The organism is Acidovorax sp. 100, assembly GCF_003688355.1.
In the GTDB taxonomy this organism is placed as follows: Bacteria; Pseudomonadota; Gammaproteobacteria; order Burkholderiales; family Burkholderiaceae_C; genus Acidovorax; species Acidovorax delafieldii.
Genome location: NZ_REFD01000001.1, coordinates 2726530 through 2782863, shown reverse-complemented (window position 1 = coordinate 2782863; position 56334 = coordinate 2726530). Strand labels below are relative to the sequence as shown.

49 protein-coding genes and 5 tRNA genes (2 of these 54 cut by a window edge) are annotated in these 56334 nt (G+C 63.7%); 13 read left to right on the top strand and 41 right to left on the bottom strand.

Annotation, left to right across the window (positions count from 1 at the left end; all coding sequences use genetic code 11):
* The 7 genes from ccoG to C8C96_RS12785 form a co-directional block, all read right to left on the bottom strand.
* Positions 1–1337, bottom strand: partial view of a cytochrome c oxidase accessory protein CcoG gene (gene ccoG / locus C8C96_RS12815; protein WP_121942561.1) — the 5' portion only. Its footprint begins 109 nt before the window's first position; only the first 1337 of its 1446 coding nucleotides appear in the window; the start codon lies at positions 1335–1337; the stop codon falls past the left edge of the window.
* Positions 1338–1418: 81 nt separating this feature from the next.
* Positions 1419–2333 carry a cytochrome-c oxidase, cbb3-type subunit III gene (ccoP, locus tag C8C96_RS12810; protein ID WP_056064389.1) on the bottom strand — a complete coding sequence of 305 codons (915 nt, stop codon included), beginning with the start codon at positions 2331–2333 and terminating at the stop codon, positions 1419–1421.
* Between the two features lie 24 nt (positions 2334–2357).
* Positions 2358–2495, bottom strand: coding sequence for a CcoQ/FixQ family Cbb3-type cytochrome c oxidase assembly chaperone (locus C8C96_RS12805; RefSeq protein ID WP_015014811.1), 138 nt, complete (start codon positions 2493–2495; stop codon positions 2358–2360).
* A gap of 16 nt (positions 2496–2511) precedes the next feature.
* Positions 2512–3144 (bottom strand): cytochrome-c oxidase, cbb3-type subunit II, encoded by a 633-nt coding sequence (ccoO, locus tag C8C96_RS12800; protein ID WP_056747154.1) that lies wholly within the window; start codon positions 3142–3144, stop codon positions 2512–2514.
* Positions 3145–3162: 18 nt separating this feature from the next.
* Positions 3163–4602: a cytochrome-c oxidase, cbb3-type subunit I gene (gene ccoN / locus C8C96_RS12795; protein WP_056747153.1), complete on the bottom strand. Its 1440-nt coding sequence runs from the start codon at positions 4600–4602 to the stop codon at positions 3163–3165.
* A gap of 64 nt (positions 4603–4666) precedes the next feature.
* Positions 4667–4804 carry a cbb3-type cytochrome oxidase assembly protein CcoS gene (gene ccoS, locus C8C96_RS12790; protein ID WP_010460651.1) on the bottom strand — a complete coding sequence of 46 codons (138 nt, stop codon included), beginning with the start codon at positions 4802–4804 and terminating at the stop codon, positions 4667–4669.
* Positions 4804–7311, bottom strand: a complete 2508-nt coding sequence (locus C8C96_RS12785) for a cation-translocating P-type ATPase (protein ID WP_233584322.1) — start codon at positions 7309–7311, stop codon at positions 4804–4806. The genes ccoS and C8C96_RS12785 overlap by 1 nt, the downstream gene beginning before the upstream one ends.
* A gap of 108 nt (positions 7312–7419) precedes the next feature.
* Between C8C96_RS12785 and C8C96_RS12780 the strand changes: the two genes are divergently transcribed.
* Positions 7420–7863: a universal stress protein gene (locus C8C96_RS12780; protein WP_056747152.1), complete on the top strand. Its 444-nt coding sequence runs from the start codon at positions 7420–7422 to the stop codon at positions 7861–7863.
* 122 nt (positions 7864–7985) lie between these two features.
* On the opposite strand, the gene C8C96_RS12775 is transcribed toward C8C96_RS12780, so the two are convergent.
* The 6 genes from C8C96_RS12775 to C8C96_RS12750 all read right to left on the bottom strand — a co-directional run bounded on the left by C8C96_RS12775 (position 7986) and on the right by C8C96_RS12750 (position 13826).
* Positions 7986–8699, bottom strand: a complete 714-nt coding sequence (locus C8C96_RS12775; protein WP_121942560.1) for an ABC transporter ATP-binding protein — start codon at positions 8697–8699, stop codon at positions 7986–7988.
* Complete coding sequence (locus C8C96_RS12770) at positions 8696–9466, bottom strand: ABC transporter ATP-binding protein (RefSeq protein WP_121942559.1); 771 nt, start codon at positions 9464–9466, stop codon at positions 8696–8698. The genes C8C96_RS12775 and C8C96_RS12770 overlap by 4 nt, the downstream gene beginning before the upstream one ends.
* Positions 9463–10344, bottom strand: a complete 882-nt coding sequence (locus C8C96_RS12765; protein WP_121942558.1) for a branched-chain amino acid ABC transporter permease — start codon at positions 10342–10344, stop codon at positions 9463–9465. The genes C8C96_RS12770 and C8C96_RS12765 overlap by 4 nt, the downstream gene beginning before the upstream one ends.
* A gap of 12 nt (positions 10345–10356) precedes the next feature.
* Positions 10357–11232: a branched-chain amino acid ABC transporter permease gene (locus tag C8C96_RS12760; protein ID WP_121942557.1), complete on the bottom strand. Its 876-nt coding sequence runs from the start codon at positions 11230–11232 to the stop codon at positions 10357–10359.
* Positions 11233–11324: 92 nt separating this feature from the next.
* A complete protein-coding gene (locus C8C96_RS12755) occupies positions 11325–12545 on the bottom strand; it encodes an ABC transporter substrate-binding protein (protein WP_099730657.1) in 1221 nt (406 codons plus the stop codon).
* Positions 12546–12593: 48 nt separating this feature from the next.
* A complete protein-coding gene (locus tag C8C96_RS12750) occupies positions 12594–13826 on the bottom strand; it encodes an amidohydrolase family protein (RefSeq protein WP_121942556.1) in 1233 nt (410 codons plus the stop codon).
* Positions 13827–14053: 227 nt separating this feature from the next.
* Between C8C96_RS12750 and C8C96_RS12745 the strand changes: the two genes are divergently transcribed.
* Positions 14054–15013: a LysR substrate-binding domain-containing protein gene (locus tag C8C96_RS12745; RefSeq protein ID WP_121942555.1), complete on the top strand. Its 960-nt coding sequence runs from the start codon at positions 14054–14056 to the stop codon at positions 15011–15013.
* 53 nt (positions 15014–15066) lie between these two features.
* On the opposite strand, the gene C8C96_RS12740 is transcribed toward C8C96_RS12745, so the two are convergent.
* The 6 genes from C8C96_RS12740 to C8C96_RS12715 form a co-directional block, all read right to left on the bottom strand.
* Complete coding sequence (locus C8C96_RS12740) at positions 15067–16620, bottom strand: malonyl-CoA synthase (RefSeq protein WP_121942554.1); 1554 nt, start codon at positions 16618–16620, stop codon at positions 15067–15069.
* An 82-nt stretch (positions 16621–16702) separates the two neighbouring features.
* On the bottom strand, positions 16703–17506 hold the full coding sequence (locus C8C96_RS12735) for an enoyl-CoA hydratase/isomerase family protein (protein ID WP_056064421.1): 804 nt from the start codon (positions 17504–17506) through the stop codon (positions 16703–16705).
* 226 nt (positions 17507–17732) lie between these two features.
* Entirely contained in the window at positions 17733–18722 is a 990-nt protein-coding gene (locus C8C96_RS12730) for a tripartite tricarboxylate transporter substrate binding protein (RefSeq protein WP_121942553.1), read from the bottom strand.
* Between the two features lie 67 nt (positions 18723–18789).
* Positions 18790–20289 (bottom strand): malonyl-CoA decarboxylase, encoded by a 1500-nt coding sequence (locus C8C96_RS12725; protein ID WP_121942552.1) that lies wholly within the window; start codon positions 20287–20289, stop codon positions 18790–18792.
* Positions 20286–20954 carry a GntR family transcriptional regulator gene (locus tag C8C96_RS12720; protein ID WP_056064427.1) on the bottom strand — a complete coding sequence of 223 codons (669 nt, stop codon included), beginning with the start codon at positions 20952–20954 and terminating at the stop codon, positions 20286–20288. Before C8C96_RS12720 ends, C8C96_RS12725 begins: the two co-directional genes overlap by 4 nt.
* Positions 20955–21330: 376 nt before the next feature.
* Positions 21331–22248 carry a LysR family transcriptional regulator gene (locus C8C96_RS12715; protein WP_121943999.1) on the bottom strand — a complete coding sequence of 306 codons (918 nt, stop codon included), beginning with the start codon at positions 22246–22248 and terminating at the stop codon, positions 21331–21333.
* A gap of 118 nt (positions 22249–22366) precedes the next feature.
* Here C8C96_RS12715 and C8C96_RS12710 point away from each other — a divergent pair, with 118 nt between their 5' ends.
* Positions 22367–23284, top strand: coding sequence for a DMT family transporter (locus C8C96_RS12710; protein WP_121942551.1), 918 nt, complete (start codon positions 22367–22369; stop codon positions 23282–23284).
* A gap of 82 nt (positions 23285–23366) precedes the next feature.
* Here C8C96_RS12710 and lgt read toward each other — a convergent pair whose 3' ends face one another.
* A complete protein-coding gene (lgt, locus tag C8C96_RS12705; RefSeq protein WP_056064434.1) occupies positions 23367–24194 on the bottom strand; it encodes a prolipoprotein diacylglyceryl transferase in 828 nt (275 codons plus the stop codon).
* 257 nt (positions 24195–24451) lie between these two features.
* On the bottom strand, positions 24452–26311 hold the full coding sequence (gene ilvD, locus C8C96_RS12700) for a dihydroxy-acid dehydratase (RefSeq protein ID WP_121942550.1): 1860 nt from the start codon (positions 26309–26311) through the stop codon (positions 24452–24454).
* Positions 26312–26556: 245 nt separating this feature from the next.
* On the opposite strand from ilvD (C8C96_RS12700), the gene ilvD (C8C96_RS12695) reads away from it, so the two are divergent.
* The gene (gene ilvD, locus C8C96_RS12695; protein ID WP_121942549.1) at positions 26557–28260 is read left to right on the top strand and encodes a dihydroxy-acid dehydratase; all 1704 of its coding nucleotides are present in this window, start codon (positions 26557–26559) and stop codon (positions 28258–28260) included.
* Positions 28261–28370: 110 nt separating this feature from the next.
* Here ilvD (C8C96_RS12695) and C8C96_RS24650 read toward each other — a convergent pair whose 3' ends face one another.
* The 5 genes from C8C96_RS24650 to C8C96_RS12660 all read right to left on the bottom strand — a co-directional run bounded on the left by C8C96_RS24650 (position 28371) and on the right by C8C96_RS12660 (position 33095).
* The gene (locus tag C8C96_RS24650; RefSeq protein WP_147455677.1) at positions 28371–29537 is read right to left on the bottom strand and encodes a YncE family protein; all 1167 of its coding nucleotides are present in this window, start codon (positions 29535–29537) and stop codon (positions 28371–28373) included.
* Between the two features lie 29 nt (positions 29538–29566).
* Complete coding sequence (locus tag C8C96_RS12675) at positions 29567–30328, bottom strand: ABC transporter ATP-binding protein (protein WP_121942546.1); 762 nt, start codon at positions 30326–30328, stop codon at positions 29567–29569.
* A gap of 26 nt (positions 30329–30354) precedes the next feature.
* A complete protein-coding gene (locus C8C96_RS12670) occupies positions 30355–31185 on the bottom strand; it encodes an ABC transporter permease (RefSeq protein ID WP_121942545.1) in 831 nt (276 codons plus the stop codon).
* Positions 31186–31196: 11 nt separating this feature from the next.
* Positions 31197–32318 (bottom strand): glycosyltransferase family 1 protein, encoded by a 1122-nt coding sequence (locus C8C96_RS12665; protein WP_121942544.1) that lies wholly within the window; start codon positions 32316–32318, stop codon positions 31197–31199.
* A 534-nt stretch (positions 32319–32852) separates the two neighbouring features.
* Entirely contained in the window at positions 32853–33095 is a 243-nt protein-coding gene (locus C8C96_RS12660; protein ID WP_056064444.1) for a TIGR04438 family Trp-rich protein, read from the bottom strand.
* Positions 33096–33210: 115 nt separating this feature from the next.
* Here C8C96_RS12660 and C8C96_RS12655 point away from each other — a divergent pair, with 115 nt between their 5' ends.
* A complete protein-coding gene (locus tag C8C96_RS12655; RefSeq protein ID WP_056064447.1) occupies positions 33211–33516 on the top strand; it encodes a c-type cytochrome in 306 nt (101 codons plus the stop codon).
* Between the two features lie 165 nt (positions 33517–33681).
* Here the strand turns inward: C8C96_RS12655 and C8C96_RS12650 are convergent, their stop codons facing one another.
* A complete protein-coding gene (locus C8C96_RS12650) occupies positions 33682–34155 on the bottom strand; it encodes a LapA family protein (RefSeq protein ID WP_121942543.1) in 474 nt (157 codons plus the stop codon).
* Positions 34156–34431: 276 nt separating this feature from the next.
* Complete coding sequence (gene acs / locus C8C96_RS12645; protein ID WP_121942542.1) at positions 34432–36426, bottom strand: acetate--CoA ligase; 1995 nt, start codon at positions 36424–36426, stop codon at positions 34432–34434.
* Between the two features lie 214 nt (positions 36427–36640).
* Here acs and C8C96_RS12640 point away from each other — a divergent pair, with 214 nt between their 5' ends.
* From C8C96_RS12640 to C8C96_RS12620, 5 genes are all read left to right on the top strand, one after another.
* On the top strand, positions 36641–37240 hold the full coding sequence (locus C8C96_RS12640) for a TIGR00645 family protein (protein ID WP_056064456.1): 600 nt from the start codon (positions 36641–36643) through the stop codon (positions 37238–37240).
* A 213-nt stretch (positions 37241–37453) separates the two neighbouring features.
* On the top strand, positions 37454–38356 hold the full coding sequence (locus tag C8C96_RS12635; RefSeq protein ID WP_121942541.1) for an intradiol ring-cleavage dioxygenase: 903 nt from the start codon (positions 37454–37456) through the stop codon (positions 38354–38356).
* Positions 38357–38409: 53 nt separating this feature from the next.
* Positions 38410–38688: a hypothetical protein gene (locus C8C96_RS12630; protein WP_099730670.1), complete on the top strand. Its 279-nt coding sequence runs from the start codon at positions 38410–38412 to the stop codon at positions 38686–38688.
* A 6-nt stretch (positions 38689–38694) separates the two neighbouring features.
* Positions 38695–40317, top strand: coding sequence for an ATP-binding protein (locus C8C96_RS12625; RefSeq protein WP_121942540.1), 1623 nt, complete (start codon positions 38695–38697; stop codon positions 40315–40317).
* Positions 40314–41024 (top strand): response regulator, encoded by a 711-nt coding sequence (locus C8C96_RS12620; RefSeq protein WP_121942539.1) that lies wholly within the window; start codon positions 40314–40316, stop codon positions 41022–41024. Before C8C96_RS12625 ends, C8C96_RS12620 begins: the two co-directional genes overlap by 4 nt.
* Before the next feature lie 132 nt (positions 41025–41156).
* Here C8C96_RS12620 and fumC read toward each other — a convergent pair whose 3' ends face one another.
* Complete coding sequence (gene fumC, locus C8C96_RS12615; RefSeq protein WP_121943998.1) at positions 41157–42566, bottom strand: class II fumarate hydratase; 1410 nt, start codon at positions 42564–42566, stop codon at positions 41157–41159.
* 170 nt (positions 42567–42736) lie between these two features.
* Here fumC and C8C96_RS12610 point away from each other — a divergent pair, with 170 nt between their 5' ends.
* The 3 genes from C8C96_RS12610 (at position 42737) to murI (ending at position 46238) form a co-directional block, all read left to right on the top strand.
* A complete protein-coding gene (locus C8C96_RS12610) occupies positions 42737–44305 on the top strand; it encodes a fumarate hydratase (RefSeq protein ID WP_121942538.1) in 1569 nt (522 codons plus the stop codon).
* Positions 44306–44479: 174 nt separating this feature from the next.
* Complete coding sequence (locus tag C8C96_RS12605; protein ID WP_121942537.1) at positions 44480–45181, top strand: DUF6882 domain-containing protein; 702 nt, start codon at positions 44480–44482, stop codon at positions 45179–45181.
* A gap of 166 nt (positions 45182–45347) precedes the next feature.
* On the top strand, positions 45348–46238 hold the full coding sequence (murI, locus tag C8C96_RS12600; RefSeq protein ID WP_121943997.1) for a glutamate racemase: 891 nt from the start codon (positions 45348–45350) through the stop codon (positions 46236–46238).
* 87 nt (positions 46239–46325) lie between these two features.
* Here the strand turns inward: murI and C8C96_RS12595 are convergent, their stop codons facing one another.
* The 12 genes from C8C96_RS12595 to C8C96_RS12540 form a co-directional block, all read right to left on the bottom strand.
* The gene (locus tag C8C96_RS12595) at positions 46326–46850 is read right to left on the bottom strand and encodes a M48 family metallopeptidase (RefSeq protein ID WP_121942536.1); all 525 of its coding nucleotides are present in this window, start codon (positions 46848–46850) and stop codon (positions 46326–46328) included.
* A 152-nt stretch (positions 46851–47002) separates the two neighbouring features.
* Positions 47003–47635 (bottom strand): DUF6806 family protein, encoded by a 633-nt coding sequence (locus C8C96_RS12590; protein WP_056064478.1) that lies wholly within the window; start codon positions 47633–47635, stop codon positions 47003–47005.
* Positions 47636–47648: 13 nt separating this feature from the next.
* A tRNA-Leu gene (locus C8C96_RS12585) sits at positions 47649–47741 on the bottom strand.
* A gap of 153 nt (positions 47742–47894) precedes the next feature.
* Positions 47895–47970, bottom strand: a tRNA-Gly gene (locus C8C96_RS12580).
* Between the two features lie 181 nt (positions 47971–48151).
* Positions 48152–48225, bottom strand: a tRNA-Cys gene (locus tag C8C96_RS12575).
* Positions 48226–48283: 58 nt separating this feature from the next.
* Positions 48284–48359: transfer RNA gene (locus tag C8C96_RS12570), tRNA-Gly, on the bottom strand.
* A gap of 85 nt (positions 48360–48444) precedes the next feature.
* Positions 48445–50883 (bottom strand): endopeptidase La, encoded by a 2439-nt coding sequence (lon, locus tag C8C96_RS12565; RefSeq protein WP_121942535.1) that lies wholly within the window; start codon positions 50881–50883, stop codon positions 48445–48447.
* A gap of 126 nt (positions 50884–51009) precedes the next feature.
* Positions 51010–52275, bottom strand: coding sequence for an ATP-dependent Clp protease ATP-binding subunit ClpX (clpX, locus tag C8C96_RS12560; RefSeq protein ID WP_056064485.1), 1266 nt, complete (start codon positions 52273–52275; stop codon positions 51010–51012).
* A gap of 102 nt (positions 52276–52377) precedes the next feature.
* Positions 52378–52986, bottom strand: a complete 609-nt coding sequence (clpP, locus tag C8C96_RS12555; RefSeq protein WP_015014885.1) for an ATP-dependent Clp endopeptidase proteolytic subunit ClpP — start codon at positions 52984–52986, stop codon at positions 52378–52380.
* Positions 52987–53120: 134 nt separating this feature from the next.
* Positions 53121–54434, bottom strand: a complete 1314-nt coding sequence (gene tig / locus C8C96_RS12550) for a trigger factor (protein ID WP_056064489.1) — start codon at positions 54432–54434, stop codon at positions 53121–53123.
* 75 nt (positions 54435–54509) lie between these two features.
* Positions 54510–54596: transfer RNA gene (locus C8C96_RS12545), tRNA-Leu, on the bottom strand.
* 90 nt (positions 54597–54686) lie between these two features.
* Positions 54687–56334 carry the 3' portion of an efflux RND transporter permease subunit gene (locus C8C96_RS12540; protein WP_121942534.1) on the bottom strand. The gene runs 1535 nt beyond the window's last position, so the window shows 1648 of its 3183 coding nt (coding positions 1536–3183); the start codon falls outside the window, past its right edge — the gene reads right to left on this strand; it ends in the stop codon at positions 54687–54689.

The window sequence follows — 56334 nt, the reverse complement described above, 5'->3', positions numbered from 1 at the left end:
ATCTGCAAACGCACGGCCACCCAGCGCGACTCTGCTGCGCCAATATCCACTTCGGCCTCGGAGGCCACCTCCAGCCCCTCCAGTCCACGCGCACTGATGCGGTAGCGCTGTTCGCCCTCCGTGGCATTCATGATCTGCAACCGGTAAATATTCTCCAGTTTGCCCCCCGCCACAATGCGCGAGAGCGCGGCCCGGTCACGCACGACATCCACCTTCAGCGGCGTGCGCACCACCAGGCTGGCCAGCATGGCAACGCACAGTGCTACCAGCACGGCGGTGTAGATCAGCACACGGGGACGCAACACGCGACGCAGCATCTGGGACTGCGTCCAGCGCTTGGCCACACCGTTCTGGGTGGAATAGCGGATCAGGCCACGCGGGTACTGCATCTTGTCCATCACCGTATTGCAGGCGTCCACACACAACCCGCAACCAATGCACTCATATTGCAAGCCCTTGCGGATATCGATGCCCACCGGACAGACCTGCACACACAGCGAGCAGTCAATGCAGTCGCCAAGTCCCTGGGCCTTGTAGTCAATGTTCTTCTTGCGCGGGCCGCGCTGCTCGCCACGCTCAGGGTCGTAGGTGACGATGAGCGTGTCTTTATCAAACATTGCGCTCTGAAAGCGCGCATAGGGGCACATGTACTTGCAGACCTGCTCGCGCATGAAGCCTGCGTTGCCGTAGGTGGCAAAACCGTAGAACAGCACCCAGAAAATCTGCCAGCCGCCTTCAAACGCCAGCAGCTCGCTGCCCAGTTCGCGGATGGGCACGAAGTACCCTACGAAAGTGAACCCAGTCCACAGGGCCAAGGCGATCCACACCACCTGCTTGAGAAACTTTTTGCGGATCTTCTCGAACGTCCAGGGACCGTTGTCCAGACGGAGGCGGGCACTGCGATCGCCTTCGATCTTGTGCTCGATCCACATGAACATTTCGGTGTACACCGTCTGCGGACAGGCAAAGCCACACCACAGGCGCCCTGCCACGGCGGTGAAAAGGAACAGCGACAGCGCCGAAATGATCAGAAGACCGGTGAGATAGATGAAATCCTGCGGATAGAGCACCAGGCCAAAGATGTAGAACCTGCGAGCTCCCAGATCAAACAGCACCATCTGGCGCTGGCCCCATTCAAACCACGGCAGCCCGTAAAACACCAGCTGCGTCAGCAGCACCATGCCCCAACGCCAGCGCGCAAACAATCCGCTGATCGAGCGCGGGTAGATCTTCTTTTGCGCTTCGTACAGCGAGATGATCTCGCCCGCAGAGGACGCATCGGCGGCGACTGGCGTAATCGGGATGACCTTGCGAGCAGGCTCGCTGGGTGTGCTCATGGTGTCGCTTTATGAACGGAGGACAGGTTTACTCTGAAAAGAAAACCCGGGCAGTGCCTCAAGCACCGCCCGGTGGACATATCAACGTGCAGCCACCTGCTTGTTCGACAGGCCCCACACATAGGCAGAGAGTACGCCGATCTGCGCCTCGGTCAACTTCTCGGCCTGTGCAGGCATCTGGTTGACCTTTCCGTTGTTGATCATGGCCGTGATGGCAGCCTCGCCCCAGCCATGCAGCCAGATGTCGTCGGTCAGATTGGGTGCACCCAGTGCCTGGTTGCCCTTGCCATCCATGCCGTGGCAGGCCGCGCAAGCCGCAAATTTGGACTTGCCCAGCGATGCACGCAGCGAGTCGTGCGGGCTGCCCGACAGGCTCAACACGTAATGCGACAGGTTGCGCACGTCTTCTGGGGTGCCCACGGCCGCTGCCATGGGAGGCATGTTGCCGATGCGGCCCTTCTCCAGCGTCTCGCGGATCTTTTCGGGTGTGCCGCCATGCAGCCAGTCGTTGTCCGTCAGGTTCGGGAAGCCCTTGCTGCCGCGTGCATCCGAGCCGTGGCACTGCGCACAGTTGTTCATGAACAAGCGCTCGCCAATGGCATGGGCCTGCGGGTCCTTGGCCACGTCTTCGGGCTTCATGGATACAAAGCGGGCATACAGGGGCTCCAGCTCCGTCTTGGCCTTGGCCATTTCGGCTTCGTACTCCCCCTTTTGCGTCCAGTTGAGCTTGCCGGTAAAGCTGCCAAGACCTGGGTAGGCAGCCAGGTAGCCCAGGCCAAAGACGATGGTGATGACGAACAGCCACACCCACCAGCGCGGCAGGGGGTTGTTCATTTCGACCAGATCCTCGTCCCAGACGTGGCCGGTGGTGTTGTCGGAGGTGGCAACCACCTTCTTGCGGCCTGCCATCCAAAGCAGGATGCCGCAGGCGATGATGCCGACCAGGGTCAGCGTGGTCACAAAGACCGACCAGAAATTGCTGGTGAAGTCACTCATGGGGTGTTCTCGTTCTGGTGAAGGTCAATCTGTCTCGAAAGGCAGCTGGGCTGCCTCGTCGAACCGGGCCTTGTTGCGGCCTCGGTAGGCCCAGACCCAGATGCCAATGAAGCAGGCCATCGATGCCAGGGTGGCGACGATGCGCATGGTGGTGATGTCCATGGGATATCTCCTTTGCTTACTTGAGCGCACGGCCCATGACTTGCAGGTAGGCGATGAGCGCGTCCTGCTCCGTCTTGCCCTTGACCTCGCCCGCCGCAGCGGTGATCTGCTCGTCGGTGTAAGGCACGCCCACGGTGCGCAGGGCCTTCATGCGGGGCGCCATCACTGCGGGGTCCACCTGGTTCTTTTCAAGCCAGGGGTACGCGGGCATGTTGGACTCGGGCACCACATCGCGGGGGTTGTTCAGGTGGATGCGATGCCATTCGTCGCTGTACTTGCCACCCACGCGGTGCAGGTCAGGACCCGTGCGCTTGCTGCCCCACTGGAAGGGATGGTCATACACAAACTCACCCGCCACCGAGTAGTGGCCGTAGCGCAGCGTCTCGGCGCGGAAGGGGCGGATCATCTGCGAATGGCAGTTGTAGCAACCCTCGCGGATGTAGATGTCGCGGCCCGCCAGCTGCAGGGCGTTGTAGGGCTCCACGCCCTTGACCGCCTCGGTCGTGGACTTCTGGAAGAACAGGGGCACGATCTCGACCAGACCGCCAATGGCGATCACGATCAGGATGAGCACGATCATCAGAAAGTTATTGGTCTCCACCTTTTCATGGGAGAAACCGGTCGAAGCAGATGTGTTGTTGTTGGACATGAATGATCTCCTTCGGACTCAAGCGTGGGCCGCGTTCACAGCAGGAATGGCCACCTTGACCGAACGGCCCGAGATGGCAGTCAGCCACACGTTCCAGGCCATGACCAGCATGCCGCCCAGGTACAGCAAGCCACCCGCCACACGGATCACATAGAAGGGATAGGTGGCCTTCACGCTTTCCACGAAGGTGTAGGTCAGGGTGCCGTCGGGGTTGACCGCGCGCCACATCAGGCCCTGCATCACGCCGGCAATCCACATCGCTGCGATGTACAGCACGATGCCGATGGTGGCCATCCAGAAGTGCAGCTCGATCGCTTTGACAGAGTGCATCTTGTCCTTGCCGAACAGGCGTGGCACCAGGTAGTACAGCGAACCCATCGAGATCAGACCCACCCAGCCCAGGGCGCCGGAGTGCACGTGGCCAATGGTCCAGTCGGTGTAGTGGCTCAGGGCATTGACGGTCTTGATGGACATCATCGGGCCTTCGAACGTGGACATGCCGTAGAACGACAGCGACACGATCAGGAAGCGCAGGATGGGGTCGTCACGCAGCTTGTGCCATGCGCCCGACAGGGTCATGATGCCGTTGATCATGCCGCCCCAGCTGGGGGCCAGCAGGATGAGCGAGAACACCATGCCCACCGATTGCGTCCAGTCAGGCAGCGCGGTGTAGTGCAGGTGGTGTGGGCCGGCCCACATGTACGTGAAAATCAGCGCCCAGAAGTGGACGATCGACAGGCGGTAGCTGTACACCGGACGGCCCGCCTGCTTGGGGATGAAGTAGTACATCATGCCCAGGAAGCCAGCGGTCAGAAAGAAGCCCACTGCATTGTGGCCGTACCACCATTGCACCATGGCGTCCTGCACACCGGCATAGGCCGAGTAGCTCTTCATCATGCCCGCAGGGATGGCTGCGCTGTTCACCAGGTGCAGCAGAGCCACGGCCAGGATGAAGGCACCAAAGAACCAGTTGGCCACATAGATGTGCTTGACCTTGCGGGTGCCAATGGTTCCGAAGAACACGATGGCATAGGACACCCAGACCAGCGTGATCAGGATGTCAATAGGCCATTCAAGTTCAGCGTATTCCTTGCCTTGGGTGTAACCCATGGGCAGGCTGACGACCGCTGCCGCAATGACCAGCACCCAGCCCCAGAAGGTGAATGCGGCCAGTGGACCGGCAAAAAGCCGGACCTGGCAGGTGCGCTGCACCACGTAGTAGCTGGTAGCAAACAGCGCGCTACCGCCAAAACCAAAGATCACCGCATTGGTGTGCAAAGGTCGCAAGCGGCCATAACTCAGCCACGGAATGCCAAAGTTGAGTTCTGGCCAGGCCAACTGGGCGGCGATGATGACGCCCACCAGCATGCCGACCACCCCCACCACCACGGCCAGGATAGAGAACTGCCGCACTACCGTATCGTTGTAGTGCGCAGCATTTGTTTTTGGAAAATCCATCGGGCACCTCTTTGTATTGCAGTAAGAGTTTGTTGCAGTCGCGGCTATCGGGCATTGACACAAGTCAACCGTCTCGGAGAATGCGCTCCCCCTCTTGTTCGACGCTCTCGAACTGGCCGTGGTACACGGCCCACCACAGGCCTCCCAGAATCAGGAGCACCAGCATCACGGACAGAGGAATCAGCAAATAAAGGATGTCCATCAGACAAGCTCCAGCGGGTTCTTGGAAAGATCAAGGGGCGGCTGCGGCGCGCTGCCAGCCAGGGGGTCGGGTCGTGCAGGCAACGCCACCGTGGGCAATGGCGCACTGTGCGAGCCATGCAAGGAAGGCAGGTCGCGCGCCAGGCGCGCTGCGTTGAGCACCACCAGCAGCGAACTCAGCGCCATGCCCAGCCCGGCCAGCCAGGCGGGCATCCAGCCCAGCACCGCCAGCGGCACACACAGCGCGTTGTAGGCCGCAGCCCACCACAGGTTCTGGCGCACCACGCGCAGGGTGCGGCGTGCCAGCAGCACCGTCTGCGGCACCAGTACCAGGCTGTCGCCCAGCACCACAAAGTCCGCCCGGGACTGCGCCAGTGGCACTGCGCGGCCGAAGGCAAAAGAGACATGGGCCCCCGCAAGCACCGGGCCGTCATTGAGGCCATCGCCCACCATGGCCACGTGGTGTCCTTGCGACTGCAGTGCCTGCAGCGCGGCCAGCTTGCCCTGCGGAGTGCACTCGCCCTGGGCCTGGGCAATGCCCGCCTGCGTGGCCACCCGCTGCACCGCACCCCGGCGGTCACCCGACAGCAATTGCACGGCCACACCGTCCTGCTGCAAGGCGTGCACCACGGCCGAAGCCTCGGCCCGCAGGTCTTCCACCAGATCAAAGCGGGCCAGTTCGCGCAAGACTCCATCTGCCGATTGCTCAGAGAGCACGACCTGCAGCGCAGCACCGCCGGTATCGTTGGCAACGCCCGCATGGCGGGCAGAGCCCAGGCGGATCGTGCGAGCAATTGCTGCCCCGGTGGTGTCCTCCACGGTAGCAGTCAGCCCCTGCCCTGCATCCTCTTGCAGACCCGTCACCTGCCAACGCCCCAACGGCAGCTGCTGTGCAGAAGCCGCCGCAGCCAAGGCCCGCGAAGCCGGGTGCATGGACTGGCGCGCGAGCGCTGCGGCCAAGTCCAGCGCCTCTTCTGCGCTGCAACCGCCCGCAGGATGCACCGCTTGCAGCGCCATGCCGTCGCGGGTCAGCGTACCGGTCTTGTCAAACACCATGGTATCTACCTGGGCCAGCGCCTCCAGCCCCTGCAGATTGCGCACCAGCACACCGTGGCGCGCCAGCGTGCCTGCCGCCGTGAGCATGGCCACCGGGGTGGCCAGTGACAACGCGCACGGGCAGGTGACGATGAGCACGGCCACCGCCACCATCAGCGCATGCCCGGGGTCCGACGGCCACCAATAGGCAGCCGCCAGCGCCGCCGCCAGCAACACGGCGACCAGGAAAGGCCGCGCGATGCGGTCCGCCAGCTGCGCCAGCCGTGGCTTTTGCAGCGATGCGCTCTCCATCAGTGCCACGATCTGCGCAAAGCGGGTTTGCCCACCCGTGCCTTCCACCAGCACCTCGACCGGCGCCTGCAGGTTGTAGCTGCCCGCCGTCACGGTGCTGCCGACAGGGCGTGCAACGGGTGTGGATTCGCCCGTCAGAAGAGCCTCATCGGCGTGGGTGCTGCCTGCCGTGATGCGGCCGTCGGCGGGAAACGCCTCGCCGGGCAGCACACGGATGGTGTCCCCCACCACAATGCGCCGCGTGGCCACGCGGGTGAAGCTGCCATCCGCCGCGCGCCGCTCCACACTGTCGGGCAGGCGGTTCATCACGGCCTCCAGCGCACCCGCCGTGCGATCCCGCAGGCGCAGCTCCAGCCAGCGGCCGGTGAGCAGGAAGAACACGAACATGGTCAAGGAGTCGTAGTACACCTCCTTGCCAAAGATACCTGCAGGGTCAAAAGTGCCAGCGGTGCTGACCACGAACGTGATGGCCATGCCCAACGCCACGGGCAGGTCCATGCTGACGCGGCGCAGGCAAATGTCGCGCAGCGCGCTGGTAAAAAATGGACCGCAGGAAAACACCACCATGGGCAGCGTGATGACCCAGGAGGCCCAGCGCAACAGCTGCTCCATCTCGCCCGACAGGTCGCCCGGCTGTGCCACGTAGGCGGGCCACGCATACATCATCACCTGCATCATGCAAAAGCCCGCCACCAGCCAGCGCCACAGCGCACGGCGGCTCTCGCGCAGGCGCTGGTCGCGCGCAAACGCATCCATGGCGGGCATGGCACGGTAACCCGCGTGGCGCACGGCATCCATCCACTGCGACGGCAATACCCGGCCAGGCTGCCACACCACGCGGGCCCGGCGCGTAGCGGCGCTCACATCGGCTTGCAACACGCCGGGCACGGCACGCAGGGCGTCTTCGATCATGAGGGCACAGGCCGCGCAGTGCATGCCCTCCAGCACCACATGGGAGTCCCATGCGGTGGCTGCGGCGTCAGCCGTTGCAGGGTCGGTGGCGCCACCCGGCAAGGGGCTACCGGCAGGGGTGCAGGGTCGGCCGAACGCCAGCCATTCCTGGGGGTCATCCAGCAGCTCTACCCGCTGCGGCGGCAACGGATCTGCCACGCTGTCAGAAGGATGCACCGCAGAAGAAGCCGGCGCACCGGGTTGAAACATGGACATGGTTCAAGCCTATCTGTGGGGCATGACAACTACATTGACCTGGATCAAGCCCCGGAACATGATTCATCCTAAGCTTGTTCCATCACTTTGAGGAGCCCTTTTATGTACAAACGCATCCTGATCGCCACAGACGGATCCCCCCTGTCGGACAAAGCCGTGGAACATGGCCTGTCCCTGGCCGCACTGACCGGCGCCACCGTGGTCGCCCTCAAGGTGGTGCCCCGCTACCCCCGCAGCTACTTTGAAGGCGGCATGCCGGTGGACATGAACGACGTCAAACGCATCGAAGCCCAGTGGGGCGATGCCGCACAGGCCATGGTCGATGGCGTGAAAGCCCAGGGCGGCGCACAAGGCGTGACCGTGAAGGCTGTGGTCGCCAAGTCCGACCTGGTGGCCGAAGCCGTGATTGCTGCCGCCAAAAAGCACAAGTGCGACCTGATCGTGATGGCATCGCACGGCCGCAAGGGCCTCAAGCGCCTGCTGCTGGGCAGCGAAACGCAGCATGTGCTGACGCATTCGCACATCCCTGTGCTGGTGCTTCGCTAAGCATCAAAACAGCCGCTAGCGCTAGTACAACATGCGCCAGTAGCTATTGAATATATAGCAAAACACCGAGCAGGCGTGCAGCCTCCTCGGTGTTCTTCATTGAGGGCTGGGTGCCCTGTGGCTCAGTGGTTGCCCAGGTAAAGCTGCGCCATGCGCTCATCGGCCAGCAGCCCCTGCGCCGGGCCTTGCAGCACGCAGCGCCCCTGGTCCAGGATGTAGCCCTGCTGGCTGATCTGCAGCGCCTGGCGCGCGCGCTGCTCCACCATCAGCACCGCCACGCCTGCGGCGGGCAGCTTTTGCACCATGTCAAACACCTTGCCGACAAGTGACGGTGCCAGCGCTGCCGTGGGCTCGTCCAGCACCATGATGCGCGGCGATGGCATGAGGGCGCGCGCAAAGGCCAGTTGCTGGCGCTCGCCGCCCGAGAGGTTGCTGGCGGGCTGAGGCAACCGTTCCACCAGCGCCGGGAAGTCGGCCAGCACCTCGTCCATGCGGCGCTTGATGTTTGCCACGCCGCGCACCACCAACAGGTTCTCGCGCACGGTGAGCGAAGGGAACACATTGGCCACCTGCGGCACGTAGGCCAGCCCTGCGTCAAAGCGGTCTTCGGCCGACAAGGGTGTGATGTCGCGCCCACCCAGGTGGATGGTGCCCGCCACGCGCGGCAACAGGCCCAGCAGCGCCTTCACCAGCGTGGATTTGCCCGCACCGTTGGTACCTGCAATGGTCACGATCTCGCCCGGCGCCACGGCCAGGTCAATGCCGTGGATGATGTCCACCTCGGAATACCCGCCGCGCAATTGCGCGATCTGCAGCAAGTTGTTTGCGCCGCTCATACCACCCCTCCCATGTAGGCTTCCTGCACACGCGGGTCGTCCAGCACCGTGTGCGGGTCACCCTCGGCCAGGATGGAGCCCCGGTCCATCACGATCATGCGGTTGGACAGCGACTTGAGCGCCTGCAGGTGGTGCTCGATCACGATGAACGCAATGCCCTGCCAGTTCAGCTCGCGCACGCGGTCACAAATCTCTTCGATCAGCACCGGGTTCACCCCGGCAAACGGCTCGTCCAGCAAGATGCAGCGCGGGTCCAGCATCAGCACCCGGCCCAGCTCCACCAGCTTCTTCTGCCCGCCCGACAAGCCCCCAGCCGTCACATCGCGCACCCGTGCCAGGTTCAAAAACTGCAGGATGCGGTCCGCCTTGGCAGACAGCTGCGCCTCGTGCTCGCGCAGGCTGCGCGTCTGGAAGAAGGCATTCACCAGCCGCTCCCCTTGCGGGTTGGCGGCAGCCGCCATCAGGTTCTCGTGCACCGTGAGGCTCTTGAACTCGCGCGGAATCTGGAACGTGCGCACCAGCCCCAGCCGCGCGCGGCGGTAGGGGGGCATACGGGTAATGTCCTGCCCTTCAAACTGGATCTGCCCCGCATCCGCTGGCTGCTGCCCGGCAATGGCCGCAAATAGTGTGCTTTTGCCCGCACCGTTGGTGCCTGCAATGCCCAGAATCTCGCCCGTGCCCAGTTGCAGCGACACACCGTCCACCGCCTTGAAGCCGCCAAACTGCCGCGTGACGGCCTCCACCTTCAGCATCGTTGTTGCGGTCATTGGGTTTTGCCTCCAAACAGGCCGTTGGGCTTGTACAGGGTGACCAGAATCAGCGCCAGGCCCACCGCAGCCAAACGCAGGCTGGCCATGCCAACTTCTGACACGCCCGGCACCCAGTCCTTGGCAAAGCGCGAGCCCTCCAGAAACACCATGAGCAGCAGCGAGCCAAACACCGCACCACGCACCGTGCCCGAGCCGCCCATCACCAGTCCCATCCACACATAAAACGTGATGAGCGGGATGAACTGCTCTGGCGTGATGAAGGTGATGAAGTGCGCATAGAACGCACCCGCCACACCCGCCAGCGCCGCCCCCAGCATGAACACCTGCACCTTGAACCAGGCAGGGTCCTTGCCCAGGGCCGACAACGCGGGCTCATCGTCGCCAATGGCCTTGAGCAGCCGCCCAAACGGGCTGGCCGCCAGGCGCACCGTGCCCCAGGCCACCACAGCAACCACCGCCAGCAGCGTGGCAAAAATCGCCATGTCCGACACACCACCGCCCCAGGACGCAAACAGCTTGGGCAAGCCGGGCAAGCCCTGCACGCCCTTGGTCAGCCAGCTCTCTTGCTGGATGGAGATGCGCACCGCCTCCGAAAAGCCCAGCGTCACGATGGCCAGGTAGTCATCGCGCAGTCGCAGCGACAGCAGGCCAATGGGCAGCGCCAGCAAGCCCGAGAGCACAGCCGCCGCCACAAAACACAGCACCAGCGGCACGCCTTGCAGCGCCAGCAGGCCTGAGGTGTAGGCGCCCACGGCAAAGAACGCCACGACGCCAAAGTTGACCAGCCGGGTCAGGCCGAACTGCAGGTTCAGGCCCAGCGCCAGCAGGCAGTAGATCAGCGCAACGATGCCAATGGCACACAGGTAAGCAATCATCGGTCGAACTCCTTACCGCACCAGCTGCACGCGGCCCATGATGCCCGCCGGGCGCACCAGCAGCACCAGGGCCAACACCACAAACGACAGCACCAGCTTGTACGACGGCCCCATCAGCGGCACCGCCAGCTCTTGCGCCACACACAGCAGCAGCGCACCCAGCACCGCGCCCACCGGGCTGCCAATGCCGCCCAGCACCATGGCCGCAAACGCGGGGATCAGGCTCTCCCACCCCATCTCGGGGCTGACCACGGCCTTCATGCCCAGCAGTACGCCACCCAGTGATGACAACGCGCCCACCAACAGCCAAAGGCTCAGCATCAACCCATTGGCGCGGATGCCGCTGGCGCGTGCCAGGTCCGCACTGTCGGCCACGGCGCGCAGTTGGCGGCCAAAGCTGGTGCGGTAGATCAGCACAAAGACCACCAGCAGGCAAACGGCGGCCACCGCCGCAATGGCCAGGTCGGTGGGCAACACGCGAATGCCACCAAAGTTCCAGGCGCGCACCAGGGGCAGGTCAAACGTGCGCTGGTCATGCCCGGCAAAAAAACCGATCAGGCTGCGCAGCAAAAACCCGAGGCCAATGGCTGCGAGCATGGACGACACCATGGGCCGCCCGGCCAGCTTGCGAAAGATCAGCGTATACGAGCCCGCCGACACCACGGCCGTGACCACCATGCTGATGAGCGCCGCCGCCCACAGCGGCCAGCCCCCCAACAGCTGCACCGCCACGGCAACGTAGGCGCCCGTGGTGAGCATGTCGCCCGTGGCTGCGTTGGGAAAGCGGTTGACGCCCATCACCAGGGTCATGGCCAAGGCAGGCAGTGCCACCACCAGGCCTTCGATCAATCCGTTGATCAGCAGGTTTACAAAGTCGATCCAGGTCATTGCGTCATTCCGTCATCCCATGCACATCTGCGCGGTGCGCCGCAGAAAAATGCCCGGGGCCTGCACCTGGCAGGCGCACCGGGCGCGGTCCATCACATCGTGATGGACACCACGTCGCGCCGCACCAGCTGGCCCTTTTCGATGATGAATACGCCAAAGTCCGGCGTCACATCGCCCGCCTTGTCAAAGTCCAGCTTGCTCGATGCGCCTTCGTAGTTCACCTTGGCCTTTTTGGCCAGTTGCGCCTTGCCTTCGGCAAAGGTGAACACGGCCGTGCCGGGGGCGTTGGAGACATCGCGCATCTTGGCGTTGATCTGCTCTACCGTGGCCTTGGGGCCAGCGGCCTCCATGGCCAGCGCCAGCGAGATCACCATGTCGTACGCCATGGCGGCGTAGATGTTGGTGGACGCCGCCTTGCCCGTGGCCTTGGTGAAGGCCGCGTCAAACTGGGCATACGAAGCGCTCTTTTCGTTCGACACGGTGTCCACCGAGATGATGCCCTCGCACACCTCGGCGCCCAGGGCCTTCACCAGGTCGGGGTTGGCCGCCCAGCCGGGGATGATCCACTTGGTGTCGGCACCGGACTGGAACCACTCGCGCAGGATGATGGTGGTGTCGGGCAGGTACGAGCCCATCACGATCACATCCGGCTTAGCGGCCAGAATCTTCTGCAGCTCGCTGCGGTAGCTGGGGCGGCTGGGTTCGTAGGTGACATGGGCCGCCACCTTGCCGCCGCGTTTCTCCCAGGCCTTGGTGAAGCCTTCCACGTTGCCCAGGCCGGATGCGTTGTTGAACGCCATGGTGGCCGGGCGCTTGAAGCCGCGCTTGGTGCAGATCTCGGCAAAGGCCGCGCCAAAGCGGTCGTTGGTGGCCTGAAAGCGCCACACCAGGTCCTTGGTGTCCAGCGTGGAAATGGCGGGCGCGCCCGACACGTTCATCTGGATGATGCCTGCCGCGTCGGTCAGCGGCATCACTGCCAGCGTCACGCCCGAGGCCCAGGTGCCCAGCACCGCCTGCACCTTATTCACTTCGATCAGCTTCTTGGCGGCCAGCACGGCCGCGTCGGGCTTGGTCTGGTCGTCTTCGGTGAAGAGTTCAAGCTTGCGTCCACCCGCGCCGCCCGCGGCATTGACCTCATCCACGGCCAGGCGAATGGCCTGCTGCATGCCCGGGCCGTAGGGACTGCCTGCACCGGTGATGGGCGTGAGCGAGCCAATCCGAAACACCTCACCTTGCTGGCTGAAACCGATGGAGGGAAGGAACTGCAGAGCCGCTGCGGCGCCGCCGAGCTTGACGAAATTTCTACGTTGCATGGTGATCTCCGGTAGGGGGTGGGATGGGGGTGAGGGGGTGAAAGGGACTCAAAGGGTGTTCTTGACCCACACGCCGTCCTTGGCGATGGCGCGAATGCGCTCGCCCTGGTTCAGCAGGCAGGTGATGTCGGTCAACGGGTTGCCATCGACCAGCAAGATGTCGGCAATGGCACCGACCGTGACTTCGCCCAGCTGGCCTTGCTGGCCCAGAATCTCCGCGCCAATCAGCGTGGCCTGCTGCAGCACCGGGCCATTGCCCAGAATCTCCGCGCGCAAGCGCAACTCGTCGGACTGCAGGTAATGCGTCTCGGCCAGCAAGTCGCTGCCCAGGCCCATCTTCACGCCCGCCTTGGCCAGGATCTCGATGGCCTGCTTGCCCTGGCCGCGCACCGAATCGATCTTGGCAATCGACACCGCAGGCAGACCATAACGCTCGCCCTCGTTGGCCAGGCCCTCGTAGGTGATGAGCGTGGGCACCATGAACGCGCCCATCTCGGCCATGAACTCTGCCGTGGGCGCATCCACCAGATTGCCGTGCTCGATGGTGCGCACGCCGCAGCGCACGGCGCGGGCGATGGCGCGGGGCGTGTAGGCGTGGGCCATGACATAGGTGTTGGCATTGGATGCCTCTTCCACAATGGCGTGCAGCTCGGCTTCGGAATAGCCCAGGTTGCCAATCGGGTCGTTGGGCGAAGCCACACCGCCCGAGGCCATCACCTTGATCTGCGTGGCGCCCTTCAGAATTTCTTCACGCACCGCCAGGCGGCAAGCATCCACGCCATCGACCACGCGGCCGATGTTGCCGAGCTTGTAGGCGCACGAACACACATCCAGGTCATCGTTGCGCTGACGGAAATCCGCATGCCCGCCGGTTTGCGACAGCGCCTTGCCCGCAGGGAAGATGCGCGGCCCCTGCACCAGCCCCGTGCGCACCGCCTCGGCCAGCGACCAGTCGGCGCCGCCCGCATCACGCACGGTGGTAAAGCCCCGCTCCAGCATGCCCTTCATGATGGGCAGCGAGCGCATCATGGTGAACACGTTAGGCATCTTGGCCACGGCGCCCAGGTTGAACGAAGACGCCACCACGTGCACGTGGCAGTCGATCAGGCCGGGCATCAGGGTCATGCCCTTGGCGTCGAGCGTGGTGGTCCCTTCTGGCACCTGCAGGTCGGTGCCTACCGCCGCAATGCGGCCGTCCTGCACCAGAACGGACAGGCCGGTGCGCAGTGTGAGTGCGTGGACATCCAGCACACGGCTGTTTTCAATCAACAAAGAGGTCATGAGATTCGTCAAAGTGGGCGCGATGGCTTCAAAATTACTCATAGCCTGCTTTTTCAGGGGGCCATGAAGACCATCAAGCATCCATCTGGTGCATTGCAGCATCTACAGAGTGTGGCGCTTGACACGTTGCTGTCACAGGACGCATTTATCGGGCCAATTGCCCTTATCCGCAACGCCTAAAATCTCACCATCCCATGAGCCCTACTCATACACCCTAGGCCACCACTATGCGCCGCCTGTGCCCCACCATCTCTGAGCTGAACGCCTTTCATTCCGCCGCCAAGCACCAGGCCTTCACCATGGCCGCGCGCGAGCTGTGCGTGACGCAAAGCGCCATCAGCCGCCACATCGCGGCGCTGGAAGACTACCTGGGCCAGAAGCTGTTCATCCGCAAAGCCACCGGGCTGGAGCTGACCGAGGCGGGTGCCACCTACCTCAACGCCACCCGCCCCGCCATGGCCGCGCTGGAATCGGCCACGGCACAGCTCATGTCGTACGGGGGTGATGGCGGCTCGCTGAACCTGTCGGTCCCGCCCACGTTTGCGGCACAGTGGCTGTTTCCGCGCCTGGGACACTTCAAGCGCACGCTGCCGCAGGTGTCGCTGAACTTTGTGCGCTACCAGCACGCACACGACTTTGCGACACCGCATGAGTTCGACGCCGCCATCCAGTACGGCTACGGCAACTGGCCCAGCGCCAATGCGCGCTACCTGATTGGCAAGGAAACCAGCATCGTGTGCAGCCCGCAACTGCAGGCCGCCCTGCCCCTGGACACCCCGCAAGACCTGATGCGCGCCACGCTGCTGCAGCACATTGAGGTGCCCCTGGCCTGGCAGGACTGGATGGAAGCCCACGGCCTGGACACCAGCGCCAGCCGGTTCGGGCCGGGCTTCAACCTGTATTCACTCATCATCCGTGCAGCGGTTTCAGGCTTTGGCGTGGGCATCGTGCCCACCTGCCTGGTGGAGGACGAGCTAGCGGCAGGCACTCTCGTAGAGCCCCTGAAAGACCGCTTTGACAGCCCGCTCGGCTACTACCTGTGCGCGCCCACGGCACGCACCAATTTGTCGGTGTACCGGCTGGTGGCGGGGTGGCTGGAACACTGCTGCAACCATGCCGAGGGCGCCGCGGCGCCAGCCGCCACGCCCTGCATTTTCTGCAACCCCCAGGCCCCTGCAGCGGGCTAGGGCCTGTTCACACTATTTTTGCCAGTGCGAAGGCCTCCACTCACGGGCCTGCCTCAGGCGAACAACCCTTTGTACTGATCCCGCAGCAGGTTCTTTTGCACCTTGCCCATGGTGTTGCGCGGCAGCTCGGACACCACGAAGCACCTCTTGGGGATTTTGAAGTTGGCCAACTGCGACTTGAGCTGGGCCACGATGGCATCGGCGTCCAGGCTGGCACCGGGCTTGGCAATGACCACGGCCACGCCCACTTCGCCAAAGTCAGGGTGTGGCACGCCGACCAGGGCGCTTTCGGCCACGCCGGGCATTTCGTTGATGTAGCCCTCGATCTCTGCGGGGTAGACGTTGTAGCCGCCGCTGATGATCAGGTCTTTGCTGCGGCCCACGATGTGCACGTAGCCGCGCTCGTCCACCTTGCCCACGTCGCCGGTCTTGAAGTAGCCATCTTTGGTGAACTCTTCGGCCGTCTTTTCAGGCATGCGCCAGTAGCCCTTGAACACGTTGGGGCCCTTGACCTGGATGCCGCCGATCTCGCCCACGGGCAGGTCTTTGCCGCCATCGCCCTGCACGCGCAGGCTCACACCCGGCAGGGGGAAGCCCACGGTGCCGCCACGGCGTTCGTCCTGCCCGTTGTAGCGCTTGTCAGCGCTGTAGGGGTTGCTGGTGAGCATGATGGTTTCGCTCATGCCGTAGCGCTCCAGGATGGTGTGGCCGGTGCGTTGCTGCCATTCCTTGAAGGTTTCGATGAGCAGCGGTGCAGAGCCTGCGATGAACAGGCGCATGTTCTTGACGGCCTGTTTGTTCAAACCAGCCTCGGCCAGCATGCGCACGTACAGTGTGGGCACGCCCATGAACACGGTGGCGCGGGGCATGGCGGCGATGACGGCCTTGGGGTCGAACTTGGCCATCCAGATCATCTTGCTGCCGTTGATGAGCGCGCCATGGATGGCCACGAACAGGCCATGCACGTGGAAGATGGGCAACGCGTGGATGAGCACGTCCCCCTTCTTCCAGCCCCAGTAGTCCTTGAGCATGACGGCATTGCTGAGCATGTTGCCGTGCGTGAGCATGGCACCCTTGCTGCGGCCGGTGGTGCCGCTGGTGTACAGGATGGCGGCCAGGTCGTCGGCGCTGCGGGACACGGCCTGGTGCTCGTCGCCGTGGTGCGCTGCACGCTCCAGCAGGCTGCCGGTACGGTCGTCACCCAGGGTGAAGACATGCTGCGTGCCCAGGGTGAAGGCAATCTTGCTGACCCAGCCAAAGTTGCCGGGCGAGCACACCACCACGGCCGGCTCGGCGTTGCCGATGAAGTATTCGATCTCGGCGCTTTGGTAGGCGGTGTTGAGCGGCAAAAAGACGTAGCCCGCACGCAGCGTGGCCAGGTACAGCGCCATGGCTTCGACAGACTTTTCGACCTGCACGGCCACGCGGCTGCCTTCGGGCAGCTTGAGCGACGCAAGCAGGTTGGCGATGCGGGCGCTGGCGCGGTCCAGATCGCGCCAGGTGTAGAACAGCGGGGTGCCGTCTGCCGCCGTGGTCTCAACGGCAGTGCTGTCCAGGTCGGACGGGAAAGCGGCGCGCAGGGCGCTGAAGAGGTTGTGTTGGCTCATGGCTCAGACTTCAATGGGCTGGGTGGCTGGGTTGAGAGGTTGGGACTGACTGAATGGGAGAAAGCGGGGGCGGAGGCGCCGGTCAGAACACCGGCGCGCGCTTGTCCAGAAAAGCAGAGATCCCTTCGCGGTGCTCGGCGCTGGCGGCGTAGGCATAGGGGTCGGCAGGGCCGTTTACTATGTTTTCAATAGCAGACAAGGCATGATTTTGTAGCGCTACAGGCGCTTTCAGCGCCCGAAACGTCTGTTTGTTCATGCGGGCGGCCTGGGGCGCCAGCGCGGCAATGCGCTGGGCACTGCCCAGGGCTTCGGTGGCCACCATGTCGTCGGCCACCACCCGGCTCAAAAAGCCGCGTGCCAGCATGTCGGGGGCGCTGAAGGTGGCGGCCTCCAGCAGCATCTGGCGTGCGGTCACGTCGCCCACTGCACCTGCCACCAGCTGCGCCTCGCGCGGGGCCATCGGGAAGCCCAGCTTGGCAATCGGTGCGCCAAAACGCGCGCCATTGCCCGCCACCCGGATGTCGCAGCAGCTGGCAATCTCCACGCCGGCGCCCATGCAGGCGCCGCTGATCTGGGCCACGATGGGCACGTCGCACTGGAGCATGGCATTGAGCCCGCCCCACACGTCGTTTTCATGAAAGTCGCGCAGCGCGGCCGCGTCAAAACGGAAGCCGGGGTACTCTGAAATGTCTCCGCCCGCACAGAACGCCCCGCCCTCGCCCGCGATGAGCACACAGCGCGCATCGGCCGAGCGCTGCACGTCTTCAAACACCGCACGCAACTGCCGCCACATGGGCCGCGACATGGCATTCAGCCGCCCGGTGTGGCGCAGGGTGACATGCACCACCCCGCCCTCCCCAGCATTCATCAACACTTCACCCGACATCCTGGTATCCATTTCCTTCACATACCCCCCGCGACCTTCTCACCCCGCCATGCCATCGCCAGCGCCACCGTGGAACTGGCTTTGCCAGGCCACGGGTGGCGTCCCCCTCGGGGGATGGCGCAAAGCGCAGCCATAGCACCGGCTATGGCGAGCATTTGCAACAACGACGGTGTGCGCTTTTGCAGAGCGAGCGGGCATGGCGGGTTTGTTTGCACCGTCTTGGGGGTTAATCAAGCTTTGCGCCAGACGCCTTCACCACCGCCGCCCAGCGCTTGACCTCGCTGCTCACAAACGCGCCAAACTGCTGCTGCGTCATGCCGCCGTAGTCCGCGCCGTTACTGGCCCACACGGCCTTGAGGTCATCGGCGGTGCCCAGGCGCTTGATCTCGTCCACGATGCGGGCCTGCACGTCGGCCGGTGTGCCTTTGGGCGCCCACAGGCCGTACCAGGTGGTCACGGTGTAGTCGGGCAGGCCCACTTCGGAGGCGCAGGGTACGTCGGGGAATGCGGGGTTGCGCTTGGCGCCGGACACCATCAGCGCCTTGATGCGGCCGCTCTTGATGTGATTGGCTGACGAGCCCAGGCCGTCGAACATCATGTCCACGTTGCCGCCAATGAGATCCTGCAGCGCGGGGCCCGCGCCCCGGTAGGGGATGTGGGTGATGAAGGTGCCTGTCTGCTGCTTGAACAGCTCGCCTGCCAGATGGTGCGAGGTGCCTGCTCCGGCCGAACCGTAGTTGAGCTTGGCAGGGTTGCGCTTGATGTAGTCCAGAAACTGCTTGAAGTTGGTGGACGGCGTCTTGGGATTGACCACCAACACCTGGGGCACGTTGGCCAGCAGCGCCAGGGGAATGAAGTCTTTCTCGATGTCGTAGTCAAGCTTGGGGTACATCGCAGGGGCAATCGCGTGGTGCACGGCGCCCATGAACAGCGTGTAGCCATCGGGCGCCGCCTTGGACGCAATGCTGGCACCCAGCGTGCCCCCGGCGCCACCCCGGTTGTCGATCACCAGCGTCTTGCCTGTGCTTTTGGAAAACTGCGCAGCCAGCGGCCGGGCAAACGCATCGGTGCCGCCACCGGCGGGGAACGGCACCACCACCGTCACGGGCTTGCTGGGCCAGGTGCTTTGGGCCCAGCTATTGCTGCTGGCCAGGCCCAGGCCTGCAGCCGCAGCGCCGAGCAATACACCCCGGCGTTGGATTCGCGAATCAGTCATTCCTTGTCTCCTGTCGTTGTAAAAATACGCGGTCACTGGTCCGCCCGGCATCTTGCCGGCCGCCCCGTCAGTCGCGGCAAAGGCTGTCGATGTCCCCCGACACTGGCACCTTGCCCTGCGCAAGCAAGCTGCGATGCCTGTCGATGCGCTTCAAGTCGTACAGGTAGTTCACCATGAGCCCGTACGATTGTTTCTGCCCCTTGCTGGACGGGTCACCCGCCCAGTTCAGGCGCTCTACCCGCGCGCCGTTGCCCAGGTGGAAGCGGGCCACGGGGTCTGCCGGTTTGCCCTCTTGCAGCTCGCGGCCCAGATAGTACGCGGCGCATTCCAGCAGCATCTGGCGCACGGGGGATTTGGCGTCCAGCTCCAGCGCCTTGTCCACCGCCCCGAGCAAATGCGTGGCCTGCGGCGGCTCGAAGCCCACCGCGCGGCCCAGCTCGCTGCGGCGCTTGTCGTCCAGGCGGTCCAGCATGGCCCCTGCATGTTTGCCCAGCCAAGCGCGGAAACCCGGAATGGGCGACAGCGTGGCAAAGGTGCGCAGGCGCGGGAACTCGGCCGTGAGCGTTTCCACCACATGCTTGATGAGCGAGTCGCCAAAGCTCACGCCGCGCAGCCCCGTTTGCGTGTTGCTGATGGAATAGAAGATGGCCGTGGTGGCCCGTGCGATGTCCACGGGCGCAGCAGCCTCGTCCAGCAGCGGCGTGATGCTGGACGAAATCTTGTCCACCAGCGCCACCTCCACAAAGATCAGCGGCTCGTTGGGCAGGCGCGGGTGAAAGAAGCCATAGCAGCGGCGGTCGCTGTCCAGGCGGTTCTTCAGGTCGGCCCAGCTGCGGATGTCGTGCACGGCCTCGTACTTGATGAGCTTTTCGAGCAGCGAGGCGGGCGAGTCCCACGACAGCCGGCGCAGCTCCAGAAAGGCCACGTCGAACCAGGTCGAAAACAAATGCTCCAGCTCGGCATCGAGCGGCAGCAGGCGCTTGTCGGCCTTGAGCAGCGGCAGGATTTCTGCGCGCATATCCACCAGAAAACGCATGCCCTCGGGGAACGCCGAAAACCGCTGCAGCAGCCGCGTGCGGGGCGATACCAGCGCACGGCGCAGGCTGATCTCGGCCTGCCCTTCTTCGGCCGTGCCCGCCGCCGCTTCGTAACGCTGGCGGGCCGACTTGAAGCGCGTGGCATCCGGTGCGAACTGCTCGCACATCAGCAGCCACATGTCGCGCCTTTCCTCGGGCTCGGCCTTCGCATACCAGTCGGCCACGGCCTGGGCGCGGCGGCCACCTTCGATCTCGCTCACCTGGGGCGCCACCACCTCCTGCAGGTCGGCCAGCAGACGGCGCAATGCGCGGGGCGACAACGCCTCCTGGCCGCGCCGCAGAGTGGCCTGCAGACGCTCGTTGGTAGAACGCGGCACCGCGACCTTGGCGACCACATCGGTCACGGTTTTGTCGAGTGAGGCCTTGGCAGACTTGTCGGCGGTCTTGTCCCCCGCCTTGTCGGCGGCAGGCGCGGCAGTGCGCAGGCGTGACACGCTGCGGGTGATCCATTCGGGAGTGCTGTTGATCATGGGGTCAACCTCGATTGCTGGTTGCGGGCTACATCGCGCAGCGCATCGCGCTGGCGCAACAGATGGGTGCGCATGGCCTCCTCGGCCGCGTCGCAGTCGCGCGCCTTGAGCGCGGCAAACACGGCCAGATGCTCTGCCAGGCTTTGCTGCATGCGCCCGGGGGCATGCAGCGTCTTGTGGCGTGCCAGCCGCAGGATCTTGCGCAGGTCGCCAATCACCTGGGCCAGCCAGCGGTTGTCCGCCAGCGTGATGAAGGCCTCGTGGATGGCGTAGTTGGCTTCGTAGTAGTCGGTCATGCGCCCGTCGGCCGCGCACTGTTGCAGTCGCTCGTGCAGCAGCTCCAGCGCGGCAATGTCGGCCGCCACGGCCTTGCGCGTGGCCTCGTGTGCGGCTCGCCCCTCCAGCAATGCGATGACGGGAAAGATGTTGTCCAGATCGCTCTCGGTGACCTCGGCCACAAAACAACCCCGGCGCGGCTCATGGCGCAGCAGCCCCTCGGCCACCAGCACCTTGAGCGCTTCGCGCAGCGGGGTGCGCGAGATCTCCAGCCGCTCGCACAAGGCCGCCTCGTCCAGAAAGCTGCCGGGCGGCAAGGCGCCCGCAAAAATCTGCTCCCGCAGCCGGGAGGCGACTTCGTCGTGCAGTGAATTCGGGACAGGACGCATGTAAAACAAGGCTCCAGGGCACCAACCCGCGAGGCATCGGCTGTCAGCGACAGAAGCACGGCGCAGGCCGAATGCCTGCAACACACCACTAACAGCTGACAACAGAGGCGATTGCCTCGCCATGTGTGTAATTTCTCATAATTACGCAAAATGACAAGGTGTAAACCGTGATTTGCAGACTTTGGTTACACAAAAGACGGCGACTGCGGTGGTTGCGCAACGCTGCGTGCCACATAGCAGCAAGGGTGGCGAACTTTGCTGCTGGACCCAAGGCACCGTCGTTGGGTGATCAGCCCCGGGCCAGATGAGCGGCCGAGGGTGCAACACCCGCTGCGCCCACCGCACGGTCGCCCTGCCCTCACGCCCCTCCCCCGCTTCACTCCACGCCCGCAAAACCTTCCACCAGGTGGTCGATCCACACCCGCAGCTTGGCGGGCAGAAACCGGTGGGACGGGTACAGCACCCAGGCCGTGCCCGCGTACGAGGTCTTGTGCTCCCAGTCGGGCAACACGGTCACCAGGTCACCCCGCGCCAACGCAGCGCGCGCGGTAAAGCCCGGCAGGCTGGCAATGCCCAGGTGGCTCAGCGCGGCCTCCAGCCGCACCTCACTGTGGTTGGCCACATAGCGCCCGCGCACGGCCACCGTGGCGGATTCGCCTGCGCGCTCGAAGCGCCAGTGCCGGTCGCGCTCGTCCTCGCCCAGGGTGATGCAGGCGTGGTGCTCCAGGTCGCGCGGGTGCTGCGGGTGGCCCCGCTCGGCCAGGTAACGCGGGCTGGCGCAAACCAAATGGCGCAACGTGGCCAGCGGCCGCCCGGCCAGGCCCGGGGGTGGCGTGTCGGTCACACGCAGGGCCAGGTCGATGGGTTCCTCGAACAGGTCCACCGTGCGGTCGGTGATCAGCAGTTGCACATCGACCTCGGGGTATTTCTGCAAAAACGGCAGCACCAGGGGGTGAACGAGTTGGCGCCCCACCGCCTTCGCCATGCTCATGCGCACCATCCCCGATGGCGCGGCAGAGTGGGTGTCGCTCAGCGCCCACACCTCGCGCGCGGCAGACACCATGTCCTGGCAGCGGCTGTAGACCGCCGTGCCCGCATCGGTCAGCCGCAGCTTGCGGGTGGTGCGCTCCAGCAGGCGCACGCGCAGCGCCCCTTCCAGCCGAGCCACCTGGCGGCTAACCGCCGACGGGGTGATGCCCAGCTGCCGCGCGGCGGCCGAGAAGCTGCCCGCATCCACCACACGCGCAAACACCGCCATGTCGGGGAGGCTGTCCAGGGGCTGATTGATGCGCATGGGGAACAAGTGCAGTTCTTTGGCAGCGATTATCAATGCATGGACGCAAATTGATAATTTCCCCAGCCCATCGCCGCCACGCGCGGCGCCCCACAGCCTCCCCCCCAATCTGCGCCCCATGTCACACACCCTGCCCCTGTCCGCCCCTTCCCCGCTGGCCCCGCGCCTTTCTGACCTGGCCTTGCTGCTGGTCGCCGTGGTGTGGGGCACCAGCTATGGCGTGGCCAAGGGGGCCCTGGTGTTCTACCCGGTGCTGGGTTTTTTGGCCGTGCGCTTCCTCCTGACCTTTGTGGTGCTGCTCCCGGCCCTGCTGCGCGCCACTGCGCCCGAGCGGCGCGATGCGTTGGTGGCCGGTCTGCCGCTGGGTGGGCTGATGCTGGGCATCTTTCTCTGCGAGACCTTTGGCCTGGCGCTCACGCAGGCCAGCAATGCCGCGTTTTTGATCAGTCTGTGCGTGGTGTTCACACCGTTTGCCGAGTGGTGGCTGCTGCGCCAGCGGCCCGAGCGTGTGATGTTTGGTTTTGCCGCCGTCTCCCTGCTCGGCGCAGCCCTGCTCAGCGGGGGGTACACCGGCCAGTGGGGTTGGGGCGACGCCCTGATGCTGGCGGCCGCCGTGCTGCGTGCCATCACCGTGTGCCAGACCACGCGGCTCACCCGTCGCCGCAACGCACCCGTGCTGGCCCTCACGGCGGTGCAGTCGGGCGTGATCGGGGTGGGCTGCCTGCTGCTGGCGCTGGCTTTGCCGGGCAAGCTGCCCCCGCTGCCGTCGCTCACCCAAGCCAGCGCTTTCTGGTGGGCCTGCGTCTACCTGGTGGCGGGCTGCACGGTGTTTGCCTTTGTGGCCCAGAACTGGGCGCTGCGCCACAGCTCGCCCACGCGGGTGGGCTTGCTGACCAGCAGCGAGCCCGCCTTTGGCGCGCTGTTTGCGGTGTTCTGGCTGGGAGAGCAGCTCAGCGTCACGGGCTGGGTGGGCGGTGCACTCATCGTGGGGGCCGCCCTGTGGACGATGGCGCGGCGGGGTGATGCGCGGCATTGACCGCCTGCTTACCCGCTACTCGGTCCAATCACTACCAATTTGATAGCTGCTCGGGCATAAAACACCGGCGCTATCGCCCGTTTTATCTCGAAACCAGCGCCCCCACCGGCTGCCGCTGCGCCCACAGCCACATCGCTGCGCCACCCACGATCATGGGCACACACAGCCATTGCCCCATGCTCATACCCAGCGACAGGATGCCCAGGAAGGCGTCGGGCTCGCGGAAATATTCGGCAATGAAGCGGAACACACCGTAGCCGAACAGGAAAGCGGCAGCCACCTGGCCGGGGCGACGCTCCTTGCGGGCATACAGCCACAGCAGGATGAACAGCAGCAATCCTTCCATCAGGAACTGGTAGACCTGCGACGGATGGCGCGGCTGCATGGAGCCGCTGTGCGCAAACACCATGCCCCAGGGCAGATCGGGGCTGGCAAAGCGACCCCACAGTTCGCCGTTGATGAAGTTGCCTACCCGCCCTGCCGCCAACCCCGTGGGCACGCAGGGCGCCACAAAATCAGCCACCTGCAGCCAGGGGCGCTGACGCGAATGGGCAAACCACAGCATCGAAACCACCACACCCAGCAGCCCGCCATGGAAGGCCATGCCGCCCTGCCACACGGCAAAAATTTCCAGCGGGTGGCTCAGGTAGTAGCCCGGCTTGTAGAACAGGCAGTAGCCCAGCCGCCCGCCAATGACCACGCCAGCCACCCCCAAAAAGAGGATGTCTTCCACATCCTTACGCGTCCAGGCGCCGGGCCCCGTGATGGAGGCAAAGGGCGGGTGCCGCAAGCGCCGGATGCCCAGCAGCATGAACAGGCCAAAGGCCGCAAGATAGGTCAGGCCATACCAGTGCACAGCCAGTGGGCCGATCTGCAGGGCGACGGGGTCGATGTGGGGATAGGTCAACATGGTGGCGGGTATTGTGCCCGCGCTGGGGATGACCCCGCAGTCAGGGCCTACTGCCTCGGGCAAGACCACCGGGTGGCCGCTGCCGCGCCAGAACGATCAGTTGGACCCACACAACCCTTTTTTGAATAAAAAGCCGAGGAAGCGCTAGTCCGTCATGCACCGACAGCTATCAAAAGTGGAGCAAAAACAAAAAAGCCGCGCCCTCCAGGCGCGGCTTCGGTGCGGCGGCAGGGCTGTTGGCCCTGCAAGGCTGCCCCTCAGTCGTCCAGCAGCGACAAATCGCGCACGGCGCCCTTGTCGGCAGACATCACCAGCTTGGCATAAGCCTTGAGCGCGGCCGACACCTTGCGCGGGCGTGGCTGGGCGGGCTTCCAGCCCTTGGCGTTCTGTACTTCGCGACGCTTGGCCAGTTCTTCATCGCTCACCAGCACGTTGATCGTGCGGTTGGGGATGTCGATGCGGATGCGGTCGCCGTTCTGCACCAGTCCGATGGCACCGCCCGCAGCGGCTTCCGGCGAGCAGTGGCCAATCGACAGGCCCGAAGTGCCACCCGAGAAGCGGCCGTCCGTCAGCAGCGCGCAGGCCTTGCCCAGGCCCTTGGACTTGATGTAGCTGGTGGGGTAGAGCATTTCCTGCATGCCGGGGCCGCCCTTGGGGCCCTCATAGCGCACGATGACCACGTCACCGGCCTTGACCTTGTCGGCCAGGATGTTGGCCACGGCTTCGTCCTGCGACTCGGTCACGTGGGCCGTGCCCTCGAACACCAGGATGCTTTCGTCCACACCGGCCGACTTGACCACGCAGCCGTCCACCGCGATGTTGCCGGTCAGCACGGCCAGGCCGCCCTCTTTGCTGAAAGCGTGGCCGTACGACCGGATGCAGCCCTCGGCGCGGTCCAGGTCCAGGCTGGGCCAGCGCGTGTTCTGGCTGAACGCCACCTGGGTGGGGATGCCTGCGGGGCCCGCCATGTAGAAGGTGCGCACGGCCTCGTCCTGCGTGCGCACGATGTCCCACTGGTCCAGCGCGTCCTTGAGCGTGGCGGTGTGCACCGTGGGCACGTCGGTGTGCAGCTTGCCTGCACGGTCCAGCTCGCCCAGGATGGCCATGATGCCGCCAGCACGGTGCACGTCTTCGATGTGATACTTGTTGGTGTTGGGCGCCACCTTGCACAGCTGCGGCACCACGCGCGAGAGGCGGTCGATATCGGCCATGGTGAAAGGAATCTCGGCCTCGCTCGCAATGGCCAGCAGGTGCAGGATGGTGTTGGTGGAGCCGCCCATGGCGATGTCCAGCGTCATTGCGTTTTCAAACGCCTTGAAGCCCACCGAGCGGGGCAGCACGCGTTCGTCATCCTGCTCGTAATACTGTTTGGCGATCTCGACGATGCGGCGACCGGCGCGTTTGAAGAGCCGCTCGCGGTCGGCATGGGTGGCCACCACCGTGCCGTTGCCGGGCAGCGACAGGCCCAGCGCCTCGGTCAGGCAGTTCATGGAATTGGCGGTGAACATGCCCGAGCACGAACCGCAGGTGGGGCAGGCCGAGCGCTCGACCTCGGCCACATCGGCGTCGGAGTAGTTGGTGTCGGCGGCAATCACCATCGCGTCCACCAGGTCGAGCTTCTTGAACTCCATGACCTTGGTGACCGGGTTGGCCAGGCGGGTCTTGCCCGCTTCCATCGGGCCACCCGAAACGAAGATCACCGGAATGTTCAGGCGCATGGCGGCCATCAGCATGCCGGGGGTGATCTTGTCGCAGTTGGAAATGCAGACCATGGCGTCGGCGCAGTGCGCGTTGACCATGTACTCGACCGAGTCGGCAATGATGTCGCGGCTGGGCAGCGAATACAGCATGCCGTCGTGGCCCATGGCAATGCCGTCGTCCACGGCAATGGTGTTGAACTCCTTGGCCACGCCGCCAGCGGCTTCGATCTCGCGGGCCACCAGCTGGCCCAGGTCCTTAAGGTGCACGTGGCCGGGCACGAACTGGGTGAACGAATTGACCACCGCGATGATCGGCTTGCTGAAGTCATCGTCTTTCATGCCGGTGGCGCGCCACAGGGAACGCGCGCCTGCCATGTTGCGACCGGCGGTGGAGGTTTTGGAACGGTAGATGGGCATCGTGCTGGCTTCTGAAAAATCGCTGGAAGGGAAGCGGGCCGGACTCATAAAGGCCCCTCGCGCGCCCGTGCAGACAACCTCTTGAGCCGTGCCGGGGGCAAACCTGTCAATTATCGCCCAGCCCCACAGGCCCGCCCGGGGCGGTGGCGTTGGGGATTGCGGGGGCAGCCCCCACGCGCTGCGACGGCGCTGGCAGAATGACCCATTCCGCTCCAGCCCCAACCCCGAGACCAGGACGCCCCACGATGACCGACTCCAGCAAGCCCTCCGCACCCATCAACCGCCGCAGCGCCAACATCACCCAGGGCAAGTCGCGCGCACCCAACCGCTCCATGTACTACGCCATGGGCTACGAGGAAGGCGACTTCGTGAAACCCATGGTGGGCGTGGCCAACGGCCACAGCACCATCACGCCCTGCAACAGCGGCCTGCAGAAGCTGGCCGACGCGGCCATCGCGGGAATCGAAGAAGCGGGTGGCAACGCCCAGGTGTTCGGCACCCCCACCATCAGCGACGGCATGGCCATGGGCACCGAAGGCATGAAGTACAGCCTGGTCAGCCGCGAAGTCATCAGCGACTGCATCGAAACCTGCGTGGGCGGCCAGTGGATGGATGGCGTGCTGGTGGTGGGCGGCTGCGACAAGAACATGCCCGGCGGCCTGATGGGCATGCTGCGCGCCAACGTGCCCGCCATCTATGTCTATGGCGGCACCATCCTGCCCGGCCACTACCAGGGCAAGGACCTGAACATCGTGAGCGTGTTCGAGGCCGTGGGCGAGAACGCTGCGGGCAAGCTGAGCGACTTTGACCTGAAAGAAATCGAGAAACGCGCCATCCCGGGCACGGGCTCGTGCGGCGGCATGTACACCGCCAACACCATGAGCAGCGCGTTCGAGGCCCTGGGCATCAGCCTGCCCTATTCGTCCACCATGGCCAACCCGCACGACGAGAAGATGAACTCGGCCAAGGAGTCGGCCAAGGTGCTGATCGAGGCCATCAAGAAGGACATCAAGCCGCGCGACATCGTGACCCGTAAATCCATCGAGAACGCCGTGGCTGTGATCATGGCCACGGGCGGCTCGACCAACGCGGTGCTGCACTTCCTGGCGATTGCCCATGCGGCAGGCGTGGAGTGGAGCATCGACGACTTCGAGCGCGTGCGCGTAAAGACGCCTGTGTTGTGCGACCTCAAGCCCAGCGGCAAGTACCTGGCGGTGGATCTGCACCGCGCAGGGGGCATTCCTCAGGTCATGAAGATCTTGCTCAATGCGGGCCTGCTGCATGGCGACTGCCTCACCATCGAAGGCAAGACGATTGCCGAGGTGCTGAAGGATGTGCCGGACGAGCCACGCGCCGACCAGGACGTGATTCGTCCTATCGACAAGCCTATGTACGCGCAAGGCCACCTGGCCATCCTCAAGGGCAACATGAGCCCCGAAGGCGCGGTGGCCAAGATCACGGGCTTGAAGAACCCCGTCATCACCGGCCCGGCCCGCGTATTCGACGACGAACAATCGGCACTCGAAGCCATCCTGGCGGGCAAGATCAAGGCCGGTGACGTGATGGTGCTGCGCTACCTGGGCCCCAAGGGCGGCCCCGGCATGCCAGAAATGCTGGCACCCACCGGTGCGCTGATCGGAGCAGGCTTGGGTGAGAGCGTGGGCCTGATCACCGACGGCCGCTTCTCCGGCGGCACCTGGGGCATGGTGGTCGGCCACGTGGCGCCCGAGGCCGCAGCCGGAGGCACGATTGCTTTCGTCAACGAGGGCGACAGCATCACCATCGACGCACGCCAGCTGCTGCTGGAGCTGAACGTGCCCGAGGCAGAAATCGCCAAGCGCCGCGCCGCCTGGACCGCCCCTTCCCCACGCTACACCCGTGGTGTGCAGGCCAAGTTTGCGTTCAACGCATCCAGCGCCAGCAAGGGAGCGGTGCTGGACGCCTATTGATTGCCGAGGCAAAAGACTGAAGGGCTGCGACGCAGCGGCCTGTTCTGCCCCAGCGAGGAATCGGCTGCGCCCTCACCCGCGTCTGACTGCAGCCGGGGCTGGAGCTCCCTTTAAATTGGGTGCCGCTTGGATCGCCACCGAATCCATTGGTCAGTCACCATCCGCAATGGTGCAGTCAGACGCCACGACCAGCTCATACGCATCAGCTCCACCTCTTTTCGGACGGCAGCAGTCACCGCGGCCTCGCGCGCGGTGACATCGCGCACCAGCCGAAGCGTGTTGACGCGCATCCGGTCTGCAGGCGTCGCATCACAGGCGTTTTCATGCCCCTGTCCCCGCGCGCCGTCTACGATCTCGCCAATATCAAAAAAGGCCAGCGGCTGCTCCGCGCAGGTGACGACCATCAAGCCCCAGGGCTCGTGCACATCAATGCCCTTGGGGCCACCTTCACGGGGGTTGTGATGGCCTTGCTGAAACACTGCGTCGTCCAGCACCCGTATCGAACGGTGCGGTTCAGGCAGATCCTGCCACCCCGGCGCAGCGCGGTAGAACACCGCCACGGTGGGAGCTCCCGCGTCCGCTACAAGCAAGATGCGACCGCCCGCAACAAAGCACAGGCCATGGGGATAGTGGACTCCACCGAGTTGCACTGCCGGCTCCTTGCTGGGATCAAGAAACTCGTCATTGCGGTAGAGCGCTACTGCGTGATGATCGTGATTGCTGACGGCCGCCCATTCCCCGTTGGCGTCTAACGCTATCCCGTCCGGCAACTCCAGCCCCTTGTGCATGAGCTGTTGGGCGTCCAGATGGGCAAAGCCGCTCGCGGCATCCAGCAGATGATGGGTTACATAATGGGAAAAGCCGTTGCATACCCAAAGTTCGTGCAGGTCCGCGCCCAGATCACGTACGCACAAGCTTCCAGGAGTGCTGAGGAGTTCTGTCTCACGCTTACCGATCACCGCCACCGGCCGAAGGTCGCATGCCGAGGTCAGGCCATCTGCCTCAGGCACTTTGAATAGTGAAACATTGCCCTCTCGGCTGGCTACTGCGATGACACTATTGCCCACCCAGCAAACGCCGTGGGGGCGTCTAAGACTGGTGGAGGATATCTCCACCGCATCCGTCAGACAAACCACCTGCCGACCACTCTCGAGCTGACAGTCCAGCCCCACGACAAGCAAACGATCCAGAGTGATTGCAGCAAGTACCAAACGGCGTCCATCGGGCGACCAGCTCACATCTTCGGTTCGCCCCATCGACAGCACGGCATCGAGCAACTCTTGAGGGCCCGTACATGCCACTCTCACTAGAGCACTCCTTGCTGCTGGTTATGAAAAGCCAGGGCTTCATCCACGGGTCCGTCCATCACGATGCGTCCATCCTTCATGACCAATGCGCGATTGCAGAAGCTCTTGAGAATAACCTCGTTGTGGGACGCCAGCACCAGGATGGAAACCTGCTCAATCAGGCCATTGATGCGCTCCCTGGCCTGGCTGAAAAATTGTGCGTCACCGGCACCAATCATTTCATCCATCAGCAAAATATCGGGAACGACGCTGGTGGACACAGCAAATGCCAACCGCAAGAGCATGCCCTGGGAGTACGTTCTCACAGGCAACTGCAGATGTTCTCCAAGTTGGGTGAACGTCTCTACTGAAGGGATGAGATCCATGGCCTGCCTGCGCGTCAGCCCCATGACGATGCCCCGCATGATGATGTTGTCGTAGCCGGTGGCGTCGACATCCATGCCCAGCATGATGTCGGTTAGGGCTGCCACTCTGCCACCGAAATTCAGTTCGCCTTGCATGGGCTCGTAGACACCGGACAGCACGCGCAGCAGCGTGGTCTTGCCAGCGCCATTGGATCCGATCAGGCCGACACGGTCGCCAGGTCGCAGAGCCAGATTCACGTCGCGCAGCGCATGCACACTGACCTGTCGCAAACCACTGGATTCCACGCGCGCCTTCTCGCGCCGGGGAAGCCCCAGCACCGTGTTGAGCAACCCCCGAGACCTTGCGGTGAACACGGGAAAATCAATCGATACGCCAGTCAACTGGATATGGGCCATATTTGGATGCTGCAAGGGAACGGGGATTACAACCAGTACACAATCCGCCGACGGATCGCCACGTATTGCCAGAAGAAAATCAAGGCCAGCAGCAGAATCACCCCCAACGCGGCGCCCCAGCTGCTGGGACTTGGGACGGATCCCATGAGGGGGCTACGCATCAGCTCCAGAAACAGCGCCAAAGGGTTGAGATGCACCACCCACTGTGCGCGCTCAGTCAGCTGGTCGGGCACCCACAGAACAGGTGTCACAAAAAAGCTCACCTGCATCAGGCTGCCGAGCGCTACCGTCACATCACGAAAACGCGCCGCCAATCCCCCAAGGATGGCGACGGTGAAAGTGGCTGCCAGCAGAGTCATCAAGGAGGCTCCCAGCAATGCGCCCCACTGCACGTCCCCCAAGCGTCCTGCCCACAACAACACTGCAAGCACAATCACTGCACTGTGCAGCATCAAGATGGTGCATCGGAACACGGTGCGAAAGACAAAGGCCATCTTCGGATAGGGCGTCTGCTTCAGGAAGGCATCCGATGCGATGTACGTTAGAGCGCCTTCATTGATCAGGGCGCTGAAATACCCGAACAGCACATGCCCCGCACAGAAATATGGCAGGTACCAGTCAGCCGGATACTTGAAAAGCTGCGCGCCAATCAAGCCGAATGCCACGATGAAGAGGGCCGTATTGAACGTAATCCACACTGGCCCCAGAAACGTCCGCCGATACTGCTTGGCAACATCATTCCAGCCCATGAAACACCAAAAGCGCCACGCCAACATGGCATTCCAGACATCTCGCCCAAGCAGTTGAATCTGTCGCTGGCGCGTAGATACATTAGGTGTTGTAGTGTGTTTTGTCATCACAGAAAAACTTAAATCATCGACTCATAGACCTGCAGAGTCTTTTGAGCGCACGCTTGCCAGGTAAATCCACGCACCCTGTCACGCCCGCGAGCTCGCAATTGGCCTGCGAGTGCAGAATCTTCAATAATTCGGCACATCGCGCCTGATAGCTCATCGATACGAAGTGGGTCGACCAGGAGCGCCGCATCACCTGCGACTTCCGGAATGGAGGTTGTATTGGAAGCCACCACAGGCACGCCTGCTGCGAAGGCCTCCAGCACTGGCAAGCCAAATCCTTCATGCAATGACGGAAACACCAACGCCGTCGCACGCTTTATGACTACCTGAAGCTCGGTATCTGGCAGATGCCCCAGCCATCTAACATGCTTCAGCTGTCCGCTGGAAAGGCGTCCCACGACGTCCTCACACCCCCAGCCGGGTTTGCCGACGACGATCAGTGGACACGCCCTCTGCACGTGCTCCGGGAGGCTGGCGTGGGCAGACAAGAGTCGTCCGATATTCTTGCGCGGCTGCAACGTGCCCACACTCACCAAATAGCTTTCTGGTAGCGAATGCCGAGCCCGCACAGCAGCCCCCTGGGCAGCATCGACAGGCTTCAGCCATTGAGCCCCCACGCCCAACGGGATTGCAGTGATTCGCTCCTCCGGAATGCGAAAGTGGGTCGCAATTTCTTGTCGGGAATAGTCGGATATGGTGATGACATGCTGCGCCCACAACGCAGTCCGCCGCCACAGTTCGTTCTTTAAGCTCTTCAAACGGTATCGCACCCATTCCGGATGGGACAGCGGTATGGCATCGAAAATCGTGGCTACAGTGGGTACACCTCGCAAACGAGGGACGAGATGGTCTGTGGCATGTATCAGATCCACGCCAGTGCCCACCGCACGGCGTGCGTGGGCAAAGTCCATCCACGGCAACATGGCAGCCAGCGCTTGGTAACGAAACGAACCAAAGGACAGCGGAGCCGTTACGCCAGTCCAACTGCTTTCAGGAAGATCGAAAAGATAGGGCGTCAGTTGGGCAGATTGAGGCATAGCAGCCATCAATTCGCGGGTGTAGGTACCAATCCCGTCTACCCCACCCTGCTGCATACATCGCGCCAATACGCTTACACCAAAAGCAACCTTCATCAGACTCTCTTTCTTAACCCCAACAAAACAAACCGCATACGACTACGGTTCACAGTGAGACGAAGCGCCACTGATCGATTTTTTTCCATGTGCTTTATCTGGTCAGATACTCCTTTTCAAGCCTTCAAGGAATACGCAAAAGACCAGACGGATACGCGGCCTGCGCCGCGAAGAGCGCACCAGCGCTAGTAGGCTCACCGCTCTAGTCTGTCCAAGGAATTTCGCTCGACGAAGGATCGCTGATGCCTGGATACTCAGAGGAGAGACTCCAGGCTACCTAACCAGCTCGCAGATGCTGCAGGTCAATTGCAGACCCATGTGTGATTCAAAATTGCCTGACGCTAACCCAGTCCCCAGCAAAGAGTAACACTCACGCTAGCGACACGAGATTGTCGAGCGTTCGACAAGCCAGTAAAGAACGGCGAACATTCGCTAACTGGGCAACAGCCGACTGACTAGCTAACGATGGACGAAGGTTAAATCGCCCTTGGCGGTGAACCTCTCACGGAAAACTGCTGTCAAGGCGTGATGGCTTCAGCGCGGCTTGCGCGGCTGAATGCCCAGTGCTTCCTTGTGTTTGTTGATGCGGTCCTTCTTGCGCTGATCCATCTTTTCCATGGCCTTGCGCTTGGTGTAGCCGGTGGAATCAGCCCAGGCCCACCACAGCGCTGTGGCCGCGAAGGGCGCCAGCACCCACCACCACGACCACGTGGCCACGGGGCCGATCTCGAAGTATTTCAGTGCCAGCATGAGAAGGGACAGACCCAGCAGATACATCGCTCTCTCCAAAGAATGCCGCGAAAAGCGGGATTGACCAGGGACAACTGCGTGTCAACCCAAGTCACTACAATCACATTAAAAGCACTGTAACTCAACCACAGGAATTCCCACCATGAAGCGTTCCCTGATCACACTCGCCTTGACGCTGTCGGTTGCGGCACCCGCGATGGCCGACCTGGCCTTGGCCACCTCCAAGAACTGCATGGCTTGCCACGCAGTGGACAAGAAACTGGTGGGGCCTGCCTACAAGGACGTAGCAGCCAAATACGCTGGTCAGAAGGACGCCGTGGACAAGCTGGCCGCCAAGATCGTCAAGGGTGGCTCTGGCGTGTGGGGTCCAGTGCCCATGCCCGCCAATGCGCAAGTGAATGACGCCGAAGCGAAGAAGCTGGCGGCCTGGGTGCTGACGCAAAAGTAATTTACCGCCCTTGTAGTGGCCGCGGGTTCTACCGTCCCGGCCCCAGCAAAAAGCCGCGTCACTGATCGTGCGCGGCTTTTTTAATGCCTGCAGACAACGCCCGTTTGACCCCTGAGTTCGCAGACCGTACCTGCGCCTTCCAGGACATCACCCACAGGATAGGCCCTACACGATGGGGGTCACCAGCGAATTGCGGGAGCGCAGCTGCTGCTCCAGCTGGCCCACATAGGCCGCCGTGGTGTTGTCAGACTCCTCGGCGCGCGCGGCGAGGCGGTCCTCCAGGTGGTCCAGCCGCGCCAGAACCGCCGCATGGGCCTCACTGTGCTGGATTTCAAGGAATGTACGCAGCTCCGTGAAGCGGGACGCCTCGGCCTTGTCAGCCAGCTCGCGCTGAGCCTGCATCTCTTTGGTGTGGCGGCGGGTTTCGAGCAGTACCGAGCCCTGCAGCGACAACACGTAGGCCACGAAGAAGATGCCCAACAAGGCGGTAAGCGCCAGCATGAGCAACCCGAGCGGCGCTTCAAATGACACCACCCCCAGCGATACCAGGGAAGGGGCGGCCAGCGCAGGCCAGTTCAATGCAGCCAGTGCAGCAATCACCAGCACCGTCAACAGCAAAACGATGGAACGCAAGTGCATGGGAAATCTCCGGTCAGCAGCGCCCGGCCAGGGTGGCCGGTCACGCCATGCTGCGGTTGTAACGCATACACGGGCAATTGCTGCCAGCGCTGGAGTGATTGGAGATCACGTCCTACAACGCGCGCTGCGTGCCCGCCGGGTGAGCGGGCCCGCTGCTTCGATCACGTACCGGGGTGATCAACGAGTTTTGTGGCCACACCACATCGCGGCGCGATATGAGTGTCCCCGAATCCGGCAAGCGCTGCGCGCTGGCGCCGTTTCACGGCGCCTTCTGGATCAGTTGGTCTGGGCCAACTGATCCAGAATTGCCGGATTCTCCAGCGTGCTGGTGTCCTGGGTGATGGCCTCGCCCTTGGCGATGCTGCGCAGCAGGCGGCGCATGATCTTGCCGCTGCGGGTCTTGGGCAGGTTGTCGCCAAAGCGGATGTCCTTGGGCTTGGCAATGGGGCCGATTTCCTTGGCCACCCAGTTGCGCAGTTCGTTGGCGATCTGCTTGGCCTCTTCGCCCGTGGGGCGCGAGCGCTTGAGCACCACAAACGCACAGATGGCTTCACCGGTCACGTCGTCAGGGCGGCCCACCACGGCGGCCTCGGCCACCAGATCGGTCTTGGCGACCAGGGCGGATTCGATCTCCATCGTGCCCATGCGGTGACCGGACACGTTCAGCACGTCGTCAATGCGGCCGGTGATGCGGAAGTAGCCCCGGTCGGCACTGCGCACCGCCCCGTCGCCTGCCAGGTAGTAGCCCTTGAGTTCTTCGGGGAAGTAGCTTTTCTTGAAACGCTCGGGGTCGTTCCAGATGGTGCGGATCATGCTGGGCCAGGGGCGCTTGATGACCAGGATGCCACCGGCGCCGTTGGGCACGTCGTTGCCCACCTCGTCCACGATGGCGGCCGTGATGCCGGGCAAAGGCAGCGTGCAGCTGCCGGGCACCAGCGGCGTGGCGCCGGGCAGCGGGGTGATGACATGGCCACCGGTTTCGGTCTGCCAGAAGGTGTCCACGATGGGGCAGCGTTCGCCGCCCACGTTCTTGTGGTACCACATCCAGGCTTCGGGGTTGATGGGCTCTCCCACGCTGCCCAGGATGCGCAGGCTCGACAGGTCAGAGCGCGCGGGGTGCACCGCCTCGTCGGCTTCGGCCGCCTTGATGAGCGAGCGGATGGCGGTGGGGGCGGTGTAGAAGATGGTGCACTTGTGGCGCTCAATCATCTGCCAGAAGCGGCCTGCGTTCGGGAAGATGGGGATGCCTTCGAAGATGATCTGCGTGGCGCCTGCAGCCAGCGGGCCGTAGGCCACGTAGGTGTGGCCCGTGATCCAGCCGATGTCGGCCGTGCACCAGAACACATCATCGGCGCGCAAGTCGAACGTCCAGTCCATGGTCATCTTGGCCCACAGCAGGTAGCCGCCGGTGCTGTGCTGCACGCCCTTGGGCTTGCCGGTGGAGCCGCTGGTGTAGAGGATGAACAGCGGGTGCTCAGCCCCCACGGCCACGGGGGCACACTCGGTGCTTTGGCCCGCCAGCGCTTCGGCAAAGGTCTTGTCGCGCCCCGCCACCATGTTGCAGGCCGTGGCCGTGCGCTGATAGACGAACACGTTGCGGATGGTGTCGCAGCCGCCCATGGCCAGGGCTTCATCGATGATGGACTTGAGCGGCAGCTCCTTGCCACCACGCATCTGGTAGTTGGCAGTGATGACGGCCACGGCACCGGCATCGATGATGCGCTCGTGCACGGCCTTGGCACTGAAGCCGCCAAACACCACGCTGTGCGTGGCGCCAATGCGAGCGCAGGCCTGCATGGCGATCACGCCCTCAATGGTCATGGGCATGTAGATCAGCACGCGGTCGCCCTTGGCCACGCCATGGGCCTTGAGCGCGTTGGCAAACTGGCTCACGCGGGCCAGCAATTCCTTGTAGGTGATCTTGGTGACCGTGCCATCGTCGGCTTCAAAGATGATGGCCGTCTTGTTCTCGGTGGCTGTGCCGATGTGGCGGTCCAGGCAGTTGGCCGAGGCATTGAGTTCGCCATCGGCAAACCACTGGAAGAACGGCGCGTTGGACTCGTCCAGCGTGCGGGTGAAAGGCTTGGTCCACTGCAAGTTGCCGCGTGCCTGGCGCGCCCAGAAGCCCTCGAAGTCCTTCTCGGCCTCGGCACACAGTGCGTCATACCCAGCCATGCCGGACACGCGCGCGGCTTTGACGATGGCGTCCGAGGGCGGGAACACGCGGTTCTCAACCAGCACGGACTCGATGGCGGATGTGGGCGCACTCATGGTGTTGTCTCCTGGATCTAATGGGAATTGGAATTGGGCGGTACTGTCGGGCGCGGCACTTACAGGCCACTGACTGGCGCGAAGCTTACAGAGTACGCCATTGCGGCCCGCCTGTCGCCAAGGGCCGGGCCACCGGCTGCGCAGACCCACCTGCCACCGCAGGGACATGCTGCCCCCCCTAAAATCGCGCCTCCTGCAACCCTTTGCGAGTGCCATGTCCTCTCCCCAACACAAGCCCCCAGCGCCACTGCGCCCCCTGCCTTCCATGATCTTCGCCAGCCGGTGGCTGCAACTGCCCCTGTATCTGGGCCTGATCCTGGCGCAGGCGGTGTATGTGTTCCATTTCTGGGTGGAACTGGTGCACCTGATCGAAGCCGCGTTTGGCAACACGGCGGCCCTGCAGAGCCTGGTGTCCAGCATTGGCTACAAGAGTGATTTCCAGGTCACCGCGCTCAACGAGACCATCATCATGCTGGTGGTGCTGGCGCTGATCGACGTGGTGATGATCTCCAACCTGCTGATCATGGTGATCGTCGGCGGCTACGAGACCTTTGTCTCGCGCCTGCACCTGGAAGACCACCCCGACCAGCCCGAGTGGCTGAGCCATGTGAACGCCTCGGTGCTCAAGGTCAAGCTGGCCACCGCCATCATCGGCATCAGCTCCATCCACCTGCTCAAGACCTTCATCAACGCCGCCAACTACGACCTCAAGGTGCTGATGTGGCAAACCATCATCCATGTGGTGTTCCTGCTCAGCGCCCTGGCCATTGCGCTGACCGACCGGCTGATGTCGCACTCGTCGGACCGCCACTGAGCACGGCGACGGTCCCCACGCTCCCCGGCAACGCCGGGGGAGCCCCCGGGACCAGAATATCAGTCAAAAGTGCCAGTAGCGCTGGTGGCGTATGCACTGGCAGCTATCAAATTTGAAGTAAGCACCCTTCGGTATTCAGCGCCCTGGGCGCTCCCAGATTTCTCCTCAATCGGTAGGCACAGTGCGGTGCAGACCCACCCGAAGGAGAAATCCATGCCCCCTCTGTCCTCTCTCTCCCCGACCGCAGCCGCGGCGCAAGCACCCGCTGCGGCAGCCTCCCCGTCCACACACACCGCCACCAGCCGCCGCCTGGCATTGAGCGCGCTCGGCTCGCTGGGCGTCGCCTCCCTGTGGGGCTGCGGCGGCGGCAGTGACAGCACCGACTCTGGCAGCAGCACGGACTCCGGGTCAGGCACCGGCAGCGGTACCGGATCGGGCACTGGCACCGGAACAGGCACCGGCACAACCACCACCTGCTCCGTCGTCCCCGAGGAAACCGCAGGGCCTTACCCTGCCGACGGCTCCACGGCCAGCAACAACACCTACAACGTGCTCGCGCTCAGCGGCATCGTGCGCTCGGACATCCGCAGTTCGGTGGGTTCGTCCACCCAGGTCAGCGGCGTTCCGCTGTCCATCACCATCACGCTGACGAACACCAGCGCCAGCTGCGCGGCGCTGTCGGGCTACGCCATCTACCTGTGGCACTGCACGCAAGACGGCAACTACTCGGTCTACACCTCCAACAACATCGCCGACAACTACCTGCGCGGCGTGCAAGCCACGGACGCCAACGGCACCGTGACCTTCACCACCATCGTTCCGGGCTGCTATGCGGGCCGCATGCCGCACATGCACCTGGAGATCTACCCCACGCTGGCATCGGCCACCAAGGCCGCCAACAAGATCAAGACCACGCAACTGGCCTTCCCCACCGCACTGCTCAGCAGCATCTACAGCAGCAATTCGGGCTACAGCGCCAGCGTGCGCAACCTGGCCTCCATGTCGTTTGCCACGGACAACGTCTTCAGCGATGGCACCACGCTGGAGATGACCACCATGCAGGCCAACACCGGCGGCGGCTACTCCGCCAGCATCACGATTTCGATCGCGGTCTGAGCCCCTCGTTTCTTCCATTCACCCTGTTGTTTCGATCACCAGAAAGACGCCCGATGTTCAAGATCCACACCCTTTTGGCCGCACTGGCCCTGGCATCCATCGCCGCAGCGTTCCCCAGCCACGCCCAGCCATCCCGCGGCACGCCGCCCGCCCCGCCACCCGAGGCCTACGCCGCCTGCAAGGGCAAGACCGAAGGCGCCTCCGTCACGCTGACCATGCCCGACGGCAAGAGCCTCGCAGGCACTTGCCGCACAATGGACGGCACCCTGGTGGCCATGCCCGCTGGCGGGCCTGGTGGCCCCGGCGCAGGTGGCCCGCCCCCCGCCCGCTGACCCACCATGCCACCCCTGCGCTCCCTCGTCCCCGTGCCCCATCTGACGCTGCACCGCAAAGCCTTCATCGCCCTGGCCGCCCTGCTGCTGGCGTTGTTGCTGATCTTTGTGGGGTTCTCGCGCCTGAGCCTGCAGCGGGGCCTGGGGCCGTATGTGGCCGAGATCGAGCTGGCCCGCATGGACTGGCTGGCCGAGCGCCTGCAGGCCCACCACACCCAGGCAGGCGGCTGGGACAGCCTGCGGGGTCAGTCGTCCCTGTGGGGACGGCTGACCCACCCGGGCGGCGGTCCACGCGGGCCGGGTGGCGCCCGCCCCCCCAGCGGTTCGCCGCCCGGCCTCCCGTCGGAGCCTCCTGGCACGGCCGCCCCCCCTCCTTCCAATGCCAGTGACAGTGGCCGTGGCGCTGACCTTGGCAACAGCCCGCCCCCACCCCCACCCGGCGACCTGCGGCCCCTGGACCGGGGCCCAGCGCCACCCCAGCGCCACCCGGATGACATCTACCCCCGCCTGGGCCTGCTCGATGCACAAGATCAGCTGGTCGCAGGCACACCGCCCCAGCCGGGGGGCGCACGCCTGGCGTTGCGTGGCGCCGGCGGCCAGACCATCGGGCACCTGGTGCTGGCGCCCCCGCAGGGCGTGCGCAGCGAGGCCGACCAGGCCTTTCTGGCCCAGCACCTGGGCTTTGTGGCGTGGACGGGCCTGGTCGGCCTGGCGCTGGCGCTGGTCCTGTCGGGCTGGCTGGCACGGCGCTGGCTGGCGCCGGTCGAGGCCCTGGCCACCGGCGCACGCGGCATTGCGCAGGGTCACCTGCACACCCGCGTGCCCGTGCACGGCAATGACGAACTGGCCCAGCTGGCCCGAACCTTCAACACCATGGCCGAACAGCTGGGCAGCATCGAAGCCAGCCGCCGCCAATGGCTGGGCGACGTGGCCCACGAGCTGCGCACGCCCCTGGCCGCCATGCGCGCCGAGATCGAGGCTGTGCAGGATGGCATCCGCCCCTTTGACGACAAGACCGCGCTGCGCCTGCACCGACAGGTGATGCGCCTGATCCAGCTGGTGGGCGACCTGCGCGCCAGCCTGGATGCGGTGGGCACCAGCGCACCCTCGGCCCAGGTGCCCGTGCACCCGCTGTCGCTGCTGAACGAAGCGCTGACCTCCATGCGCCCCCGCCTGGCGCAGGCGGGCATCGATGTGGACACCGGCGGCCTGGATGCCCTGGCCGCACCAGGCGCCGCCCAGCCGGCCCCCCTGGTGCGCGGCGACGCGCAGCAGCTGCACCAGGTGTTTTTGAACCTGCTGGAAAACAGCCTGCGCTACACCGACGCGGGCGGCCTGCTGCGCATTGCGGCGCGCCTGCTGCCACCGGCCGATGGAGACCCCCAGCTGCAGGTGCAGCTGGACGACAGTGCGCCCGGCGTGCCCGCGCACGAGCTGCCCCGTATCTTTGAGCGCCTGTACCGCGCAGAAACCTCGCGCAACCGCGACCACGGCGGATCAGGCCTGGGCCTGGCGATCTGCCGCGCCATCGTGCTTGCCCACGGCGGCACGCTGACGGCCGAGGCATCGCCCCTGGGCGGGCTGCGCATCACACTGAACTTGCCCCTTCTGGACAACCCGGCACCATGAGCCCACGCATCCTTGTCGTCGAAGACGAACCCGACATCGCCGCCATCGTGGTGGATTACCTGCGCCACGCGGGCTATGCGGTGGAGCACCAGGCCGAGGGCCGCGCCGCGCTGGCGAGCATGCTCACCACGCCGCCCGACCTCACGCTGCTGGACATCATGCTGCCCGGCATCGACGGGCTGGAGATATTGCGCCAGGCGCGGCGCCACACGCAGCACCCCATCATCATGCTCACCGCCAGGGTGGAAGAGGTGGACCGTCTCATCGGGCTGGAGCTGGGCGCCGACGACTACATCTGCAAGCCGTTTTCGCCGCGCGAGGTGGTGGCCCGTGTCAAGGCCGTGCTGCGCCGCACCGCCGCAGCGCAGGAGGTTTCCTCCGCCAGCACACCACTTGCCGCCTTGATGCTGGACGAGTCGCACTGGCAGGCCATGCTGCATGGCACGCCGCTGGGCCTCACGCGGCGCGAGTTCAAGCTGCTGCAGGTGCTGGCGCGCCAGCGGGGCCGCATCTTCTCGCGCGCCCAGCTGCTCGACCAGGCCTATGACGACACGCTGGACGTGAACGAGCGCGCCATCGACAGCCACATCAAGAACCTGCGCAAGAAGCTCAAAGCCGCCAGCACGGACGGCAGCGACTGGATCCGCTCGGTGTATGGCGTAGGCTTTGCGCTGGACCCGAACCACGAGGGCCCGCCAGCGGCCTGACGGGCAGGCTGCCAGCGCCCCCCTGGGTCCGAACACTATCAATTCAATAGCTACTCAGGCATGTAGCACTAGCGCTACCGGTGCATTTGGCTCAAAAACGCCACGATAGCCCCACCAAACAGCCCTGCAGACTTAGCGCCCCACCATCTGCGCAGGCACCACCCACTGGTCAAACTGCTCGCCCGTCAAATGCCCCGAGGCCACGGCGGCGGCGCGCAGGCTGGTGCCCTCCTTGTGCGCCTTCTTGGCAATGAAGGCGGCCTTGTCGTAGCCGATGTGGGGGTTGAGTGCCGTCACCAGCATCAGCGACTGCTCCACCAGGTCGTTGATGCGCGCCTGGTTGGGCTCGATGCCCACGGCGCAGTGCTCGTTGAAGCTAGCCATGCCATCGGCCAGCAAGCGCACGCTCTGCAGGAAGTTGTGGATCACCATCGGGCGGAACACGTTCAGCTCGAAGTTGCCCGAGGCCCCGCCGATGTTGATGGCCACGTCGTTGCCCAGCACCTGCGCGCACAGCATGGTCAGCGCCTCGCACTGCGTGGGGTTGACCTTGCCCGGCATGATGGACGAGCCCGGCTCGTTCTCGGGGATGGTGATCTCGCCCAGCCCACTGCGCGGGCCGCTGGCCAGCCAGCGCACGTCGTTGGCAATCTTCATCAGGCTGGCCGCCAGGGTCTTGAGCGCGCCATGGGCATGCACCAGCGCATCACAACTGGCCAGGGCCTCGAACTTGTTGGGGGCGGTGACCAACGGCAGGCCGGTCAGGTCGGCCAGCTCCTTGGCCACTGCCTGCGCATAACCGGCGGGCGCATTGAGCCCCGTGCCCACCGCCGTGCCACCCAAGGCCAGCTCGCCCAGGTGGGGCAGCGCGGCGCGCACATGCTGCTCGCCATGCTGCAGCTGCGCCACCCAGCCCGAGATCTCCTGGCCGAGCGTGAGGGGAGTGGCGTCCTGCAGGTGCGTGCGGCCGATCTTCACAATGCTGTCGAACGCCTTCGCCTTGGCCGCCAGCGTGGTGCGCAGGCCGTGCAGCGCGGGCAGCAGGCGGTGCATCAGCGCGTCCACCGCCGCGAGGTGCATGGCGGTGGGGAACACGTCGTTGCTCGACTGGCTCTTGTTCACCTCGTCGTTGGGATGCACCAGGCGCGCTTCGCCGCGCGGGCCACCCAGCAGCTCGCTCGCCCGGTTGGCCAGCACCTCGTTCATGTTCATGTTGGTCTGCGTGCCCGATCCGGTCTGCCACACCACCAGCGGAAACTCCTGCAGGTGACCACCTTCGATCACCTCGTCTGCTGCCGCCACGATGGCCGTGGTCTTGGCCGCATCGAGCAGGCCCAACGCGTTGTTCACATAGGCGCTGGCCCGCTTGACCTGGGCCAGCGCCCGGATCAGCTCCGGCGCCATGCGCTCGCCCGAGATGGCGAAGTGGTGCAGCGAGCGCTGTGTCTGCGCCCCCCACAGGCGCTGGGCAGGCACATCGATGGGGCCGAAGGTGTCTTTTTCGGTACGGTATGCGGTCGCGTCGGGGGTAGAGGTCTTCACGGTGGGGCCTTGCGCGCTCGGTGAGCGGATGGGAATGAATGAAACACCAGCCCGCAGCATACCCACCGAAGGCCATGGCGCGCTACCACCCCCCATCGCCCCTGACAGGCCCGCGCAAGCCCGCCGGGAGATAATTCGGGGTTCGCGTTTTCCCTAAAACCCCCACCGCCATGACCACGACGACCATTCGCCAAGAAGACCTGATCGAATCCATTGCCGGCGCACTGCAGTACATCAGCTACTACCACCCCACCGACTACATCGCCCACCTAGCCCGCGCCTACGAGCGCGAGAAGAGTCCGGCGGCCAAGGATGCGATCGCCCAGATCCTGACCAACAGCAAGATGAGCGCCACCGGCCAGCGCCCCATCTGCCAGGACACCGGCATCGTCAACGTGTTCCTGAAAGTGGGCATGGACGTGCGCTGGGAGGGCTTCAGCGGCAGCCTGGACGACGCCATCAATGAAGGCGTGCGCCGGGGCTACAACCACCCGGACAACACACTGCGCGCCTCGGTCGTGGCCGATCCGCAGTTCGCCCGCAAGAACACCAAGGACAACACCCCTGCCGTGATCTTCACCGAAATCGTGCCCGGCAACACCGTGGACATCACCGTGGCGGCCAAGGGCGGCGGCTCGGAGAACAAGTCCAAGATGTACATGCTCAACCCCGGCGACAACGTGGTGGACTGGGTGCTCAAGACCGTGCCCACCATGGGCGCCGGCTGGTGCCCGCCCGGCATGCTGGGCATCGGCATTGGCGGTACGGCCGAAAAGGCCGTGCTCATGGCCAAGGAAAGCCTGATGGACGACCTGGACATGTACGAACTGCAGGCCAAGGCCGAAGCCGCCAAGACCGGCGGCCCCGCGCTCGACAAGGTTGAAGAGCTGCGCCTGGAACTGTTTGAAAAGGTCAACGCGCTGGGCATTGGCGCCCAAGGCCTGGGCGGTCTGACCACGGTGCTGGACGTCAAGATCAAGATGTACCCCACACACGCGGCCAGCAAGCCGATTGCGATGATCCCCAACTGCGCCGCCACACGCCACGCGCACTTCGTCATGGACGGCTCGGGCCCCGTGTACCTCACGCCCCCCAGCCTGGACCTGTGGCCCAACGTGAACTGGGCGCCTGACTACAACAAGAGCAAGAAGGTCAACCTGGACACCCTGACCAAGGAAGAAGTCGCCAGCTGGAAGCCCGGCGACACGCTGCTGCTCAACGGCAAGATGCTGACCGGCCGCGATGCTGCGCACAAGCGCATCCAGGACATGCTGGCCAAGGGCGAGAAACTGCCTGTGGACTTCACCAACCGCGTGATCTACTACGTGGGCCCTGTGGACCCCGTCAAGGGCGAGGCCGTGGGCCCTGCAGGCCCCACCACCGCCACGCGCATGGACGGCTTCACCGAGATGATGCTGGCCCAGACCGGGCTGATCGCCATGGTGGGCAAGGCCGAGCGCGGCCCGGTCGCCATCGAGGCCATCAAGAAGCACCAGAGCGCCTACCTCATGGCCGTGGGCGGCGCCGCCTACCTGGTCTCCAAGGCCATTAAGACCGCCAAGGTCGTGGGCTTTGAAGACCTGGGCATGGAAGCCATCTACGAATTCGACGTGGTGGACATGCCCGTGACCGTGGCTGTGGACGCCGGTGGCACCAGCGCCCACATCACGGGCCCTGCCGAGTGGCAAAAGCGCATCGCCTCGGGCGAGTTCAAGGGCATCGGCGTCGCCGCCGCCTGATGCGCGTTGGTGTGGCAGGGCCCGCGAGGTGCCTGCCACACCACAAGGTGCAATGACAAGGAACCGCCTTCGGGCGGTTTTTTTGTGGCCGCCCCGACGCACATCCCTGCATCCGGTTCGGCAAAAATACGGGCTCGACCCGACTCCTCTTCTTCGGCTTTTGCCGCCCCCACCATGCTTTTGAACCACGGGTTTGCACAGACCCTTCGACAGCCCCTCTACGCCCTGCTGCTTGCCACGCTGATCGGCGCCCTGCCGCTGCCGGCCAGCGCCAACCCGCCCATGGTTCCGCAGCGCGACGCACAGACCGCCTTTGGCGGTGCACTGCCCGCCCGCGACGCAGCGCTGCTGGACGCCAGCCTCGCATCCCACATCGAACGCCAACAGCTGCTGAACAGCCAGCACCTGGTGGGCAGCCAACTGCGCACGCTGGACTTTTTCCACAAGACCTTCACCGTGCTCCGTGGCGGCAAACGCACGGTGTTCGATGCGGAGCTGCTGGGTACGTGGTGGCCCGAAAGCCGGCGCTGGGCATGGGAGGCCGTTGAACGCGTGCCCGACCTGAAAGACCCGAAGCGCCAATCGTTCGCCACGGGCAGCGCGCTCACGCGCCTGTATGGGCGCGAGCACGGCATCGACATCCTGCAGACCGATACCGCGCAGTTGGCGAGCGAAGAGGCTGCCTGGTATCTGTGCGCGTTTGCCGCGCAACTCAACCAGGCCACCGGCGTGCTGGTGAGCATCGGCAGCGAGCTGGTCGCCGGGGGCCAAGAGGGTCAAAAGGCCGTGGTCAAACGCTACTACCTGCTTTCGCACCCGAAGGTCGCGGAAGCAACGCCCAGTGGCAACGGCAAGGCCAAAGCACCCGCGCGCTGATCCCTCCGGTTTCTCTTGTGCTCTGCAGCGACGTATGTGGCGGCACAGCACCGGACTCATTGTCAAAATCCATGGTCTTGTTCCAGCGCAGCGCCCCCGGTGCACACGCCACAGACATACGCTCATTTCCTACAATCCAGCCTTTTGTCCAACCATGGGCTCCCTGATGCAGTCGGCCTCTTCTCCTATCGGTGTATTTGACAGCGGCGTTGGCGGACTGAGCGTGCTGCGTGCCCTGTTGGCCGCTATGCCCCACGAGCGCTTCGTGTACCTGGCCGACAGCGGCAACGCCCCCTACGGTGAGCGTGGCGACGCCTATGTGGCCGCCCGCACCCATGCCATCACCCAGTACCTGTGCGAGCAGCATCACATCAAGGCCCTGGTGGTGGCGTGTAACACGGCCACTGCGGCTGCCATTCATGAAGTGCGAAGCAGCCACCCGGAGTTGCCCCTTGTGGGGCTGGAGCCAGCCGTCAAGCCCGCTCTTGCAGTGACAGAAACAGGGCATGTGGGTGTCATCGGCACCCGTGGCACATTGACCAGCGCCAAGTTCGGCAAGCTCATGGCCTCACTGGCCGATCAAGCCCACTTTGTAGTCCAGCCCTGCGATGGTCTGGCGCACGCCATCGAGCGCAGCGTGGCATTGCCACCCGCCGCCCCCGGCAGTCCTGTCGGTGCCACGGAGACTGGCGCACTGTGCGAACGTTATCTTCAGGCGATGGGCAGTTTTGGTACAGGCCCTGGGCAGATGGACACCCTGGTGCTGGGCTGCACCCACTACATCTTTGTGGACCACGAGTTGCGCGCACTGGTGGGGCCTGACGTCCAGTTCATTGAAACTGGAGAGCCCGTGGCGCGCCAGACGCGGCGACTGCTGGAGGCCGCAGGCCTGCTCGCTGTGCCCGAGCCATCCAAACCAGGCAATCAACCGCCGCCACTCCAGAGCAACCCATCGGTGCAATTGCTCACCACGGGCCCGGTGTCCATGCTGGAGGCAGCAGCCCAGCGGTGGCTGGACCTGCCCCCCAGCCAGTGCCGGAGCGTTTCAGTGCCCTGATTCAGCCTCTATCTGCTTCTGGTGCATGATCCATATGTACCAGTCGCTATCATTTATGAAGCAACTGGGTGTGACGGCTCAGAGTCTTCAGGACGCGTCGCTGCCCCAGAGCCGGGTGCCTACCTGCTCCACGTGGGTGAGATACAGGCGCAGGTCGAACTCGTACTGGTGGTACTGCGGCTCCATGTGGGTGCAGAGCTGGTAGAAGGCTTTGTCGTGGTCCTTCTCGCGCAGGTGGGCCAGCTCGTGGACAACGATCATGCGCAGGAACTCTTCGGGCGCCTGCTTGAACATCGCGGCAATGCGAATCTCGTGCTTGGCCGCCAGCCGGTTGCCCTGCACACGCGACACCGCCGTGTGCAAGCCCAGCGCGTGGCGCACCACGTGGATCTTGTTGTCAAACAGCACCTTGTTGACCGTGCCCGCATTGCGCAGGTAGCGTGCCTTGAGCTCCTGCGCATAGTCGTAGAGCGCCCTGTCGCTGCGCACGGCATGCGCCTGCGGATACTTGCGCTGCAGAACCGCACCGAGCTTTCCCTGTGCCAGCAGATCGCGCGCCTGGTCCTGCAACGAAGCGGGGTAAGAACGCAGGTACGGAAGATCAGTGCTCATAGGCAACAAGGCAGGGACGCGCAGGGCATGGAGTGGCGCGACCGCTCAGAGGTATCGAAGCGTTTGGAAAGCTGACCCAATGCCTGGGAGATATCTGAGGGCGATGCGCGGAAAGGCGTGCGCCACCACTCAGCGCAGCACGCCCACGCAGGTCAGTGCAAGTGGCGCGGACGACGGCCACCACCACCGCCGTGACCACCACCTGGGCCGCCGGGGCCACGCGGGGGCTTGCCGATCTCCAGGGAGTTCACCAGGGCATCAAAACGCTGGCTGAACAGCTTGTCGATCTCTGCGACCACGCCCCCTAACTCGGCGCCATCAAAGTGGCGCTCCATCATGTTCACCACGTCTTGCACCAGCAGATCACGCTGCACCTGCATGATGGCAGCGGGCGTAGGGCCGACGAAAAGCATCACGAAGTCATCGCGCGACTCGGCACCCTGCTCTTCTTCGTCTTCATCAAAGTCGGTGTCGTAGAAGGTGACCTCGATGGCCGCGCCTTGCTCCGCCAGCTCATTGAGGCTCATGCACATCTCGTCGAGCGACTGGCGGAAATCCTCGTCACCCCGTACCGTCCAGCACATCTGCAGCAAGTGCTCCTGCGCGTCGTATTTGATGCCAGGTTCTTCCTCATAGGCACTGGCCGCGCCATCGGCCAGCGAACGGGCTCCAGCGTACTTCCACAGGGGTTTGAGCGCCTCCTGGAGCTGGTCAAAACTGACATCAGCACGCAAGAGAACCTGTCCGTGGACGTGGATTTCGAAGGGAGCGTTGTAACTTGACATGATTGAATCGTAGTGGTGCCCCGAGCCGGGGTCGAACCGGCACGCCCCTTTTCAGGAAAGCGGCGGATTTTAAGTCCGCAGTGTCTACCAATTTCACCATCGGGGCGCCGGCTGCTGAGCGCATACCTGCGTTGCAGCGTAACCCGGGCAGCGCGTGCGCGCAATGCCCTGTCGCATCTCTGGTCGGGACCGCTGTTTGACAACAGCACGCTCCGAACCACCAAGAAAAAAGGGAAGCCTAAGCTTCCCTTTTCAAATATGGAGCGGGAAAAGAGTCTCGAACTCTCGACCTCAACCTTGGCAAGGTTGCGCTCTACCAACTGAGCTATTCCCGCATTTTCTGATTTCTCTAACGTTTCCGTTAGTGCTTATCAGCAAGCCTCAAATTATATAACTATTTTTGGCAGTATTCGATTGCAAGCCAAAAAATTTCCATCCAACTACCATCCATCTGCACGATCCCTGCGAGCGTCTCGGCCCAGAGGCTTTGATCGATTCACTGCTGCAGACCATATCTGGAGGCGCGGTCCGGAGTCGAACCGGACTAACCGGATTTGCAATCCGGGGCATAACCGCTTTGCTACCGCGCCAGGAACTCTCATTCCTCTGACAAAAAAGGGAAGCAACTGCTTCCCTTTTTGTGGAAATTGGAGCGGGAAAAGAGTCTCGAACTCTCGACCTCAACCTTGGCAAGGTTGCGCTCTACCAACTGAGCTATTCCCGCATTTACCGAAGCCTTACATTGTACAACGTTTGCTGCGATGGGATGAATTGTAGCGCATTTTTTGGGAGTTCTCAAAAAAATTACTTCAATGTTTCATTCCATCGGCCGTGGCGGACGACACCGCTGCCTTGTCCGTCGACACAGGCACCGCAGCCGCCACTGCAACCTCTTCATCCGTCAGCGGCACGGGCTTGCTCTCCAAAGCAACTTCCAGCACCTTGTCGATCCACCGCACGGGCACGATCTCCAGGCCGCTCTTCACGTTGTCCGGAATCTCGGCGAGGTCCTTCACGTTCTCTTCAGGGATCAGCACGGTCTTGATGCCACCGCGCAATGCGGCCAGCAGCTTTTCCTTGAGGCCACCAATGGCCGTCACCTCGCCACGCAGCGTGATCTCGCCTGTCATGGCCACATCGCCACGCACAGGGATACCCGTGAGCGCAGAAACAAACGCGGTAGTCATCGCAGCCCCCGCGCTGGGGCCGTCTTTGGGGGTGGCACCGTCTGGCACGTGAATGTGGATGTCGCGCTTTTCGAACGTTTCATCCTTGATACCCAGCATACGCGCCCGGCTGCGCACCACCGTACGGGCAGCCTCCACGGATTCCTTCATCACATCACCCAGCGAACCCGTGCGCGTAATCACACCCTTGCCCGGCATGATGGCCGCCTCGATGGTCAACAGATCGCCACCCACCTCGGTCCACGCCAGGCCTACTACCTGTCCCACCTGGTTTTGCAACTCCGCACGGCCATAGGTGTACTTGCGCACGCCCAAAAAGTCCGGCAGGTTGTCAGCCGTGACCACCACCTGCGGCTCCAGTTTCTTGAGCTGCAGGCCCTTGACCACCTTGCGGCAAATTTTGGACAACTCGCGCTCGAGCGAACGCACACCCGCTTCACGGGTGTAGTAACGCACCATGTCGCGCACTGCAGGCTCGGTGATGAGCAGTTCTTCGTCCTTCACACCATTGTTCTTGAGCTGCTTGGGCAGCAAGTACTTCATGGCGATGCTGGTTTTCTCGTCTTCGGTGTAGCCCGACAGGCGAATCACCTCCATGCGGTCGAGCAATGCAGGCGGAATGTTCATCGAATTCGATGTGGCGACGAACATCACATCGCTCAGGTCGAAGTCCACCTCGACGTAGTGGTCGCCAAAGGTGTGGTTCTGCTCGGGGTCCAGCACCTCCAACAGAGCGCTCGACGGATCGCCCCGGAAGTCAGTACCCAGCTTGTCGATCTCGTCCAGCAGGAACAGCGGATTGCGCGTGCCCACCTTCGAGAGGCTCTGCAGCACCTTGCCCGGCAGCGCACCGATGTAGGTGCGGCGATGCCCGCGGATCTCGGCCTCGTCGCGCATGCCGCCCAGGGCCATGCGCACGTACTTGCGGCCGGTGGCCTTGGCGATCGATTGCCCCAGCGAGGTCTTGCCCACGCCAGGAGGGCCCACCAGGCACAGGATAGGCGCTTTCACCTTGTCCACGCGCTGCTGAACCGCGAGGTATTCCAAGATGCGGTCCTTGACCTTGTCGAGGCCGTAATGGTCTTCGTTGAGGACGCCCTCGGCATTCACAAGGTCGTGCTTGATCTTGGTCTTCTTGCTCCAAGGCAGCGCGGTGAGCACGTCGATGTAGTTGCGCACCACCGTCGCCTCGGCCGACATGGGCGACATCAGCTTGAGCTTCTTGAGTTCGGCGTCAGCCTTCTTGCGGGCCTCCGCCGGCATCTTGGCGAGCTTGATCTTTTTCTCGATCTCCTCGATGTCGGCGCCTTCGTCGCCCTCACCCAGTTCCTTCTGGATGGCCTTGACTTGCTCGTTCAGATAGAAGTCGCGCTGGTTCTTCTCCATCTGGCGCTTTACGCGGCCACGGATCTTTTTGTCGACGTTCAGGATGTCCACTTCGCGGTCGAGCTGCTCGAACAGGTTTTCGAGACGCGCCTTTACATCCGAAAGATCCAGCACCACCTGCTTGTTCTCGAGCTTAAGGGGCAGGTGTGCAGCAATGGTGTCTGCCAGTCGACCTGGGTCGTCAATGCTGGAGATGGAAGTCAGGATCTCGGGCGGGATCTTCTTGTTGAGTTTGACGTACTGGTCAAACTGCTGCATCACTGCGCGACGCAGGGCCTCGATTTCGCTGGGCTTATTGGCGTCGGGGGTCGCCTCCACCGGAGTCACGGTGGCCATGAAATGCGTCTCGGCATCTTCAATGGAAGCCACCAGAGCACGCTGCTGGCCTTCCACCAGCACCTTCACGGTGCCGTCGGGCAGCTTAAGCATCTGCAAGATGGTGGAGACACAGCCCACATCGAACATGTCAGCCACCGAGGGCTCATCCTTGGCGGCAGCTTTTTGGGCCACCAGCATGATGCGGCGATCAGCCTCCATGGCCATCTCAAGGGCCTTGATGCTCTTGGGGCGGCCCACAAAAAGCGGGATCACCATGTGAGGGAACACCACCACATCGCGCAAAGGCAACAGCGGCAGGTCAATAGGGGTGGCTGGCAGGGGGGTATGTCCGGACATGGAAATCCTCAAAGTGCTCTGTGGAAGTGGGTCCACATGTGGGGATTTTCAACCCTTGCACGCAGCCGTACTGGCGCAAGGGTTGATGGTTCAAAGGGCGACAACATGGCGCCCGCTCCGGTCTTCTCAGGCCTTCTTGGCGGCTTCGCGGTACACGAGCAACGGCGGCTTGTTTTCTTCGATGGTGGATTCGTCCACCACCACCTTTTCGACGTTGCTGGTGTTGGGCAGGTCGAACATCGTGCCGATCAGCGATTGCTCCAGGATGGAACGCAGACCTCGCGCGCCCGTCTTGCGGGCCAGCGCCTTGCGGGCAATGGCTTTCAGGGCAGCGGGGCGAATTTCCAAGTCCACGCCTTCCATGGCCAGGAGCTTGCTGTACTGCTTGACCAGCGCGTTCTTCGGCTCGGTCAGGATCTGCACCAACGCATCTTCACTCAGTTCAGCCAAGGCAGTCACCACAGGCATACGGCCCACCAGTTCAGGAATCAGCCCGAACTTGATCAGGTCTTCGGGCTCGATCTCGGTGAACACTTCGGTCAGCGAGCGCTGCTTCTTGCTTTTGACCGATGCGCCAAAGCCGATGCCTGAGGCCTCGGTCCGGTTCTCGATGACCTTTTCCAGCCCTGCAAACGCGCCACCGCAGATGAACAGGATGTTGGTTGTGTCGATCTGCAGGAAGTCCTGGTTCGGGTGCTTACGCCCTCCCTGGGGCGGCACGCTGGCCATGGTGCCCTCGATGAGCTTGAGCAGCGCCTGCTGCACGCCCTCGCCCGACACATCGCGCGTGATGCTGGGGTTGTCGGATTTGCGCGAAATCTTGTCGATTTCGTCAATATAGACAATACCGCGCTGAGCGCGCTCGACTTCGTAGTTGCAACTTTGCAGCAGCTTCTGGACGATGTTTTCCACGTCCTCGCCCACATAGCCGGCTTCGGTCAGCGTGGTGGCGTCGGCCATCACAAAGGGAACATCCAGCATGCGTGCCAGGGTCTGCGCCAGCAACGTCTTGCCCGAGCCCGTAGGGCCGATCAGCAGGATGTTGCTTTTGGACAGCTCCACATCGTCCTTGTGGGCCTTGTCCTTGTGGCGCAGGCGCTTGTAGTGGTTGTACACCGCTACCGCCAGCGTGCGCTTGGCAACATCCTGGCCAATCACATAGTTGTCCAGATTGGCCTTGATCTCGACCGGCGTGGGCAGGTCACTGCGGCCTTCGCGGGCCAAGTCCCCGGCAGGCAGTTCGTCGCGGATGATCTCGTTGCACAGGTCAATGCACTCGTCGCAGATAAAGACCGACGGACCGGCGATCAGCTTCTTCACTTCATGCTGGCTTTTGCCGCAAAAAGAGCAGTAAAGGGTTTTTTCGCTGGAAGAGCCTTTTTTCTCGGCCATGGGGGCAATGCCTTGCTTGTTTCGGAAAGTTGTCGGGATGATAACCAAATAAAAAACGGCGTCTTCCCCTCGGGAAAACGCCGCTTCGTCGCCCTCGGGCGATCAGGCGCGTTGGCTGATCACTTGATCCACCAAACCATAGTCCTTGGCCTCGTCGGCCGAGAGGAAATAGTCACGCTCGGTGTCGCGCTGGATCTTCTCCAGCGGCTGTCCGGTGCGCTCAGCAAGGATCTTGTTGAGCTGCTCGCGGGTCTTGAGGATCTCGCGGGCGTGGATCTCGATCTCGGTGGCCTGGCCCTGCATGCCGCCCAATGGCTGATGGATCATGACCTTGGAGTTGGGCAGCGCAAAACGCTTGCCCTTGGCGCCCGCCGCCAGCAGGAACGCACCCATGCTGGCCGCCATGCCCGTGCAAAGGGTCGAGACATCGGGCTTGATGAAGTTCATGGTGTCAAAAATCGCCATACCGGCGCTCACCGAACCACCGGGCGAGTTGATGTAGAACGAGATGTCCTTGTCGGGGTTTTCACTTTCCAGGAACAGCAGCTGTGCCACCACCAGGTTGGCGGTCTGGTCATTGACCGGGCCCACCAGAAAAATCACGCGCTCCTTGAGCAGGCGCGAGTAGATGTCATAGGACCGTTCGCCACGGCCCGACTGCTCGATGACCATGGGGACCATGCCCAGGCCTTGTGTTTCCAATGCGCTCATGTATTTCTCCAGTCAAGCAGGTACTGTACCCAGAAATGAATTGGGGCTTGTGCACGAAAGCACAAGCCCCTGGTGTGTCTTGACAACCAGAACCGGGCAGTTGCGCGAAGCAGGCTACCCGGCCCGAGGGCCTATCAGCCCTGCTGCGCCATCAGGTCGTCGAAGGAGATGGCCTTCTCGACCACCTTGGCCTTGGACAGCACGAACTCGGTCACGTTGTTTTCGATGACAACGGCTTCGACTTCAGCCAGACGCTGGCGGTCGCCAAAGTACCAGCGCACCACGTCTTCGGGCTTCTCGTAGCTGGCAGCCAGCTCGTCGATATGGGCCTTGAGCTGCTCGGGCTTGGCCTGCAGTTCGTTGGCGCGCACCAGCTCAGCCAGCACCAGGCCCAGGCGCACACGGCGCTCAGCTTGGGGACGGAACACGTCTTCAGGGATTTCTGCCTTGTCAGCGTCCTTGATGCCGCGTTGCTTGAGTTCAGCGCGGGCGCCTTCCATCAGGCGGGCAATTTCAGCCTGGATGCTGGAATTGGGCAGGTCCAACTCGGCCTTGGACACCAGGGCGTCCATCACGGCAGCCTTGTTGCGGGCCAGCAAGCGGAACTTGACTTCGCGCTCCAGGTTCTTCTTGATGTCGGCGCGCAGGCCATCCACGGAACCGTCGGCAATGCCCAGCGACTTGGCCAGAGCATCATTCACTTCGGGCAGGTGGGCCGCTTCGATCTTCTTGATCGTCACCAGGAAGTCGGCGGTCTTGCCAGCGACATCCTTGCCATGGTACTCGGCGGGGAACGCCAAGGGGAAAGTCTTGCTTTCGCCGGACTTCATGCCACGCACCGCGTCTTCGAACTCCTTGAGCATCTGGCCTTCGCCGACCAGGAACTGGAAGTCTTCGGCCTTGCCGCCGTCAAAGGGTTCGCCGTCGATCTTGCCTTCGAAGTCCACGGTCACGCGGTCACCGTCTTGCGCAGCGGCGTCAATGGCGCGCTGGGCGAAGCTACGGCGCTGCTTGCGCAGGATGTCGATGGTCTTGTCGATGGCGCTGTCGGTCACTTCGGACGACAGTTTTTCAACTTCGGCATCAGACAGGTCAGCAATCTTGACTTCGGGGAACACTTCGAAGATGGCGTCAAAAGTCACCTGACCTTCGGGAGCGCCTTCCTTTTCGGTGATGCGGGGCTGGCCAGCAACACGCAGGTTGGCTTCATTCGCAGCCACGGCAAAGGCCTCACCCACCTTGTCGTTCAGCACTTCGTACTGCACCGAGTAGCCATAACGCTGGGCCACCACGTTCATGGGCACCTTGCCGGGACGGAAACCGTCCATCTTGACCGTGCGGGCCAGGCGCTTGAGGCGCGTGTCCACTTCGGACTGGATCAGGGTGACGGGCACGCTCAGCGTGATCTTGCGCTCGAGCTTCTCAAGGGTTTCAACAGTAACGGCCATGGCTATTCCTCTTATGAATGTGGATCGTGCTGGCTGCAGCGCAGCAGCGCCGTGTTCCGCAAAGTCTCACATGGGTGGTGCGCGGGGGGGGACTCGAACCCCCACACCATTGCTGGCGTCAGGACCTAAACCTGGTGCGTCTACCAATTTCGCCACCCGCGCGGTTCTACAAACAAACAGGCGGCAACCTCAGCTGCCGCCTGTGTGAAATCGGTCAACCTTCTATTTTACCTGATGCGGACGCCCTGTCGGTCAAGCAGCACCAGGAACCTCTGGCGCAGGTCGTTTGACACGGAACCAGGCCGCATACATTGCAGGCAGTGCCAGCAGCGTGAGCACCGTGGCCACCACCAGCCCGCCCATGATGGCCACAGCCATCGGGCCCCAGAACACGCTGCGCGACAGCGGGATCATGGCCAGCACGGCGGCAGCGGCGGTGAGCACGATGGGGCGCAAACGGCGCACGGCCGATTCCACAATGGCATCCCAGGCGGGCACGCCTCGCGCGCGGTCCTGCTCGATCTGATCGATCAGGATCACCGAATTGCGCTGGATCATTCCCATGAGCGCGATCACCCCCAGCAGCGCCACAAAACCAAAGGGACGATTGAGCAGCAACAGCGCCGCCGCCACACCCGCCAGCCCCAGCGGCCCGGTCAGGAACACCAGCATGGCACGGCTGAAGCTGTGCAGTTGCAGCATGAGCAGCGTGAAGGTGATGAACAGCATGATGGGGAGACCCGCCGCGATGGACGCCGAGCCCTTGGAGCTTTCCTCCACGGCGCCCGCCACCTCGATGCGGTAGCCCGTCTGGCCCGCCGACCGCCACTTGGCCTCAATCTCCTTGAGGGATGGCAGCAGTGCCGCCGTCACCGTGGCGCCCTGCAGGCCCTCGGTCACGTCGCCCTGCACGGTGATGGCGTAGTCGCGGTTCTCGCGCCACATCACGCCCGGCTCCCAGGTGAACACGGGCTTGGCGATCTGCGTGAGCGGGATCGACTTGCCCGAGGCCGTGGGCAGATAGGCGTTGGCAATGTCGGTGATGGCGTTGCGCTCATCCAGTGGCTGGCGCAGCAGGATATCGATGAGCTTGTCGCCCTCGCGGTACTGGCCGACCTGCGTGCCCGACAGAATGGTCTTGGACGCCTGTGCGATGGACTGGCTGGTCACGCCCAGGGCGCGTGCCTTGGCCTGGTCGACTTCCAGGCGCAGCACCTTCACGGACTCGTTCCAGTTGTCGTTCACCCCGCGCATGTTGGAGTTCTGGCGCAGCTGGGCCTTGACCTCGTCCGCACGCTCGCGCAGCACCAGCGGATCGGGTCCCACCACGCGGAACTGAACGGGATAAGGCACGGGCGGCCCGTTGGGCAGCAGCTTGACGCGCCCGCGCACTTCCGGGAACTCCTGCGCCAGCAGCGCAGGCAGCTTCACACGCAGCGATTCGCGCACCTTCAGGTCTTGGGGCACCACGATGAACTGCGACACGTTGCTCTGCGGGAACACCTGATCGAGCGGCAGATAAAAACGCGGCACGCCAGAACCTACCCAGGTGCTCACCGTGTTCACGCCTGGCTCGGACAGCAGGCGCTGCTCCACGCGCTTGGTGACGGCCTCATTGCCTGCGAACGACGTGCCTTCGGGGAACCAGATGTCCACCAGAATCTCAGGCCGGCTGGAATCCGGGAAGAACTGCTGCTGCACCTTGCCCATGCCGACAATGCCCAGCGCAAAGGTCAGCACCGTGGCGCCAATGGTCAGCCAGCGGTGCTGCACGCACCAGTCCACCAGACGGCGGAAGCTGCGGTAGAACGGGCTGTCAAAAACCTCGTGCGGGTCGTCCGTGATGCCCTTGTTGGCCTGAGCGGCCAAGACGTGAGGCGGCACCTTGAGCAGCAGCGTG

Excerpts from the sequence above, each read along its gene's own strand:
- C8C96_RS12620 (WP_121942539.1), top strand. The coding sequence starts at position 40,314 with ATGAGCCCACGCATCCTTGTCGTCGAAGACGAACCCGACATCGCCGCC.
- C8C96_RS12710 (WP_121942551.1), top strand. The coding sequence starts at position 22,367 with ATGTCACACACCCTGCCCCTGTCCGCCCCTTCCCCGCTGGCCCCGCGC.
- lgt (WP_056064434.1), bottom strand. The coding sequence starts at position 24,194 with ATGTTGACCTATCCCCACATCGACCCCGTCGCCCTGCAGATCGGCCCA.
- C8C96_RS12805 (WP_015014811.1), bottom strand. The coding sequence starts at position 2,495 with ATGGACATCACCACCATGCGCATCGTCGCCACCCTGGCATCGATGGCC.
- C8C96_RS12715 (WP_121943999.1), bottom strand. The coding sequence starts at position 22,248 with ATGCGCATCAATCAGCCCCTGGACAGCCTCCCCGACATGGCGGTGTTT.
- C8C96_RS12650 (WP_121942543.1), bottom strand. The coding sequence starts at position 34,155 with ATGCACTTGCGTTCCATCGTTTTGCTGTTGACGGTGCTGGTGATTGCT.
- acs (WP_121942542.1), bottom strand. The coding sequence starts at position 36,426 with ATGAGTGCGCCCACATCCGCCATCGAGTCCGTGCTGGTTGAGAACCGC.
- C8C96_RS12610 (WP_121942538.1), top strand. The coding sequence starts at position 42,737 with ATGACCACGACGACCATTCGCCAAGAAGACCTGATCGAATCCATTGCC.
- C8C96_RS12775 (WP_121942560.1), bottom strand. The coding sequence starts at position 8,699 with ATGAGCGGCGCAAACAACTTGCTGCAGATCGCGCAATTGCGCGGCGGG.
- ccoS (WP_010460651.1), bottom strand. The coding sequence starts at position 4,804 with ATGGACATCCTTTATTTGCTGATTCCTCTGTCCGTGATGCTGGTGCTC.
- C8C96_RS12780 (WP_056747152.1), top strand. The coding sequence starts at position 7,420 with ATGTACAAACGCATCCTGATCGCCACAGACGGATCCCCCCTGTCGGAC.
- C8C96_RS12625 (WP_121942540.1), top strand. The coding sequence starts at position 38,695 with ATGCCACCCCTGCGCTCCCTCGTCCCCGTGCCCCATCTGACGCTGCAC.
- C8C96_RS12635 (WP_121942541.1), top strand. The coding sequence starts at position 37,454 with ATGCCCCCTCTGTCCTCTCTCTCCCCGACCGCAGCCGCGGCGCAAGCA.
- C8C96_RS12655 (WP_056064447.1), top strand. The coding sequence starts at position 33,211 with ATGAAGCGTTCCCTGATCACACTCGCCTTGACGCTGTCGGTTGCGGCA.
- C8C96_RS12595 (WP_121942536.1), bottom strand. The coding sequence starts at position 46,850 with ATGAGCACTGATCTTCCGTACCTGCGTTCTTACCCCGCTTCGTTGCAG.
- C8C96_RS12590 (WP_056064478.1), bottom strand. The coding sequence starts at position 47,635 with ATGTCAAGTTACAACGCTCCCTTCGAAATCCACGTCCACGGACAGGTT.
- C8C96_RS12605 (WP_121942537.1), top strand. The coding sequence starts at position 44,480 with ATGCTTTTGAACCACGGGTTTGCACAGACCCTTCGACAGCCCCTCTAC.
- C8C96_RS12640 (WP_056064456.1), top strand. The coding sequence starts at position 36,641 with ATGTCCTCTCCCCAACACAAGCCCCCAGCGCCACTGCGCCCCCTGCCT.
- clpP (WP_015014885.1), bottom strand. The coding sequence starts at position 52,986 with ATGAGCGCATTGGAAACACAAGGCCTGGGCATGGTCCCCATGGTCATC.
- C8C96_RS12675 (WP_121942546.1), bottom strand. The coding sequence starts at position 30,328 with ATGGCCCATATCCAGTTGACTGGCGTATCGATTGATTTTCCCGTGTTC.
- ilvD (WP_121942549.1), top strand. The coding sequence starts at position 26,557 with ATGACCGACTCCAGCAAGCCCTCCGCACCCATCAACCGCCGCAGCGCC.
- ccoN (WP_056747153.1), bottom strand. The coding sequence starts at position 4,602 with ATGGATTTTCCAAAAACAAATGCTGCGCACTACAACGATACGGTAGTG.
- C8C96_RS12755 (WP_099730657.1), bottom strand. The coding sequence starts at position 12,545 with ATGCAACGTAGAAATTTCGTCAAGCTCGGCGGCGCCGCAGCGGCTCTG.
- C8C96_RS12785 (WP_233584322.1), bottom strand. The coding sequence starts at position 7,311 with ATGTTTCAACCCGGTGCGCCGGCTTCTTCTGCGGTGCATCCTTCTGAC.
- C8C96_RS12765 (WP_121942558.1), bottom strand. The coding sequence starts at position 10,344 with ATGATTGCTTACCTGTGTGCCATTGGCATCGTTGCGCTGATCTACTGC.
- clpX (WP_056064485.1), bottom strand. The coding sequence starts at position 52,275 with ATGGCCGAGAAAAAAGGCTCTTCCAGCGAAAAAACCCTTTACTGCTCT.
- C8C96_RS12750 (WP_121942556.1), bottom strand. The coding sequence starts at position 13,826 with ATGACCTCTTTGTTGATTGAAAACAGCCGTGTGCTGGATGTCCACGCA.
- C8C96_RS12735 (WP_056064421.1), bottom strand. The coding sequence starts at position 17,506 with ATGTCGGGTGAAGTGTTGATGAATGCTGGGGAGGGCGGGGTGGTGCAT.
- C8C96_RS12740 (WP_121942554.1), bottom strand. The coding sequence starts at position 16,620 with ATGAGCCAACACAACCTCTTCAGCGCCCTGCGCGCCGCTTTCCCGTCC.
- C8C96_RS12760 (WP_121942557.1), bottom strand. The coding sequence starts at position 11,232 with ATGACCTGGATCGACTTTGTAAACCTGCTGATCAACGGATTGATCGAA.
- C8C96_RS12745 (WP_121942555.1), top strand. The coding sequence starts at position 14,054 with ATGCGCCGCCTGTGCCCCACCATCTCTGAGCTGAACGCCTTTCATTCC.
- C8C96_RS12660 (WP_056064444.1), bottom strand. The coding sequence starts at position 33,095 with ATGTATCTGCTGGGTCTGTCCCTTCTCATGCTGGCACTGAAATACTTC.
- C8C96_RS12670 (WP_121942545.1), bottom strand. The coding sequence starts at position 31,185 with ATGACAAAACACACTACAACACCTAATGTATCTACGCGCCAGCGACAG.
- C8C96_RS12770 (WP_121942559.1), bottom strand. The coding sequence starts at position 9,466 with ATGACCGCAACAACGATGCTGAAGGTGGAGGCCGTCACGCGGCAGTTT.
- tig (WP_056064489.1), bottom strand. The coding sequence starts at position 54,434 with ATGGCCGTTACTGTTGAAACCCTTGAGAAGCTCGAGCGCAAGATCACG.
- ccoP (WP_056064389.1), bottom strand. The coding sequence starts at position 2,333 with ATGAGTGACTTCACCAGCAATTTCTGGTCGGTCTTTGTGACCACGCTG.
- lon (WP_121942535.1), bottom strand. The coding sequence starts at position 50,883 with ATGTCCGGACATACCCCCCTGCCAGCCACCCCTATTGACCTGCCGCTG.
- ccoO (WP_056747154.1), bottom strand. The coding sequence starts at position 3,144 with ATGTCCAACAACAACACATCTGCTTCGACCGGTTTCTCCCATGAAAAG.
- C8C96_RS12730 (WP_121942553.1), bottom strand. The coding sequence starts at position 18,722 with ATGACTGATTCGCGAATCCAACGCCGGGGTGTATTGCTCGGCGCTGCG.
- C8C96_RS12725 (WP_121942552.1), bottom strand. The coding sequence starts at position 20,289 with ATGATCAACAGCACTCCCGAATGGATCACCCGCAGCGTGTCACGCCTG.
- C8C96_RS12665 (WP_121942544.1), bottom strand. The coding sequence starts at position 32,318 with ATGAAGGTTGCTTTTGGTGTAAGCGTATTGGCGCGATGTATGCAGCAG.
- ilvD (WP_121942550.1), bottom strand. The coding sequence starts at position 26,311 with ATGCCCATCTACCGTTCCAAAACCTCCACCGCCGGTCGCAACATGGCA.
- murI (WP_121943997.1), top strand. The coding sequence starts at position 45,348 with ATGCAGTCGGCCTCTTCTCCTATCGGTGTATTTGACAGCGGCGTTGGC.
- C8C96_RS12720 (WP_056064427.1), bottom strand. The coding sequence starts at position 20,954 with ATGCGTCCTGTCCCGAATTCACTGCACGACGAAGTCGCCTCCCGGCTG.
- C8C96_RS12630 (WP_099730670.1), top strand. The coding sequence starts at position 38,410 with ATGTTCAAGATCCACACCCTTTTGGCCGCACTGGCCCTGGCATCCATC.